This window comes from Thermostichus sp. OS-CIW-20 (assembly GCF_054061455.1).
Window position 1 is genome coordinate 1 of record NZ_JBSSEF010000018.1, and the last position, 50,262, is coordinate 50,262.

Below are 50,262 nucleotides of genomic sequence, written 5' to 3' on the forward strand. Positions count from 1 at the left end.
TCAGCATCGCGTAGTGACAACGGAAACGGACAGAATGCTATCGCTTCACCGCTGAGCAGTAATGCTCAGCAGTGTTCAGCGTAAATGTATCAGGTAGGCAACGCCTAGTCCAGAAGTGAGGATGAAAGCGTTACGCCAACCGAAGCTGCTGGTCGGGCTTGCGCTGCTAACTGGAGTGCTGGCCCTGCTCTGGCCAATGCTGCAGCGGGGCTACCCCATCACTCATTCCACCCACTTCAACCTCAGTTGGGCCTTTCAGTATCAGCGGCAGTTTTTCGGCGGGCAGTTTTACCCCCGCTGGCTGGAGTATTCCAACTTCGGCTACGGCAACCCCACCTTTGCCTTCTATCCACCTCTATGCATGGTGGCCCCTTTGCCGTTTCGCCTGCTGGGGCTGGATATGCCTGGATCCTTGGTGGCCAGCATGGGCCTGGCGATGGCAGTCTTCGGGCTGGGGCTGTACGTCCTGCTGCGGCAAGTGCTTCCTTGGGCTTTGGCGCTGGGCTTGGCCCTGCTGAGCATGGCCGGCCCCTATTGGTTGGTAGACATCTACCAACGGGGGGCAATTGGAGAAGTGTGGGCCATTGCAATCCTGCCCTGGATTTTCTGGGCCTCGCTGCAGACGATCTGCCGGCCCCAGTCCATTGGGCCGGTTGCGGTTTTGGCGCTGAGCTATGGGTTGCTGACGCTCTCTCATCTGCCCACGTTGCTGGTGTTTACCTTGATTTGGCTGCCCCTGCCTTGGGTGTTGGGGGGAAGGGATCCCTTCTGGCCCAAGGTGGGACGCTGCTACCTAGGATTTGGGCTGGGGCTGGGGTGGGCTGCTTTTTATCTGTTGCCGGCCTTTTGGGATCAGCGCCATGTCCAGGTGGACTTTGTCAACTTTGCCGAAGAGTACACGCCCCACCATCGCCTGATGCTGAGCGGGCTCATGCAGCTTCAGCCGCGCTGGACAGAGCACTGGTTTGAGAGCAACCTGGTGGGGTACTGGGTCTGGATGGCAGCGGTTCTGGTGGGGGCGGGGCTCCTGGTTTTTCTGGAGTGGCTGGCCCGCCGAACAGAGGGGACGTTGCTCTTGCAGGGAAGCGGAGCTGACGAATTCCCTCTTGCCAAAGCCACCCTGCTCTACAGCCTGGGAGCCAGCCTGGTGGCGTTGCTGATGATGACGGATCTGCTGGCTGGGCTCTACGAGTGGGTTTTGCCGCTGCGGCGCATCCAGTTTTCCTGGCGCTGGATGGCGGTGACGGCAGTAACCGTGCCTTGGCTATTGGGATCCTTAGCTGGGTGGGGATGGGGGCACAAGCGCCTGCAGCTCCTTTTGCTGGTGGGGATCGGCCTGGCCATGGGAGTACAAACCTGGCAGGGCTTGCAACTGATGTCCAAAGCCGGCTTCGATCTGCAGCTTGTCCAAACCTTTCAAGAGCTAGCTGCGGCCAAGCAGTTCCCCCACGAGCCGCAAGAGCGGCCGGGCATTGCTTTTTTGCACCTGCACTGGCGCTTTCCCGATGGGTTGGCGCTGGTGGATGCGCTGGAATACCGGCCCCGCCAGGCGACGCTGCCCATGCCGCCCCCACAGGTGGATCCGCTCTTGCAGTGGCAAGGCGAGGTAGAGGATCCAGCCGCACTGCTCCAGGTGGAAGAGTGGCGCTATGGCTACCGTCGCTTTCGCGCGGTTAACCCTACCTCCCAAGAACAATCGGTAGCCTTACGCACGTTTTACTACCCCGCCTGGCGCTTACAAATCGATGGACGGTTCAGAGCTGCCGAACCCAACGGGGTGGGGCTGTTGCAAGTGCGGATCCCGCCGGGGGAGCATCGGGTGGAGGTGCGCTACCTGGGCACGGCGGCGGACTGGCTGGGCTGGATCCTGACGGGTGTGGCCGGAGTGCTGCTGGTGGAGCTGCGGCGGCTGCTGCGTTGGAGGCCCTGGCTTAGGACACCTGAACAAGAGATGGCAGAAGGGAGCACTTCCACCTAAACAGGGCTGCCTGCGCTTAATACTCCCCCTCGTGCGGCTGGCTCCGGTTGAGGACAGGGCGTTTTGCGATATCGCCTAGCACGGCGCCTTGGCCGGTGTTGGTCGAGGGCATCAGCTTGGATGGTGAGGGAGTTGACACTCCCACCCAGGGGATTCTTACGCAGTCCACAAAAGAACCCGTAACGGCGTTGTCAAAGCGCCTCTAGACAGTTCCTGAAGGCAAAGCCCCAAGGTTCTGCTGACTTTCTTAAGCAGATTGGCGGCAGCATTTGCCTCAGCCTTGACCAACCACCCCTTTGCCGTTTGGTACAGGCCCCGCTTGATACGCTTTCCAGAGGGTCTCCACCCGTCGGGTTTTTCACCATAATTAGGTAGCTCATCTCCATCTAGGAAGCTTGCCTGAGAGCTGTACGCTTCCTCTACCTCAATAAACTCCATGCCATAATGCCGACATAATTGCGCAATACGCTCCTTGAACCGACCTGTTGGAATGAAAACAAAGTTTTGGTTAAAACCGCATTCTTGTTTTTGTTCTTTGTTCCAACCGAAGAGGATTCTCCCAATTGAGTGGTGCAAACAGAAGTCAATGACCTTGCGCGCAGCTTTGTGGACCGCATCCGCCGGTTTCTTTTTTCCGTAATTCGGTCAAGCTTTTGCAACCAAAACCTCTGCGGCTTGTGAGTCTTGAGCCTAGCCAGCTCCTTGTTGTGCCACTGGTTGAAGGACTTGACTTTGCGGCCACCAATGATGAAGCTATGTCCTAAGTTACTAACGCACGTAAGCCAGTTGTTGACTCCGTGGTCAATTGCTAGAGCTTTTCTCGGATCCAGCGATTGGGGTCGAGCAGGCTTGGCATAGACCCACTCCAGGTACAACAACATAGGTGGCCTTTGGACGGCTAGCTCCAGTTGAACCTACCGGAGTAGGTTGCCTGGGCAGGCTAGTCTTTCCTTGCCCTTTTCCAGCTAAAGCTGGGGGTACTTGACCCAAACCCGTGGCTTTCCCAGCGATGGCTGGTTGCTGGCGATGCCGTTTTAGGGATCCCCCACCTCAAAAGCCCACAGCCCCCGCTCAGCCGGGATGCGGTGCAACTGCCCCTGGGGAAAGCGCCGCTGCAGCGCCGCCCCCTGTTGATCCCATACCCCCTCGTTCAGGAACAGGGTAAACGGCGGCTGTAGGTCTTGGCTAAGCAACGTCTCGGGGGGAAAAACCTTCACCTCTTGTTCTTGCCTGGCAAAAAATTGAATCCAACTTTGCCAGTAGGCAGGCTCTCCCCAACTGAAATAGGGGTAGGCGGCGCTAGCAGCCAAATAGAAGCGGTGGTCGGGATCCCCTTGTCGAGCCGCCACGTAGCGCCCGGTGGCTCCCACATCGTTGCCCTGGGTCCAGCCCTTGTGGACAAAATCCCCAAAAATGGCCAAGTTCCATCCCCCGATCAACAGGACCGCCCCCGCCATCGCCGCTGCCGGCAGCCAACCTCTTGCCCGGGATCCCCAACGTCCCAGGAGAGCAGCCAGCGCCTGGATCCCTTCCAGGGTTAGGTAGGCTACAAAGGGCAGGATCACCAGCAGGCGAGTGTAGTTGGGGGCTTTGGTGATGGCCAAGCTAAAGAGCAGGTAGAGAAACAGGAAGCTGCCCAGGCAGAGCCAGTCGTGGGGTTGGCTGCGCCCTTTGAGAAGGCGGTAGAGCCCGGATCCCAGCCCCAGCCAGATCAAGACCCCTGTCAGGGGATCTACAAAGGCATGGCCGTAGTTGGGATAGATATAGCCCCGGTCGTGCTGGCTGGGGTCGTTGAACATACTTAGGCCGTTGCGGATGTTGCGCCACACCGCCTCGGCTGGCGTAGCGGCATTCACCCACATCTGCTGCAGCGCCCGCCCTTCTGGGAAAAAGAGAAATTGCTGGCGGGCATACTCGGCGCTCACTGGCGGAGCAGTGGCAGTGGCCACCAGAATGGGCGCAGCCACCAGGAAAAACCCCAGCGCCGCCGGCACCGTCAGCTTGGCCAAAGTCCAGAAGGGGTTGGCCTGCTTGTTTTCTCCTTGCAGATCCTCCCGGCCCAGGAGCAGGTAGAGGCCGCCAAACAGCAACCCCAGCAAGATCACCACCCGCCCCGGCAGATAGCCGTAGAGGGAGAAACCCGCTGCCCCTCCCCCCAAATACAAAAGCAGGGGATTCTTTTCCCGCACGCCCTTTAAGATCAAGGCCAGGGCCGCACACTCCACCAGCACAATCAGGTTCTCCCGCATCGCCATGTGGCTGATGCCCAGCAGAGCGTGGTTGGATCCCAGGAGGGCCGCCGCCGCCAAGGCCAGCCGGGGGTTCCAGAACGACCGAAAAAACCCGTAGGCCACCAGAATGGTGACAACCCCGAAGGTGGCATGCACCGTGCGCACATTCACCAGCGTGACTCCCCCCATCAGCCGCGTCAGGCCGCCAAAGAGGCTGAACATAAAGCGGGGAAAATAGAAGTACTCTGGCATCAGCCCAAAGATATCGGGGTAGCGTACCGCTGAAGCCCGCCGGGCCATGGAGGTGATGACAATCTCGTCGGTGTTGATCTGAAAGGGGATGTTGGCCAGGTCGTAGAGGTAGATGGGAGCAAAAACCAACGCCAATAGCCCCAGGTGCAGCAACTCCTGGCGCCAGCGCAGCCGCGTCGGATCCCAAGGGGGCTGAGCTGGGGGAAACTGGGCCACGTACAACCCCACCAACAGGATGCTCAACAACCAGATGCCAACCTGCAAGACGTGGTAGCCGAACAGCCCATACCCAAGGGTCAAGGCTATCCCCAAGCCCAAGCCGGATCCCAGCAGGGCCGGACGCCGAGAAGTTGCCAGCGTATCCCAAACCGCCATAGGACTGGAGTGAGGAACAGCACTGACCCCAGCCTACCAGGCCTCTGCCGGTGTTCGATCCCTCACCCCCGGCCCCTCTCTATGCAATATCAATAAGCAATATCAATAGCCCCGCATCGCCTCGGTCTCCCGCTCCAGTTCCGGCTCCACGAAGTTGGAGGGGTCGTAGAGGAAGCGGTTGACCTCGTCTTCAAGGCGGTAGATCTCAAAAGGCTGCAATTGCTTGCCAGTTCGCAGGGCCAGCAGGTAGCCATCCACCAGCAGGCGCAGCTCGTCAGTGCGCCGATAGCCGCGATGCCAACTGTCCACCAGCGCGTCGGTCAAAGCCTGATAGTGCCGGATCAACTTCGGGTCTTGCAACATGGGGTTCCCTTGCCCTGCTTGCTTCTATCCTAACGTTTGATGTCTGTTTGTGAGGAGGAGTTGCGAAGGGATGAGAAGCTGTGTTGTCTTAAACTGTCACTCCCCCTAACTCCCCTCGACAATGGGCAGATGCAGCCGCGAGGGGGTGTCGCTGCCGCTGTGAAGAGCGAGGGTGAGAATGCGGGCCTCGATGAGCCGCTCTTCTCGCATCCCCGTGCCTGTGTTAACGGGGTAGGCCGGGAAACAGGCCGCGCTAAGGCTGAGGCGCAGGGCGTGGCCGCGGGGAATGCGGATGCAGGTGGGCTGGCAAGGGATCCCAATGGGGGCCTTGGGCTGGGGATCCCGCAGCCGGCGGTAGCCCTGGGAAAAGTTATACACCTGGCCCTCCGGCCTCACCACCGAGAGCACGGCGCAGAGATCGAAACTGGGGCTGTCGGCTTCCACATACACTTCCACGAGAATGTCCCCTGCCAGGACGAGGTCGGTTGCCAGGGGAGAGGTGGTGTAGGTGAGAACATCGGCGCGGCAGTCGAGGGCAGAGCGCTCCTGCGGCCCGGCGGGATGGATGAGGTGGCCTCCTAGGGCCGGCACGGGTCGCCAGGGATCGTGAACAAAAGTATCCGACTGCTGCTTTGGTGGGGGCTCTGGGCGAAGGGATCCCTCTGCTTCAGAAAGGGCGGCCAGGCCGCTGCTGTGCAGGTAGAAAACCTTCGGCTCCGGCGTGGGCCAGGCCTCAAAGCTGCGCCAGCGGTTGGATCCCATCTCGAACAGGCGTACCGGCGGCTCTTGGAGGAGCCCTGTGTCTTTGCCTTTGAGGAACTGGTCGAACCAGCGCACCTGCAGCCGATCGATGGGGCTGACGGCCTCGGGGCCAAAGTCCAGCGCCCCCACTTTGCGCCCCCAAGGCAGGTGGGCCCAGGGCCCGACAACCAGGTACTGAGGGTTTTGGCTGCGGGCGCTTATTTCCTTGTAAAGGCGCAGGCTGCCGGTTAGGTAGCTGTCGAACCAGCCGCCAATGTGCAACATCGGCAGATCCACCGCTTCCAGACGGGGGGAGAGCTGGCGCCAGTAGTCGTCGGGCTCGCTGTGCTCCAGCCAGTCAAAGTAATAGGACTGGGGCGCATATTGCTGCAGCACGCCTGGCTTGAGGGGGATGGGATCGTAAAGGGGCAGGTTGCGGGAGGCCTTGAAAAGGGCCTGGTAAGCGTTGGCATCGCCGCGCAGGCGCGCCCCCTCAGCTTCCAGTTGCAGGGCCCAACTGAGGTTGTTGTAGAAAGCGAAGGCTCCCCCCGGATAGGCGGCATCGGCGTAGAGATCGTAGGGCAGCATGGCTGGGCAGATGGCCTTCAGGGCGCTGGGACGGGTGGAGGCGGCATACAGTTGGGTCATGCCTTGGTAAGAAAAGCCGTACATACCCACCACACCGTTGCTCCCCGGCAAAGCGGCCGCCCAGTTGACGGCGTCAAACCCGTCTTCCACCTCATGGCGGAAAGGGTAGAAGGATCCCTTGGACGTGCCCCGCCCCCGCACATCCTGGACGACCACGATGTACCCGTGGGCCGCATACCAGCGCGGATGGGCGTATACTACCGTCGAGGCAATGGCCCGCCCGTAGGGTTGCCGCATCAGCAAGACCGGGTAGCTCCCCTCCCCTTCGGGGCGATAGACATCCGCGTCCAGTTGGATCCCGTCGCGGGTGAACATGGAAACAGTTTCGCGGGGGCGAACGGGCAACATGGCCTGGGTTGGGCTAGCGGATCTTGCCAAAGGGATACCAACCAAAGACAACCTAAGGGATCCCTGGGTGGATTCTTCCTAAGATAAAACAGAAGCCCTTATGAGAGCATGACTCTAGTCAATAATAAGCTCAACTATGCTGAAAATAATGTATAATATGTTCAGTACGGATTACTACCAGTTGATCTTTCTGTTTACTTTCGAGTCTGCCAACATGGTAGCCAAAGCAAAGCAGAAAATTGGTAGTAAGACGACACGGAAACTGCGCTTTGGGTATTCTACTCAAAGCTTTGCGGGATACCGCCATTCTGGTTGGAAACAAACAGAATGCTATCGCTGCATAGTTGAACAGTGATGTTCAGCAGTGTTCAGCGTAAATGTATCAGGGAGAAACTCCCACCAGAGTTTGAGCCCCTTCCCTGGTATTGCCCTTGATCTCCGGCCTGCTGGCGCAAACGCAGCCCCCTCCAGACCCCTCTTTTATGGCTTTTATGGATTTATGGAAACAGAGACCCTGGGAAAAGATTTGTCGGAGTACCCCTGACTTCCAACCTCTACAGCTCCCAGAGCCATTGAGGCCTAAGCCTCAGCAAATGCCCTTCTCCAGCCCCCCGACAGCACCTGCAAATCCTCCTCATCCAAGTCCGCAGGAGTGCCGGAGCGGATGAGCTCGGCAAAATCTTCGTTGGGCACCATGAAGCAGAGGGCGTAGAGGCGGCCTGGGCCGGTATTGTGGATTTCATGTACACCGGTCGGCGGTACCAGAATGCTATCTCCAGTTTTGATGGGGGCCGCTTTTCCATCGCAAATGGCCAGGCCTTCCCCCTTGAGAACAAAAAACATTTCCACAGCCATTTGATGGCGATTTGGAGGGGTTTTGCCTCCCTCATCGAAGATCTCCACACAAAAGGTTAGAGAAATCTGAGCATGAGAAGGATCGAACACGATGGCCAGGCGATTGGTATCGTGGGGGCTGATGCGAAAAGCCTGATAATCGGCAGGGGTTTTAACAATTGGGATCACACAGCGGGAAAGCGTTTGCATCCGGATCCTCCGCTCAAGAGATGAGGGGTGAATAGTGGGCAAGTGCTAACAGGGGAGAGCCGCGAGCAAATCTGAGGAGGAGGCGACAAAGCCAAAGCACTGCTTGACGTTGTAGAGGGTAGCTAGCAAACAGTATTCAGGAGAGGTGGTGGCGGCGCAGTCTTCCAGCAAAATGCAGTCGTAGCCGAGGAAATTGGCATCTTGCAGCGTGGTCATGACGCACTGGTCGATGTTCACACCGGCAAAAAAGAGGGTGGTGCGCCCCAGGTTTCTGAGAATGCTATCGAGAGGGGTATCCCAAAAGCCGCTCATGCGGAACTTATCCACCCAGATATCCTCGGGCTTGACCTCCAGTTCCTCCACCACAGCAGCGCCCCAACTGCCCCGCGTGAGGACCAAAGACCCGTTCTTAGGCAAGGGATCCCCCAGCCCTACTCCCTCTCCGGTGGGGTTGTACACATGTCGCAAGCCGGCGCTGATGTTGAGCAAGTCAGGGCGATTGCCCCAGTTCACCCACACAATCGGCACTTGAGCTTGTCGCAGGCGGGGCAGCAGGGCTTTTAGAGGGCCGATGGGAGCCCGTGCAGGTGTAACATCGACGCCAATGCTGGCCAGCCAACCGTCGGGATGACAAAAGTCGTTTTGCATGTCGATCACCAACAACGCCGCCTTGGCCAGATCCAAGCGCAGGGTTTTGCTGGAGGTGGGTAGCAGGATGGGCCGGGGATCCAAGGGCGGACGGGTGAGGTCGGCCATTTCGGCATTCACGGCCCAGGCATTGGGAGGGATCCCAAGGGTCTTCAAGGGGCGATTGGGAGTGCTCATGGATTCTCCGCTCGCGTCGCGCAGCAGTGGGATCAGGTGGGGCGGATGACCCACAACTACGCTCGACCTTAATGCACAGCCAACCTCACTTTGGAATCGTAGGCTACACTTTCTCACCTTATTGACGCATGGGATCCCCCAGGGTCAGTTGATAGGGATTAAGATGGAGACCAGGAGAAGAAAAACCGAGGAGATTTCCGAAAAGCTGCCTAGGGATTCCCCTCTGCACGCTATGCTGTAGAGACCAAGGTTATGTAGAAATATGAGCATCCTGCGGCAATATATCTTTCCTGCCCTCATCCTGCTGGTGTTTCTGTTTACCCTGGTGGTGGTGAGCATTCGCTCGTTTCTGCCGGAGGATATGGCCCAGCCTGCCCCTCTAGAAGAAGCGACGCCTGTGGCCCTTTCTGCAAATGCCTGAGGATGGCTGAACAAGGGATCCCTCTGCCTGTGGGTTATCGTTGGCGCATCGGTTCAGCCTGGGATCGGCCCTGGGTGCGACGAGGATTGCAGGCCACGTTGCAGGAATCTTTTCCAGAACAAAGCAACTGGGATCACCTAGAAGAGACGCTGGATCGCCTCTTCGACCCCCCCCGCACCCCCTGCTGGTGGATCTTGAAAGAAGAAACTGCAGAGCCGGTGGGCTGTGTTTGGGCCGGCATCTCCACAGATCAAGCCACCCATCGGCGGGTGGCCTACGTCTTTTTGCTCTGGGTGGATCCCGCCCATCGTCGGCAGGGCCTGGGCAGAGCTTTGATGCAACAGGTGGAACGCTGGGGATCCCAGCAGCAGCTGGCGGCCATCACCCTGCAGGTTTATCGCCATAACCAGGCTGCCCTCAATTTCTACAAGCGGGCCCATTTCTCCGTGCAAGGCTACTGGCTGTACAAACCCCTTGGCCCTGCTGCTGCCTCGCAGGAACCGGAAGACTACGAAGTTTTGTAAAGAAGCCGGGATCCGCCCTCAGGTGATTTTTTGATGAAAGCGGTGGCAACGACTGGAGGGAACGCCCATGTCCAGACCTGTCAAACTCAGCGAGGCTGAGATCCAGACCAAGCTGGAAAGCCTGCCGGGTTGGTCCTTGCAGGATGGGAAGCTGCATCGCCAATTTCAATTTCGCTCTTTTGTGGAAGCTTTTGGCTGGATGAGCAGTGTGGCTTTGGTAGCCGAGAGCATGGGGCACCACCCCGAGTGGACCAATGTGTACAACCGCGTGCGGGTGGATCTCACCACCCACGATGCCGGGGGCATTACGGAACTGGACTTCACTTTGGCGCAACGCATGAACGAGCTGGCTGGCTAGACACTCTCTCGGCGGCAGACTGAGCCATAACCAGGGATCCCTGCGGCGCCGCGGGGATCCCTATTTGTTTGCCACTGCTCAGGTCAAGTTTTGACACTCCCACCCAGGGGATTCTTACGCAGCCCAAAATGGACTCGCGAAGGCGCTGTCAAGAAGCAACTAAAGTGGCTCAAGGGCTTTTCCGCTCCGCACTAAAGTACGGGGCTACCAAGCTATCCTCTTGTGTTAGGAGCTGCATCCGTCTGATAGACTAAGCCTAAGGTTAAGAAATGATAATTTTATGAACGTGCTGGTTGTGGGGGCAACGGGAACGCTGGGCCGTCAGGTGGTGCGGCGGGCCATCGAAGAGGGGCATCAGGTTACCTGTCTGGTGCGGAACCCAGCCAAGGCTGCTTTCTTGAGCGAGTGGGGGGCTCACCTCAAGGTGGGGAACCTACTGCAGCCCAGCACGCTCCGAGCGGCGATGGAAGGCGTCGAGGCGGTGATCGACTGTGCCACGGTGCGAGTAACCGACACCCTCAGCGCCCGCCAGGTGGATTGGGATGGCAAAGTTGCTCTGATCAATGCGGCACGGGCTGCCCAAGTGGGGCATTTTATCTTTTTCTCCATCATGGGTGCTCAGCACGAGTACCCTAATGTGCCCCTGATGAATTTCAAGCACCACATCGAGAAATACTTGATCGGATCCCAGATGCCCTACACCATCTTTCGTCCGGCGGGCTTTATGCAGGGATTGATCGGCCAGTACGCCATCCCGATTTTGGAAGAGCAAATTGTTTGGGTAGCCAGCGAGAGCATCCCCACGGCCTACCTCGACACCCTAGATGCAGCTCGATTTGCCGTGCGAGCCCTCAGCGTCGAAGCCGCCAAGCAGCAGGTCTTTCCCTTGGTGGGACCCAAGGCCTGGACTTCCCAAGAGGTCATCGCTCTCTGTGAGCAGCTTTCCGGCAAAAAGGCCAAGGTTCGAACCATACCACTGGGGGTCTTGCGGGGAGCGCGCAGGGTGGCCCAGTTTTTTCAGTGGAGCTGGAACATTGCCGACCGGCTGGCGTTTGTGGAGGTAATTGCCGCCAAAGAGCCGATGTATGCCGACATGACGCCTGTGTGCGAAGCCTTGGGCATTGAACTGGCTTCCCTGACCTCCCTTGAAGACTACCTGGCTGAGTATTTCCAAAAGATGTTGAAACGGATTCGCGAGCTGAAGGTTAAACAACCCAAGGTCAAGAGGCCCTTCTAGGAAACTGCAACCAAACCAGTAGCTGGGACAGGGTAAACTGGATAGCGGCCCAGCATCCCCCAAGGTTCGCCCTGGTTCTTTTCTCAGCCCCGGCTTTCTCTCTATGAGCGAGACGGTTGCCCCCTCCCCTGAAGCGACTGACCTCCATCCCGAACCGGCCATTGCCATCTCCGGCCTGACCAAAACCTATCGCACCGGCTTTTGGCTAAACAAGGTGGTCAGCCCCCTGAAGGATTTTTCTCTAACGGTAGCCCGCGGCGAAACTTTTGGGCTGTTGGGGCCGAATGGGGCCGGCAAAACCACCACGATCAAATGCCTGCTAGGGATTGTGGAGCCCACCAGCGGCAGGGGCACGCTCCTGGGCAAGCCTCTGGGGGATCGCTCCATTAAGCAGCGGGTGGGATATCTGCCGGAGAACCCCTATTTTTACGATTACCTGACGGCATGGGAGTTTCTCTATTTTGCCGGCAAGGTCTTTCGCCTGTCCGATAGCCTCCTCAAGGAGCGGATCCCGCAACTGCTGGAGCTGGTGGGGCTTTCTATCGATACGGCCCGCAAAAAGCAACTGCGCACCTACTCCAAGGGCATGCTGCAGCGCACCGGCATGGCCCAAGCCCTGATCAACGACCCGGAGCTGGTGTTCCTAGACGAGCCGATGTCGGGGCTGGATCCCATGGGCCGCTACCAGATGCGCGAGATCATTTTGTCCCTCAAGCAACAGGGCAAAACGGTGTTCTTCAACAGCCACATCTTGGGAGATGTGGAGGTGATCTGCAACCGCGTCGGCCTCATGGTCGGCGGCAAATTGGTGCAGCAGGGGACGTTGGACGAGCTGCTGGGCCAAAGCAAAAGCTACCACGTGCAAGGGCACGGCGGCGCCATCGACCAGTTCCGCGACCGCCTCGAGCACTTCTCCATCCAGGGATCCCACTGGTCGGGGGAATGGGGCGGATCCCTGCCGGAGCTGCTAACGCTTCTAAGCCAGGCGGGGGCGGTGGTGACCGATTTGCATCTGCAGCGGCAATCTTTGGAAGAATTCTTCGTCGACCAGGTGCGGGCTATTGAAGGGGATCGGCCCGTCTCTGCCTAAGTGGACTCCACCCTAGGTGTCCTGGAACGTCATTTCCGCAGCCTGGATCCCGACTCGGCGATGACGGCGCGGTAGTACTCCTCCAACTGCTGCGTGGCTGCCGACCAACTCCAGCGCTCAGCCTCTTGGCGGGCCTGCTGCCGGAAGAGCTGCCGCTGCCCGGCGCTGTCCAACAGCTGCCGCGTGGCCCGAACAAAGTCGCTGTCGGAGTCCGGCTCGAAGAGAAAGCCGTTGCGGCCGCTGTCCACCACATCGGTAATGCCGCCGCAGCGGGGGGCGATCACCGGACAGCCGGCAGCCATGGCCTCCAACAAGACCAGCCCCAGCGTCTCGGTACGGGAGGGGAACACGAACAGATCCGCGGAAGCAAAGGCCGCTGCCAGGTCTTGCCCCTGCAAGTAGCCCGTAAACACCACATCGTAGCCGGCAAAATGTTGCTCCAGGGATCCCCGCTCCGGCCCGTCGCCCACAATGGCCAGCCGCGCTTGCGGGATCTGCTCCAGCAACACCCGGATCCGCCCCACCTCTTTTTCTGCTGAGAGCCGCCCCACGTAGAGCAACAGGGGTCGCTCCGGCTGCCCTGCCGTGAGGCGGGCCCGCATCTCTGGGCTAGCAGCCTGCGGGTGAAACAGCTCCGTATCCACCCCCCGCTGCCACAGGTGTACCCGCTCGATGCCGTGGGCGCTCAACTCCTGCATCATGGCCGTCGAGGTGCAGAGGTTGAGCCGCGCCAAATTGTGTCCCAGCTTGAGGAGGCTCCACAACACCCCCTCTAGGAAACCCAGCCCGTAGTGCTTGAGGTACTTTGGCAAATGGGTGTGGTAGGAGGCCACCAGCGGGATCCCCATCGTCTGGCTGTAGTAGAGGCCCCCCAACCCCAAAACTGCCGGGTTGACCACGTGGATCACATCCGGTCGAAAACGGTTGAGCAGCTTGCCGATGGCCGGGCCAGGGGCAGCCAGCTTCAACTCCGGGTACAAAGGCAAGGGGAAGCCCGGGATCCCGTAGACCCGTGCCCGCGCAAACCGCCTGGGAGCTCCCTGAGGCGCGACGATAAGCACCGAGTTGCCGCGAGCCGTTAGATGGCGCACTGTGTGGCAAAGCCGCGTGACGATGCCATCCACCTTGGGCAGAAACGTCTCCGTAAACAGGGCTATGCGCATTGGGATCCCAAGCCTAATGAAAAGACTCTAAAGATTCTTTGAGGATGAGTGTTGCACAAAACGGCAACGAGATAACGGCTTGGGACAGCAGCGGCACAACTTTATTCCAGCAGCTTGTCTTGCAGCGGAACAGAATGAGTTGGCTCTTGGTTCTGGCCGAGGGTATCAGCCGCCGTTTTGCTAATCAACAACAGCGTGGCCGCCAGGGCCAGTCCGATAACATCTCGCCACATAATCCGCTCCCACACTCCTCACTCCTCATGCCCCCTACTGTAGCGGCGGTTTTTGCGGCTGGGCAGTGATGGGCGACGGATTTTTAGGTGACAGGAATCACTTCCAAAATTGCGGTTTTGCCCCCTAGTCGCGAAAGGCCAGTTGCAAGCTGGTGATCAGCAAGACCAAAGAGAACACCGCCATCACCCCTCCCCAAAACCAGTAGGGCAAAAACAGGTTTTGGGCAATCTGGCTGGAATCCGAGAGGACCAGCCGCCCGTTAATCACCGCAGACTCCACAAACAGGTAGTCGAGTTGGTGGTAGGTGCTCACACAGGCTTGCACCCCCAAAAACTGCAAGGCAAAGCCCCGCAGCCAAGGAGAAGCCCAGCGAGCTACTGCCAGGATGCCCAAACCCATGGCCGGGAGGAACAACAGGCCAAAGGGAGAGCGCACCCAGAGCAGCGTCGAGAGCAACAACAGGGATCCCAAAAACACCAGCCCCAGCCGAGCTGTGCCGCGGCGGCGGGAGGTGAGGATGAACAGGGCCCCGGCTAGCGGCGGCCCCATCGGCCCGGCAGCGGCTACCAAGGCCCGCCCCACCCGCCCCAAAAATAGCTGGCCACTGTGGATGGCCAGCCCCGAGCCGTCGGGATAGATCTCGAGACGATGAAACTCTCCCCCCAACAGCAGCGCCATCAGGCCATGGCCCATCTCGTGAAACCAGGTGGCTAACAGGGTAAAGGGGTAGAGGAGGTAATTGCCCCAGGGAAACTGCCAGAGCAAGACCGTCAGCCCGGCAGCAGCCACCAGCCAAACCACGCTGTGCCGGCCAGGCCTTGCGGAAGGGGAAGGAGGCAGCTCAAACTGAGTCATACCAGCAGGTGGGTGGGGAAAAGGCCCAAGATGACCTGCTGGTCTAGACGATTGCCAGCAGAAGAAAGTTCCACCTCAGGCAAAAATAGCCAGGCCAACTCCCCTCTCCCTCCGAGAGAGAGGTTGGGGTGAGGGGCAGCAAGGAGACAGGGGAGCCGTCTCACAGGTAGGTTGAAGAAGCCCCCCAGGGATCCCTGCTTATGGCCACCTTCCTGCGCGACTGGAGCTACCGCTTTCCCTGGCTTTACCGCAGCATCAGCCGCGCGGCGGCCCTGGCGGTGGGGGGCCGCGAGCGATTGCGGCGATTGCCCCTACAAGGGATCCAGATTCATCCCCAGGAGCGGGTGTTGGATCTCTGCTGTGGCCCCGCTGAGGTAACCCCGATCTTGGCCGAGCTGAGCCAAAACGTCGTTGGGCTGGATGCTTCCCCCAAGGCCCTGGCGGCAGCCCGCCAGCGCCTCCCCCACGTCGAATTTGTGGAAGCCTTTGCCCAGGATCTGCCCTTCCCCACCGACAGCTTTGATTGGGTACACACCAGCCTGGCCCTGCACGAGCTGCCCCTCCCCGATCTGGAACAGGTGCTGCGCGAAGGGTGGCGGGTGCTCAAACCGGGGGGAGGGCTTTTAATTCTCGATTTGCACGCGCCCCGGCAGCCCCTACTTTGGCCTGGACTGGTTTTGTTTCTAGCCCTGTTTGAGACCGAGACTGCTTGGCACTTCCTCAAGCTGGACTTGCCCCAGTACCTGCAGCAGCAGGGCTGGCAAGCCGTCCGGCAGACCCTGCACGCTGGAGGAGCCCTGCAGGTCGTCCAGGCGCAAAAGCCTGTTGCTTGAGTTATAGGGCAGTTAACCCTGGTGCCAGAAGGGGGTGCCGAGAACTGGCGTGCTGGGCTGAGCTGCTTCTTGAGGCGTCATCGCGCCGGCCAAGTAGGCCCGGCGGCCTGAGCGCACCGCTTCCGCAAAGGCCTCGGCCATCGCCACCGGATCCCGGGCCAGGGCCACCGCTGTATTCAACAGCACCCCATCGAAGCCCCACTCCATCACCTGGCAGGCGTGGGAGGGCAGGCCCAGTCCAGCATCCACAATTAGCGGCGCCTCGATCCGCTCCCGCAGCAGGCGCAAGTTGTAGGGGTTGAGGGGGCCTTTGCCAGTGCCGATGGGGGCGGCCCAGGGCATGACCACCTCACAGCCGGCATCCAAGAGCCGCTGGCACAGCACCAGGTCGTCGGTGCTGTAGGGCAAGACCTTAAACCCCCGCCGAACCAGCTCGGCGGCGGCAGCGGGCAGTTGCACCGGATCCGGTTGCAAGGTGTAGTCATCGCCAATCAGCTCTAGCTTGATCCAGTCGGTGCCGAACACCTCCCGCGCCATCTCCGCCGTTGTGATCACCTCCTGCACGCTGTGGCAGCCGGCGGTGTTGGGCAGAACCGGGATCCCCATCTTCTGCAACAGAGCCCAGAACCTCTGGGAAGTTTCTGGCCCCAGTGCCCCTTGCCGCCGCAGAGAAACCGTCAACAAACAGGGCTGCGCGCGCGCCACCGCCTGCTCCAAAATGGCTGGCGAAGGGTAGCGAGCCGTACCCAACATCAGACGGCTGGGCAATGGTTGGCCGTAGAGAACCAAAGGATCCTCATCGGCCAGAGTTGAGGGAGAGCAATGGAGAAGGGTGGACATGGCTGAGGCAGATAGAAAAGCGGACTTGAGCGCTAGCCGCCGGCAACCGGAGCGACGATCTCCACCTGGTCGCCTTCTTGCAGACGGGTTTGCTCGTGCTGCGCACGCGGCACAAACTTCAGATTAACCGCTACCGCGAAAGGGCCGCTGGCCCCCACCTGGGCTATCGCCTCGGCCAACGTGGTGCCCTCCGGCAGATCGTAAGGCTTTTGGTTGATCAAGACACGCATGGCGATAGGGATTCACCGGCAAGAGGGGCAGCCTGCACCTGAAAGGGGATCCCAAGCTGCTGCGCCAAGCGGCAACTGCCGTGGTGGAGGTACTCCAAAACGGCATCGTGAATGGCGGGGGAGATGAGGAAACCATGGCGGTAGAGGCCGTTGATCTGCAACAGCCGCGGGGAGCGCTCCACCACTGCGGGGAGATGATCTGCCAAGGTGGGGCGACATTGGCTGCCTAACTCCAGGATACGCGCTTCGGCAAAGGCAGGATGCACGGCGTAGGCGGCGCTGAGCAGCTCCAGAGCCGAGCGGACACTCACCGGCGAGCGATCTTCAGATTCGATTTCGGTAGCTCCCACCACAAACAGGTGCCCCGGCTTGGGAGCGATGTAGATCGGGTAGCGGGGGTGCAACAGCCGGGTCGGGCGCCGCAAAGATACTTCCGGGGCATACAGACGTACCACTTCGCCCCTAACTCCCCGCAGCGGTGCCTGTCCGCCCCATTCTTTTCGGGATCCCAGGCCGCGGCAGTCCAAAACCCACCCGCCGGTTTGCTCCTGCCAAGCTCGCGCCTGCTCCAGATCCCAGGGGCGGCCCCACTCCACCTCCACCCCGTGCTGGCGCAATTTGGCCAGCAAAGCAGCCAGCAGTTGGCGGTTGTCCAGTTGGCCCTCCTGGGGAAGATACAGGCCCTGCCCAAATCGCCCGGCCAGCGAGGGCTCCAGCTCGGCCAGCGCCTGGGCATCTAGTTGCTGAGGCTTGGGGAGATGGGGAAGGCGTTCCCCTACAGCAGCCAGTAGGGCCGAGAAACGCTTGGCTTCCCCGGCATCTTGGCGGTGCCAAAGGATCACAGTGCCCTCCTGCTGAAAGAAAACCGGCTCTGGCAGGCTGGCCAGAAGGGCGGGCCAGCGGGAGAGGGCATAGTACCCCTGCGCTACTACGCTGGCCTCGGCGACGGCAGACTCCGCCAGAGGAGCCAGCATAGCAGCAGCCAGATGGGCCGCGCTGCTCTCAGGGGCAGTGGGAGAAGCTGCCTCCAGAATGCGCACAGAATGCCCGACCTCGACCAGGGTGGCAGCCAACAGGCGCCCCATTAGACCGGCTCCAAGGATGAGGACGGGATCCGGCTGCACTCTCCAAGAAGCGAGCGGGGGGGCGGCCAGAGAAGATGGGTTTGACAGGCTCATGGGGCGTTGGCGTGTCTAGCGCTACCCGCAGCACTATGGTGGCATATTCTATTGGGTCGAGAATGCTGAATGGCTCCTCATTAAAACCATCCCCTCTCCCCAGAGAGGAGAGGGGCGGTTGGCTTCATCCACCGGTTGAGAGTAGCCCAGCCTACAAGCCCTGCAGCACCGTATCTTGGCGCACCGACAGGTTCTGGATGCGGGTATCTTGGGCAGCCGGAGTGTCGGCTTGGGTAAACACGCCGATCTGCCGCAAGTAGCGGGCCAGGGCATCCTGCTCGCTGCCGGGGGTATCGAAGCTGTTGCCGGAGCTGGGAGCCAAGTTCACCCGGTTGGGGTTAGACAGGCGCGGAAAGGGATAGTCATCCCCGCCGTCGGCCAAAAAGCCCAACGTCACCAGGCGGAAGGTACGGCGGGGATCCCCTTGCAACTGGCCGTTGCGCACCACCACATCCCGGCCGGTGGGCGTGTCCACCCGCAAGGAGACCACGCGGGATCCCGGTGGCCGCGAGGGATCAAAGCTGAAGGCAAAGCCGCCGATCTGCGGGAAACGGCCCGGCGTGGCCCCCGGCTGGCTTTGCGCCACCCCATGTTCCATCAGTTGCTTCAGCTCCTCAGCGGTAACCGTCACCAGCGACAGGCCGTTGTTAAAGGCAAGGGAAGTTTCGATATCCAGTTGCGAAACTTGGCCCGCCTGCTTGCCGGCATCGGGGTTGGCCAGCGGAGGGATCCGCCGCACCGGCTCGCCGCCGCCACCGCCGGTGGTAGCCCCAATGGGAGCGCGAATGCCGCCGCCGTTTTTGAGGGAGATGACCGTGGTGGGGTCAACCGTTCTGGCATAGGCCAAATTGGCATCCGCCGTGAGGTTGCCCAGGTTGGTTTCCTCGGTGCGCACCTCGGCCCGCAGGCCGTTGAGGAATTGGGTGGTAGAGCCAAAGGTGCGGCCATCCTTGGTGCGGATGATGTTGCCGATCTCGTTGGCGATCCGCACCACGTCGGGGTTGGGGGTGCCGCGCACGGCTGCTACCCCTTGGTCGTCGGTGGCATAGGCGCCGCTCACCGGATCGATGCGGGCAATCACCCCGTTGGCGTCGAAACCGACCACCAAGCGGCCCACGTAGCGGTAGTTGGCGCCGGTGTTCACCACTGCCACGGGTTGGCCGCTGGCCGAGGAGCGCAGGATGGGGTAGTCACCTGTGCGCACATCTTCAGGGCGCAGGCGGTCGGTGGGCTTGGCGATCACCCGGTGGGAGCCGCCGGCGATGATGATGTCCACATCCCGCAGTTGGCTGGCTAGGGTTACCTCGTTTTGGAGCTGCTGCAGGTGGGCCAGGAGGATGATCTTGTTAATGCCCTGGCCGGTGAGCTGGTTGACGAAGTTCTGGATGAGGGCGGCATTCACCTGGTCGGTGTCGTCCACTTTGCCTTCCACCCTCACCTCAGGGCCAGGGCTAGAGATGGCGGCCAGGCGCGTAGTGGTGGCACCCACCAGGCCGATCCGCTGCCCTCCCACCGTAATCACCGCCGTCTTGACGATCTTGCCGCGGATGGAGCTGGCCTCTTGGCCATCGGCAGCAAAGTCAGAGCTGGTCAATTCGCCAGTGCCGCTGAAGCTGAGGTTGGCGCTCAAGTAGGGAAAGCGGGCGCCCGCGTAGCCGCGGCTGGTGTCGGGTCGGATCAAGTCGCGAATTTGGCGTGTGCCTTGGTCAAATTCATGGTTGCCAAAGGCAGCCGCCTCGAAGCCGATGGCGTTGATGATTTCAATGTCGGCTTTGCCAGGAGTGCGGTCATACCGGCCCCGCAGCGAGGGATCCGTGCTGGCGTTGTAGAAGGGGCTGGGGATGTAGTTGTCGCCGCTGGAGAGCACCACCGTGTTGGGAAATGCGGGCCGCAGCGCGTTGACCACGGCGGAGAAGCGGGGGGCATCCTGAACGGCGGCAATGGAAGCTTCCAAGTCGCTGGCGTGCAAAATCTGCAGCGTAAAAGCGGGCGGCTGAGTGGAGAGGGTGACGTTGGGATCCGAGGCGATAAACCCTGCCCCGCCGCCGGACGGGGGAACTGAGCTGCTGCTGGTACCGCAGGCGCTGGCCAGGCTCAGCACCAGGCAGCACAGCCCAACCCACAGGGACTTGGCCAGAGGGTTCAGCCAAGCCGGAAGCCATCTCTTGGCAGGGGCAGACCCTCGAGCGCGACAAGCTGGTTTCATGACAATTCCTTCACTCCATCCACAAGACAAGACGCATCCGCGTTTACGTTACCAGGGCTGGGAGGGGGATTTCGCTATGGCCTGTTTAAGATTGGGTCAAGCCCAGGTTAAGTTTGCCGCGGATCCCAGCCAAATTGCTGCAAGTCCACCCGGCCCTCGGCGTCGAAGGGGATCCCTTCGGCTTGCAGCAGCGCTTTCTGCAGGTCGTCGTAGCCCAGGCGAAAAGGGGAGTAGGAAATGCAGCCCTGGGCGTTGATCACCCGGTGCCAAGGGATGTCGGTGTTTTGGCCTTGCAGGCGAAACAAAGCATAGCCCACCTGGCGAGCATAGCCGGGGTAACCGGCAACCCGCGCCACCTGCCCATAGGTGGCCACTCGGCCCGGCGGGATCCGCCGCACCACTTCGTAAAAGCGCTGGTAGAGGCTAGTAGATGGAGCGCTAGTGGAGCCAGACTGGGTCACCGGGATCCTCGCTCAAACTTGGCAGACAATAAGATGTGGAACGGATTGGATCCCCGGGTCCATGAGCTATTTAATCGCGGTACTGCCGGATCGCATAGCCGCTGAGGCGGCCTACAGCGCCCTGGAACAAGCCGGCTTTTCCCTGGAGCGATTGCATCTGCTGGGGCGGGGCTACAAAACCGCCGACGAGTTTGGGCTGATCGATCCGGCCCGAGCCGCCCGCCGTCAGATGCGGCGCCTGGCCATTTGGTTGGTGCCCTTTGGCTTTTTGGCCGGGGTGGGGTTCAGCGTTTTGAGTGGTTTGGATACCTTTGCCTGGGCGGGACCTATAGGCAACCACCTGATCGGCGGCCTGTTGGGTGCGCTGGGCGGGGCCATGGGCAGCTTTTTTGTGGGGGGCGGGGTGGGCCTGACCAGTGGCTCCGGCGATGCCTTGGCCTACCGCAACCGCCTCGATGCGGGTAAGTACGTACTCATTGTGGAGGAAGAGAATGAAACCCGCCTCCGCGAGGCCACGCGGATTTTGCGCCAGTTTGAGCCGGAGAACCTGCAGGGGTACAGAGAGCGCCCCTAGACTGGGAGATCTGGGCAGCTATTGAGAGAACTCAGGGAGGTCCAAAAGCATGTCTTGGCTGTGGCAGCAAGTCCCATCGCCGCTTGGGCGGTGGCGGAAGGAAGGGATCCCCAGCTTTGCCGCTGCTGGGGGTGCACTGGCAGTTACGGGGTTGTTTTCGCCGGCTTTTGCCCACCACGCCCTGGGGGGGAGACTGCCGGCAACAGCCTGGGAGGGATTTCTCTCCGGGCTGGCTCACCCTGTCATTGGCTTGGATCACCTGGCCTTCGTCGTGGCCATCGGTCTTGTGGCGGCGGGGCAGCCCTGGCGCTACGGGATCCCGCTGGGCTTTGTGCTGGCCAGCCTGCTGGGCACCGGGATCCACCTGGCCGGCTGGGATCCCCTGGGACTGACGGAGCTGGCCATTGCCTCTTCCGTAGTTCTCTTCGGCTTGCTGCTGGTGCAACCGCGGCAGATCCCAAGTTGGCTCTTGCTAATAGGGGGATCCCTGGCGGGGCTATTCCATGGCTATGCCTACGCCGAAACCATTATCGGCGCCCAACCCATGCCTTGGGTGGGATATCTACTGGGGTTGAGCACCGTCCAGTATGGGGTAGCTCTCCTGGCCCTTTGGGCAGCAGAACGCTGGGGGTTGCGGATCCCTGGCTTAACTCGCTGGGCCGGCTGGGCAATTACAGTGGTGGGGGCTGCCTTCCTGACCTTGGCAGTGGTGGGCGCGTAAAAAGCGCTAATTTTGCTCCCTTGCGCTCGGGATCCCCGATCCGGTACAAGGATAGCGGTGAAGATCTGTAAAACGAGGGGAGATCCCATGGAGCGCACCTTTATTGCCATCAAGCCAGACGGCGTGCAGCGGGGGCTGGTGGGCACCATCATCCAGCGCCTGGAGAGCCGGGGCTACCAATTGGTGGGCCTGAAGCTGGTGCAAGTGAGCCAAGAGCTGGCGGAAGCCCATTACGCCGAACACAAGGAGCGCCCCTTCTTCCACAGTTTGGTGAAGTTCATTACCTCGGGGCCGGTGGTGGCTATGGTCTGGCAGGGCAAAGGGGTGATTGCTGCCGCCCGTAAGCTCATCGGCAAGACCAACCCCCTGGAGGCAGAACCGGGCACCATTCGCGGCGATTTTGGCATCGACATTGGCCGCAACCTCATTCACGGCTCCGATGGAGTTGAAACCGCGCAGCGGGAGATCGCCCTTTGGTTCGATGAGTCGGAATTGGTGAGCTGGACACCGGTTGCCCAAAGCTGGATTTATGAGTAGGTACTTGCTGCAGGCAAGGGGTAGTCGTGTTCGCAGGTTCCAGACCGGAAGTAGTGCAGAGCGCTAGGGCCGTGTTTCGAACTGGCTTCGGCTGGCCGCAAGCGGCTCTGTTGGAAGTGCCTTGAACCACCCCTTCTCTGCCAAAACTCGAGCGGCAAGCAGGATCTGTTTGCTACTGAATTGTTGTTTTCTATCTCCCCAGGCGTAGAAGCTTTCCACCAACTCTGCCGTCGTAGAAGGGTGCCCACGAGTCACGATCCAGTGGACAGTAGCCAGCAATTCTAGACCATAGGGCGACTCAAAGCCCTCCACGAGGTCGCTGACACGCTCAAAGCGTTCTCTCGTCTCTGGCTGATCGGCGAGATAGCTGTGGGCCTCCTCGATGGCGCCAGGCACCAGCTCCAGCTTCTTGTCTGGTCGATCACCGCCCGAGCCGTACCCAGAGATGTAGTAGTGGTTAGACCACTACGGCAAGGTGTGGGATAAAGCGGTGGTAGCTGTACCACCGCAGTACACCACGCAGGATTGCAGTAACTGTGGGCATAGGGTCGTGAAAACCCTATCCACAAGAACTCATGTCTGTCCTAAGTGTGGGTTTGAGCTGGACAGGGACCAGAACGCAGCTCTGAACATCCTGAAGCAAGGGCTGCACATGCTTGGGGTGGAATGGAACGGTACCTTAGGGCATAAGGGAACCGCCCCGCGCGTAGCGCTTGGGGGAACGACTGGGGAGATAAGCACCGCTGCTTTTGAGGGGCAACCGGATGAAGTAAGTGCTGTCGCAGAACCAGTAACAAGAATCCCCTGCCTTTAGGCAGGGGGGTATGTCAAAATCCCTTGCAAGTTGTCTACATGGGTAATGTGGTAGATTTTGGGACTTTCTGGAATTGGCGCCATACCTCCGCTCTACGATGCAGCTTTGAAAAAGGCAGAGCCAGATGCGCTTCAGTCGGAACGAGAGTTGAGACCGACAGGCTTTTGAGCAGTGGAGCTCTCGCTTGGCTCGGGCAGATAGAGACGTTCTTCCGAGGCGTCGTACTCAAACAGCTCTGCATAGCGTCCCCAGTCAATGGCGGTGGCAAACTGCCGTTCGGCTTCAGCGTGGGGGAAGTGTTCGTCCCAAAGATCCAAGAAGAAGTCCGCTCGCATGGAGCGGCTGCCTTTTTCTTCCAGAGTCTGCAAGATGCTGCGGAACACGGGAACCCGTGCCAATAGCTGTTGTCGGAAGAGATCCTTGCTGCGCAGGATGGTGGTGTTGGCAAAGTCCTGGCCAATTTCGGTCAGTTGCACCACCCCGCTGGCCACCTCGGCAAAGCCCAACAGCACTGCCGCATCCAAAATCGGCAGCAGATCGTCCACGGCCAGTTGCAGCCGCTCGGCCAAATCGGCAATCTCCGCCCGCCCTTGCGGCCACTCCACGATCAACTCCAGCAGACCGCTGATCCCGCCCACCCGCGCATGGGGCAGAGGCAGGGCATAGGGGGAAGTGGCCTTATCACCAGCCAGCGCAGGCAGAGCCACCTCTCCGGTAACAGCAATTTCGGGGTTGGTCATGATCTCGTAGATGTAGTCCACCAAGGACTTAAAGCGGGGATCCGTGCGCTCGTGAGGCCGCGGCAGATCTATTCTCACCTCCCCCCGGATCCGCCCCGGGTTGGATCCCAGAATCACCACCCGATCCGCTAAAAACACCGCCTCTTCGATGTTGTGGGTAACGATGAGGATGCTTTGGGAAGGGAAGGCTTGCGCATTCCACAGCTCATCAATTTCCCCCCGCAGGTTTTCCGCCGTCAGCACGTCCAAAGCGCTAAAAGGCTCATCCATAAACAGCACCTTGGGCTCTAAGACAAAGGCGCGGGCAAAGCCCACCCGCTGCTTCATGCCCCCCGAGAGTTCCTTGGGGTAGGCGTTCTCAAACCCATCCAGGCCCACCAGGTCGATGGCCTTGAGGGCCCTTTGCCGCCGGATCTGGCGCGGGATCCCTTGAGCCTGCAGCCCCAGCTCCACATTTTCTTGCACCGTCAGCCAGGGCAAGAGAGCAAAACTCTGAAACACCATGGCCACATCCGGGTTGGGGCCCCGCAGGGGTCGGCCATTGCTCAACACCCGCCCTTCGCTAGGCGGGATCAGGCCCGCCATGATGCGCAGCAGGGTGCTTTTGCCGCTGCCGCTGCGGCCCAACAAAGCCAAAACTTCCCCCGCCCGCACTTGCAAATCGATCTGGCTTAAAACTGTAAACTCGCCCTTGCCCTCCGGCAAAGGAAAGCGCTTGTAGACCTTCTCAACCTCGATCAGAACCGGAGAAGCCGCAGAGCTCATATCAGATGGCCTCAAAGATTAAAGGTGATATTTTTCTTCCGCCAATTGATACAACCGCCGCCAGAAAAGGCGATTGATGCCCACCACAAACAAGCTCATCATGCCAATGCCCAAAGTGATGCGGGGCCAATCTCCCACCGCCGTTGCTTCCGCAATATAGGTGCCCAATCCTGTAGCCTTAAGAGTGGTGGATCCCCAGGCCACGATCTCCGAGACAATGCTAGCGTTCCAAGCCCCGCCGCTGGCCGTGATCCCCCCGGTAACCCAGGCGGAAAAGATCCCCGGAATAATCAGCTTTTGCCAGCGCTGCCATCCCCGCAAGCCCACATCCACGGCCATTTCGCGCAAATCGGTGGGGATGCTCTGGGCGCCGGCAATGGAATTGAAAAGAATGTACCACTGCGCACCGAGCGACATGAGCAAAATGCTGCCCCACTCAATGCTGATCTGGGTGCGGATAAAAAACAAGGTGGCAAACGGAAAGAGGAAATTGGCCGGAAAAGCTGCCAGAAATTGCACCACCGGCTGCAGCAGCTTCGCTAGGCCTGGATTAAAGCCGATGGCCACCCCAATTGGCGTCCAGATCACGGTGGCGAAAACCAACAGCACGCTGACCCGCAGCAGGGTGAGGATCCCCAGCCCAAAGGTCAGCAGCACCTCCCCAAAGCCCACGGTGGTGGTTACAAAATAAACAATCCAAATCCCAATGCCGCCAATAGCTGCCCAGGAAAGCTGGGTTAGCAGCCGCTCGCGGCGTCGCTCGGCCTCAGGACTGAGGGGATCCACCCAACGGGGGCGAGTTAAGTGGGACAACAGCCGATCCACCAACTCTGCCAAGGGGGACAGCCAACTGCCGATCAGCCGCGGGATCCGCGCCGTGGTCAGCAGATCGTACAGCCAGGATTCGGGGGCAGCAGCCCCGCTGCTCTGTTCCAGGCGAAACTTATCCGACCAAGCCACCAAAGGTCGCCAGAAGAGCTGATCCACCAGCAGGATCACCCCGGCCATGGTCAGGAGCGCCCAGCCCAGCTTGGGCAGATCCTCCGCCTGGACGGCCGCTTCCACATAGGATCCCAACCCCGGCAGCGTATATTCCTGGTTGAGCACGCTGATGGCCTCGCTGGCGGCCACAAAGAACCACCCCCCGCCAAAACTCATCATGGCGTTCCAGATGAGGCCCACCATCGCCGCAGGCACTTCCAACTGGACGAAGCGCTGCCAGCCGGATAGGCGGTAGAGGGTGACCGCTTCCACCAGCTCCTGCGGCAGGGTGCGCAAGGATTGGTAAAAAGAAAAAGTCATGTTCCAGACCTGGCTGGTGAAGATGGCGAAGATAGAAGCTGCCTCCAGCCCCAGCAGGCTGCCGGGAAAAAGCGCGATAAAGCCGGTAACGGTGATGGAGAGAAACCCCAACACCGGCACCGATTGCAGGATGTCCAGCAAAGGGATCAAAATTCGCTCCGCCCAGCGGCTTTTGGCGGCGATATACCCGTAGATCAGGGTAAAAAGGGTGGAAAAGGCGAGGGCGATGAACATGCGCAAGGTGGAGCGGGCGGCGTAGTAGGGCAGGTTGCGCGGATCCAAGTCGATATGAGGTACCACCGCCGGCGGCTGAAACCGCTCAAAAGTCCCTGCCCCCACCTGCGCCACCAAGCCCAGGAGAACCAACGTGCCCAGAATGATGGCCCCATCCGCAGCCCCCGCTGGCAGCCGACGCAGCGCCTCCGGAGAAGGAAAAGTCCTCATCTTCCCTGACCAAGCCCGGCATCCGCGCCCAGTGTACACCGTTTGCGGTTAGCCAGGATCTAGCCGGCTACTCTTCCGGCAAGTCGGGGGGAGACTCCTTCCACTGGGGATCGTCCAAGATGGCTTTTTTGGTCTGTTTGAGTTGTTTCCACAGCTTCTTGATTTGCCGGTAGGCTTCTTCCGGGGTAATTTTGCCCCCGGTTTCCAAGCTACAAATCAAGGACACTTTATTGCTAAATTCCTGCAGGTTGGCATCAAAAACTAGGTTCTGCGGCCTCACTTCGCCCCAGTAGGGGTAGCGAGGCGAAATGAATTCATCTTTGTTGGGAGGTTTGTTGGGAGGAGTTGGTTCTGCCACGGCCTAACCAGGGTAAAAGAATGGTTCACAACAAGAAGGTCAACATGAAAAGCTCCATTAAAGCAGGATCTACTAGCCCAGTTTATGGGCGTTTTCTCTTAACCGGCTTGGGTACTTTTGTGGGATCCCGCGGCGGATACACTTGTGGATTGGAAATGGGCTGCTGCCCTCGCGGCGGGGGGAGAGGGCCCTTCTGGAGTCGGGGGGTTGAACGCTTCAGGCGTGGGCGCGGCGGCGTTTTGAGTACTGGGCCGATGGGAGTGCCCGCCTCCACATAGAGCAGGGATCCGCGGCGGCGCACCTGCAGATCCCAGAAGATGCCCACTCCTTTGCCCGGCAAGGATCCGATCAGGCGCAGTTTAAAAGCCTGAGGCTTGGGAGCTGTTGCCGCAGGCGATGCGGCGCCCTTGGCCGTCTGGGCCCGCTGAGGGGAAGAGCCGGCGGAGTTCTTTTTGCCGGATTGACGGATTTTGACGATAATGAACCCTTTTTCCTGCGATTGGAAAACGACCTCGCCGCGAATGGAAAACCAGTCCGGCACCACCGTCGGACGGGATCCCTCTGGCAGAGTTTGCCCCATTTCTTCTGGGGCCCACACCCCCATCAACTGCACGTGCAGATCCTGGCTCTTGTCGCGGGTGCGGGGATAGACCACCCACAAATAGTTGCGTTCCGGCTTCAGGTACTTGCGCACCAGGCTCATCACCCGGCCTAGCAGTACCGCATTGAGATCTAAACCATCCGAGGTGCGCAAAATCCCGCGAGTGAAGTGGTTGGGCGAGGGAATGTAACGCCCCTCGATGAGGCCAATCGCCCGGTACTGCATCTTCTCCCCGGGCGGCGGGATGGGCTCCAGGCAAGGTCGCTCTCTCCCCATCGCTTTCTTCTGCTCTAGCGTAGCGGCGGCGGCGACAACAGGCTGGCCCCCACCAGCAGCTGACCCGACATCTTGAGCTGATCCCCTGGGCTCGCTGGTTGAGGTGGGCCTGGGGGGCCGTACAATTCGAAGGGGAGGTCTCAGATCTGAGGACATCGTAACGGTTCCGCTGCAGTCAATCCAGGATGTTTACCAGAATGCCCAGCGGTGGGCGACGACGCTGGGAGGCAGTGCAAGACATCTGCCGTTGCCAAAACAGGGCTTACCTCTGCCCTTGACCCAAGACCCGCTCAACACACCACCGAGCTTTACCAGCCTTCCTCTTTTCCTCCCGTCAGCTCAGCAGACCCGCCCAAGGCCTGCGCCCAACAAGTCGCGGTTCAGCGGTTGTCAACACTGTAGCTGAAGTCTAGCCGATAGTAGCAACTGCTCCGGCCCAGGTTGCAGAATGTTGAGCTACAGAGCCGCACCTTTTCCTCAGCTCGCGCCCGGCGGCCCGGGACTAACCCAGCCATGCCAAGATCCCTTCCCTATCTGGCCTCTACCCATGTCTGAGGGGTGAAACTGCCGTGGAGGCCGTAGGGAATGTGATGCCGCAAGGGGATCCGCGCCACCGGGCCGGCAGCCAGGTCTGAGGCATCCAGGATCACCACCTGCGAGCGCTGACTGGCGGCATCAAAGACCACTGTTACAATCCAGCCGGCTTCCTCTGCAGCGTCCTCAGGATCGGGGATGAATACCGGCTCTCCCACAAAGCCGCGGGGGGCAAAGCTGTACTGCTCGCTGCGGCCTGTTGTCGTGTCCAACTTGAGAATGGCCTGCAGGGGGGCGTTGGGGCCGGGAGCATGGGTAGCCCCAATGTAGATGTAGCGATGGGATCCCCCCATACGGGCCGGATGGATAGCCGGAAACTCCACCGAGCGATCCAGCAGTAGCTCCCGCTTAACCTTGCCCGCCTTGGGATCCAGCTCAAAGCGCCACAGCTTGCCGGCTGGCACCTGGGCAAAGTCAATTTGCAAGTAGTCAGCCCCTGGCTCCAGGGCAGGGTAGGCTTCGTAGAGAACGGCATCCACCACCACCTGATCCCCAACCTCGTAGCCGTTGACAAAGTGGAAAACAAACCCCGGCTCCGTTTGCAGTTGCAGCGGCTCGCCCTGTTGGGGAAATAGCCAAATGCGGGTGGGCTCTCCTTTTTTTAGGGTCAAGCAGGTGCCCGCCGGCTGCAGGCCCAGCATATAGGGCAAGGGGTTGAAGGCCACCGGATTCTGGAAAAAGATCCAGTAGCGGGGCGTCCAGACAAAGTCGTGCAGAAAGGCAAAACCCGGCAGGCGGTAGTCCCGCTTTTCCACCAGCCTTCCTTGGGCGTCGACGCGGTAAAACAGCAGCGTGGAGGAAGGTCCTGTCTGCACCCCAAAGGCCATGAGATCCCCCGTGGCTGGATCCCGGCGGGGATGCGCCGTAAACGGCTGGTTGGGGGCAAGGGCACCGGCAAAGGTCTCGCTCCCTTCGGTGGCCAAGGTGGCGGGGTTGAGCCGATAGGGAGCGCTGGCCTCCCAAAGCGCCAGGAGCTTGCCGCCTTGGTAGATAACGTTGGTGTTGGCGGGGTTTTTGAAGCGCAGATCGAGGAAATTGGCCCACCAGCCTCCCGGCTTCTGGGTGCCGAATACGCCGCGGTAGAGCACCCGTCCCGCCTTCTCCTCGGCCTCAAACTCGGGAGTGCGCACAAACCGGTTGCGGAAATGCACCCGCCCGTCAATAAAGGTGATGGCACACACCATGCCGTCGCCGTCGAAGGGATGGCCGTAGCGCTGGGATCCCGCCTCCAGCTTGCCAGGCCCGTTGCGAAAGAGGGTTCCCTGCAGCCTTTCGGGGATCCGCCCCTCGATTTCCGTCACCCAATAGTCATACTCCTGGCGTAAAGAGCGATAGCCCAACTGCCAGTCGGTGGTGCTGTAGGAGCGGGAAGCGACGCTGACCATGGCCAGTCTGCAAGCGACGCCTTCTATTGTTGCTTAAACTTTCGTAAAGTAGCCAGCCTTTCTCGGCCCAGGTAGCGGCTGGGGCCGGGATCCCCAAGATGGAGCTGCCCCAATTGAACTATGGTAGGAAATGCCCTAGCAGCCCTTGACAGGATGAACAGCGCTCATGTTTGATGCCCTCTCCGAGAAGTTGGAACTGGCCTGGAGAAAACTGCGCGGCCAGGACAAGATCACCGAAACCAACATCCAAGAAGCCCTGCGGGAGGTGCGGCGCGCCCTGTTGGACGCCGACGTCAACCTCCAGGTGGTGAAGCAGTTTATCGAGGACGTGCGGCAGGCCGCTCTGGGAGCTGAGGTCATCCTGGGGGTGACGCCAGACCAGCAGTTTATCAAGATCGTCCACGACGAGCTGGTGAAGGTAATGGGGGAGGCGAATGTGCCCATTGCCCAGGCGGAACAGCCCCCCACCATTGTGCTCATGGTCGGCCTGCAGGGATCCGGCAAAACCACCACCTGTGCCAAGCTGGCTTTGTATTTGCGCAAGCAGGGCAAAAGGCCGCTCCTGGTGGCCGGCGACATCTATCGTCCGGCGGCCATCGACCAGCTCAAGACCCTGGGCCAGCAGATTCAGATCCCTGTCTTCGACCTGGGCAAGACGGATCCCGTCGAGATCGCCCGCCAGGGAGTGGCAGCCGCGCGGGAACAGGGCTACGACTACGTTATCTTGGATACCGCCGGTCGCTTGCAGATCGACCTGGAGATGATGGCGGAGCTGGAGCGGATCAAGGCGGCGGTGCAGCCCCACGAGATCCTGCTGGTGGTGGACGCCATGATCGGGCAGGAGGCCGCCAACCTCACCCAGGCCTTCCACGAGCGGCTGGGTCTTACCGGCACCATCCTCACCAAGCTGGACGGCGATAGCCGCGGCGGGGCAGCCCTTTCCATTCGCCAGGTGTCCGGCCAGCCCATCAAGTTCGTCGGCGTCGGCGAAAAGGTGGAGGCCTTGGATCCCTTTTACCCGGATCGCATGGCCTCGCGCATTTTGGGCATGGGAGACATCCTCAGCCTGGTGGAAAAAGCCCAGGAGGAAATCGACCTGGGAGATGCCGCCCGGATGGCGGAAAAGATGATGACCGCCCAGTTCGATTTCACCGATTTCCTCAAACAAATGCGCCTGATCAAGCGCATGGGATCCCTGGCGGGGCTGCTGCGGCTGATGCCGGGGATGGGCAAAATCAGCGAGGAACAATTGCAAAAAGGACAAGACCAACTGGCCCGCGCCGAGGCCATGATCAACTCCATGACCCCCGAAGAGCGCCGCAACCCGGATCTCTTGGCCCGCAGCGTCAGCCGCAAGCGGCGGGTGGCCCTGGGCTCTGGCCACAAGCTGGAGGATGTCAGCCGGCTGGTGAGCGATTTTCAGCGCATGCGCGACATGATGCGCAGCATGAGCCTGGGCGGCCTTGCAGGGATGCCGGGTGGACGAGGCCCACTGCCGGTGGGCGGCCCCCAGTGGCGAGGACGTTCTGCAGCGCCGCCGCGACAGCAGCCCAGCCGCAAGCCGGGCAAAGGTGGGGGCAAAAAGGGAGGCGGTAGCCGCGGGTTTGGCAGCCATTGAGAGCGGCTCATGCCCTTCCATGTTGTTTTGGTAGCTCCGGAGATCCCGGCCAACACGGGGAACATCGCCCGCACCTGTGCAGCTACCCGCACGCCCCTCCACCTGGTGGATCCCTTGGGGTTTCGCCTCTCGGATCGCTACCTCAGGCGGGCGGGGCTGGACTACTGGGAGCACGTCCAACTGCATCGCTATCCCTCTTGGTCTGCTCTGGTGCAAGCCCACCCCGAGGCGCGGTTCTGGTGCTTTAGCGTGCGCGGCAAGGCCCTCTACACCGAGGTGGCCTATCAGCCAGGAGACTGGCTGGTGTTCGGCAGCGAAAGCCGTGGCCTGGATCCTATGTTCTTGGAAACCTATCCCAGTGTGCGCATCCCCCTGAGCGGGCCGGTGCGCAGCCTCAATCTCAGCAATGCGGTGGCGATCGCCCTCTTTGAAGCGTTGCGTCAACAGGGATTTTCCACCCAATGAGGCGAAAGCTGGCCGGACAAGGCGATGGGCGGCAAACTAACGGTGGTATCTACACAGGAGTGGCAGTGGAAGACAGGTCTGGAGCCGGTTTGGGCCAGCAACCTTTGCAGACCAGACAGAGAAGCCGGCAACTTGCCCAACGGCAGCGGGGCAGACCTGCTTGGCCCCCTTGGCCGCCCAGCCACCGGCCCCAGGGATCCCGGCTGGCGTGGCTTTTGGGGGAGCGGATCCCGACAGTCCGACAACTAAACTTTCGCATCGCGGCGGTGGGCCTGGTTCTGGCTGTCGCCCTGGTGGGGGTGGGGGCACGTTTGGTCTATTTACAACATCACCAGGGCCCGCTCTTACAAAAGCGGGCCGAGGCCCAGCAGCGGGCCCAGCTCCGGCCCTTCATCCCCCGCCGCTCGATTGTGGACCGCCACTCCTTAGCTCGGCAGCAGGCGGAGCTGTTGGCTGTAGATCGCCCTGCCTATACCCTTTGGGCCCATCCCCGCCTCTTCGGCAAGCGTACCCCCCAGGAGATTGCCACTGCTCTGGCCCCTCTGCTGCGGCGGCCAGTTGAGCAACTGACCCAGCAGTTGTCGGCCACTCACGCGGTACGGCTGGAGCGCTGGCTGTCGCCGGAAGTGGCGACTCAAATTCAGGCCTTGTATCTGGACGGCCTGGAGCTGGTGAGCGAGCGGCAGCGGGTCTATCCCCAGAAGGAAATGGCCGCCGAAGTGGTGGGCTATGTGGATCTGGATCACCGCGGCCAAGCGGGGCTGGAGTACTCTCAACAGGTCTTGCTGGAGCGGACGGTTCAGCACCTTACCCTTCCCCGCGACGGCTACGGCCAGTTGTTGGCGGCCGAAGTGCCGGAAGGACTGTTGCAATCCCACGAGACGGTGCTGCAACTCACCCTGGATATGCGGCTGCAAAGGGCTGCTCGCGCCGCCCTGAAAACGCAACTGGAACGGTTTCAAGCCCTACGGGGCACGGTGATCGTCCTGCAACCTCACACGGGAGAGATCCTGGCCCTGGTGAGCGAGCCCACCTACGATCCCAACCGCTACTTCGAGTATGACCCTGCCCTTTTTCGCAACTGGGCTGTTACGGATTTGTACGAGCCGGGATCCACCTTCAAGCCCATCAACATCGCCATTGGGCTCGATGCCGGCGCCTTCACGGCCAACGAACGGGTCTACGACGCGGGGCAGATCTGGATTGGTCGCTGGCCCATCCAAAACCACGACTACCGCCAGCGGGGTGCCCATGGCTGGCTGAGCGTTACCGAGGTTCTGCGCCTGTCTAGCAACGTAGGCATGGTGCACCTGATGCAAAAGCTGGATCCCCGCCAGTACTACCATGCCCTCCTGCGGCTGGGATTGAACGAGCGCAGCGGTGTCGATCTGCCCTTTGAGCCGCCCAGCCGCCTGAAGCCCCTGCGGCAATTTGTAACTGTACCGGTGGAGCGGGCCACCGTCGCCTTTGGCCAGGGATTGGCCCTCACGCCTTTGCAGTTAGCCACCTTGCACTGCATCATCGCCAACGGCGGGCTGAAAGTGCGGCCCCACGTGGTGCGCGGTCTGGTCGAAAAGGATACAGACACCTTGGTTTGGGGATCCCCGCAACCCCAGCCGGTGCGGGTGCTGTCGGAGCAGGCTACCCTGGCGGTGCGCATCCAAATGCGAGATGCGGTGGATTTTGGCACCGGGCAATCGGCCAAGATCGAGGGATATGAAATCGGCGGCAAGACGGGCACGGCCCAAAAGGCAGGGCCGCGGGGAGGCTATCTGCCTGGCAAGCGCATCACCAGTTTTGTGGCCTATTTCCCCGCCCTTCGCCCCCAGTACGTGATCTTGGCCGTGATCGACGAGCCGCGGGGAGAAGATGCCTTCGGATCGACAACGGCAGCTCCTGTGGTTCGCTCGGTTATCCAGGAGATCATCACCCTAGAGGGGATCCGTCCCAATTCCCCTTGACATGGCCTGATCTCTATCCAATGGCAATGGAACCGATCGAGAAGCCGATCCTTAACTCCTTGGGAGAGGAGTTGAGGATGAGGGCACTGGAGCAGAGCGCTTCAGGAGTGTCTTAATTGGGTCTGAAATAACCAGACGCTCAAGACTTGTCGCCCCCGGGATCCAGCTTAGCCTCTGCACTTTTCCAGCTCAGCTTGGAGTTGAGGTAGAAGTTCCAGAATACAACAATACCGATCGCAATTAAGTTGGCCAACAGATAGTGAATGCCCAAGCGCTCGCTCAGCAAAATCACCAGCGAAGAGTTAAGAAACAGGCCGATCAAACAGATCATATTAAACTTGGCCAGCCGCTTCAGGCGGTTCGAGAGGCCCGGCTGCAATCGGGTAACATGGCGAAACGTCCACAGATCGTTCCACAGGAAGTTATTGAGAATGGCCATTTCCGAAGCGATCAGCTTACTCGTGATGAGATCCCATCCTAAGTTGGCCGGGTCGTGTAACAAATAGAGCAAAACCATGTCCACCACCGTGCCTGACAGGCCGACTGTGCTGAAGCGCAAAAAGGCTCCCACCTGCCCTAGCGAGAAGCGCAGGTGAATGAGATGGTGGAGATACTGAAGACAGGTTTGCAGTTGAATTTTGCTCTCGCCGTTTTGGCGCTCCTGAAAGATGTAGCCGACTTCAGCAATGGTTGTCACCCGGCCCCGTGCCAGCACCTCGATCAGCAGCTTGTAACCCTTGGGGCTGAGCGGGATCCCGGCAATGGCCTGGCGTCTGACCAGAAATAACCCGCTGAGCGGATCCGACACCCGCCTAAAAACCCCTGGCAGCAAAACCAGCCCGATGGCTTGAGCTCCCCGAGAGACGAGGCGCCGGCCCAGGTTCCAGTGGCTCACCCCCCCCGACCCCACGTAGCGGCTGCCCACCACTAGGTCTGCTCCCTCTTGGATGGCAGGCCATAGCTTGAGAATGATCTCCGGCGGATGCTGCAGATCCCCGTCCATCACCCCCAGCACCTCGCCGCGGGCCGCTTGCCATCCGCGCAACACAGCCGTGGCCAGGCCCCGTTCCCGCTGGCGGCAGATAACTTTGAGTTGGGGAAGCTCCTCTTGCAGTTCCTGGGCCAACTTGGCGGTGTAATCCGGGCTGTTGTCGTCCACCACAATCAGCTCGTAGGCTCCCGGTAGAATCGTGTCGAGGTGGGCGCACAACTGCCGGATCAGGCTGCAAATGCTGGAGGCCTCGTTATAGGTGGGAACGACCAGCGAAAGTTGGACAGAGCTGGGTTGAGAGAGCGGCGGGATCTGAATAGGGACTGCCGAAGCTTGCAGATGGGTGGACGAAGCAGGAGCTACATGAGGCATTCAGCAGGCCATCCAAAAACGAGGGTAACGGATCCTAAGCGGAGAGCTTGAGTGCAGGTCAAACTTGGAGCTGTGTCGCTTCGCAACAGCGCCACGCGCCACCGGCGCAAATGATCCCTTATCGTACCGATGGATGAGCTCTGGGACTAGACTTTTCTCGACCTACTCAGCTCGCCGAGGCTAGGGAGATCCCGTTGAAGGAGTCATCAGCACGGGCATCTGGGCCTGGGCAGCGTCGGACTCAGGCGAGGGCAGGGCAGGGGCAGGACTGGGGTAGGGAATGCGCTCGTGGTTGGATTCCCGCCACACCTCCACAAAAGCGTCTGCCACCACCTCCAAATCCCGCAGCGTCAGACCGCTATCGACCAGTTGGCCATCTTGCCAACGGGCCTGGGCGATTTTGCGGACAACGGCCTTAGCCCGCTCAACCACCTCAGGGCCGAAGCCGTCGCTCAGGGTCATGCTGCGCAGGGCCGCCTCACAGGCATCGGCCAGCATCACCACCCCTGTCTCCTTGCTCTGGGGGATGGGGCCATCGTAGCGGAACGGCTCCTCGGGCACCGGTTGATCTCCGGCTTTCATCTGGGCTTGATGGTAAAAGTAAGCAATCAGGATCGTCCCCTGGTGCTCAGGGATAAAAGCTTGGACGGCGGTGGGCAGATTGTATTGCTTGGCCAGGCGCAGCCCATCGCTGACGTGCGCTTTGATGATCTGGGCGCTGCGGTAGGGATCGTCCAGTTGCGTATGGGGGTTGAGGCCGCCCATTTGGTTCTCGATGAAGTAGCGGGCCTGCAACATCTTGCCGATGTCGTGGTAGAGGGTGCCGGTGCGCACCAGCTCCACGTTGAGGTTTAACTTCTGGGCGGCCCGTTCCGCCAAAGTGGCCACAAACAGGGTGTGCTGAAAGGTGCCAGGGGCCTCTGCCGCCAGCCGCCGCAGCAAGGTGCGGTTGGGGTTGCTCAACTCGATGAGGCGAATGGGGGTGGCCAGGTCGAACAGGCGCTCCAGGTAGGGGCTGGCCCCCAGGGCCACAATGCTCCACCCCAGCGTGATCCCTCCCCCCAAGGCCATCGCCAATAGGTCGATGCCGCCCGTTGTGGTCAAGCTAGCAGCCGCATAGGTGAGCATCTGCACTGCCGCCGCCCCTCCTCCCAGCAGGGCCAGCTCTTCGCGGGAACGCGAGCGCCCGGCCAGGGCGCAGGCCACCACACTGCCGGAAAGTAAGGGCACAAAGGTGAGTAGGTTGGCAGCAGAGACCAAGGGCAAAAACAACGCCTGGCCCACCACTACCACCAGGCCCAGCCCAGCCCCGTAAAAACTGCCCAGCAACAGCCCCACCGCCGGCAAAGAGCTGAACTCCAGCTTGAACAAGGCCGCCAACAGGGGAGCAGTCAGGGAAACCATCAGGATCAACACCCGATCCCGGCGGCGCAATCCCGGCTGCAAGCGTTGCTGCAAAGGCACGAAGACAGCCAGGCCCAAGCCCATGACGCCAGCTACCCCCACCAGGCCCCAGATGTTGATCCGGCGCTGGGTAAAACCAAAGTGATCCAAAATCAAAAAGATCTCGGGGGTGATGACCTGATCCACTCGCACAATTACCTGGTTCTCGGCAACCGAGATCAGGACGGGCTCAACTTTTTCCAGCTCGGCGCGAATGCGCTGCTCGGTGCGCTGCGGATCCACCTCCAGATTGGGGATCAGCACCTGCTGCAGCCACTGATAGACCAGCCCCTGCAGCTCCCGCCGCTGGGCGGCACTGCCCGGAAAGGCCAGATCGTCCAGTTGGGCTTGGATCCCTTCGGCGCGCACCTCGCGGGGCAGGCCATCCACAATGCCTATCTTCTGCAGGCGCTCCAAGACCCGCCGGCTCAAGTTTTGCAAATGTTGCCAGTCGGCCTCCGTCAAGTTGAGAACCGTGGCCGGGACAGGGGGGGTGAGCTGTTCCAGAGACGGCAAAGCCCCTTGGTAGCGCTGCTGTGCCGCCTCCACCTGGGCAATTAGCTGGGTATAGGGATCCGTCGCCGCCGTCTGAGTGGCCGCTCCATCCAACCAGGCCCGCTGCCAAACCTGGACCAGCTCTTGCCTGGCCCGCTGGTCGGGGGGAAGCTGCTCCGGACGCCTTTGTGCCGGAAAAGGCGGAGCGGTCGAGGGGGTGCCGATGGCCGTTTCCCGCACTGCCGCCTGTAAGGCCTCCCATTCTTCGGGTGGCAGTTGGCGCAGATAGATCTGAGTAGGCAGGGAGAGCAACTGAACGGAAACGTAGGGCAGAGGGCCGGCCTCTTGCCGAATCGCCTCCACTGCGGCCAGGAGGGCCTCCAGATTTTGCCGCATGCTCTCGTTGGCGGCGCTGTTGATTTTGAGGGCCTGTACCACCCGCCGTCGCGCCTCGGCTTGCCGGGCCTGGGTGGCCTCCACGTCCTCGATCTCTGCCGCTGCAGGGGCGAGAAACGTTTGCGGGGAGCGGCTGCCAACGGTCAGTTGCGGCTCGTTGTAGTAGCGGATCCCGTGGACGGCAGTGAGGGAGAGAAGCGCTAGGGCGTAGCCGACAACCCGCTCGGAAAGGGGGGGCTGGGCTTTTCGAGAAGAGGCTGCCTGAGGTCGCCGGCTCCAGCGCTGCACTGGGGACGTGAGGGGGTTTCTCATAGAAGGATTTGCCTGGCAGCGTTCTTCTCTTTTCTATCCCCTTTTGCTCCCCTAGCCCAGGAGATAGCCTAGTCGCCAATCGTGATCTGCCCGATCATACCCGCTTCGGCATGGCCGGGAATGGTGCAAACCAGAGAGTAAACCCCAGATTTCAAAGGAATAAATTGCCACTCCACCGCCGCGCCTGGCTTCAGCTCCAGTTCTCGGATCTGGCCCTTGATTTCCACACCGGCCACTTCCAACTTGCGAGTCCAAACGGCATCGGCAAAATCTTTGGCCCTGAAATAGTGCTTCAACTGGCTGGGGTTGCTCAAGTGCAAACGATAGAGGTTGCCGTTGCGAAAAAAGAGCTCTTTGGGCACAAAGACCAACTGGTTGTCGGCAGTACCTAACTCGACAGCTTTGTCCTGGGGCGTTTGCCGCGACAGATCTCGCGCCCATGCCGGATGCGGGATCCCGACGAACCCAATCCACAGACAGAGGCCCAAAATGAGGAGGTGACGCAGCCCACTCCACATGGCGACACCCTGAAAACTTAGCTTGGAAACCCAAGATAGCAGCTCAAGTGGGGGTCAGGGGAGCGGCACTTTCATAGAGCCGCACAGTCGGAGCTGCCTCGCCGGCTTCCCGCTGTTCCATCGCCACAGCGGCAACATAGCCCTCGGCAACCGGCAGAGGCAGGGTCAGCCAACAGGGATCCCCGGCCCCGATCCTGGCTCCAGCCAGCCCCACGCCCATGGCTTTCAGGAGAGCTTCTTTCTGCGTCCACAGCTCCAAGAAAACCCTCTCCCGCTCTGCTGGTGGACAGATCCATAGGCGGGCCTGGTCGGCGGCGGAAAAATAGCGCTGGGCAATGCGCTGCCAGCGGGGCACGGGCCGGATCCGCTCTAGGTCCACGCCAATTCGACGCTGCAACGTCAAGCCAACCAGGATCCACTCGTGGGAGTGGCTGAGGTTGAACTGCAGCGGTAGGGGTGGATCCGGCCAATAGGGCTTGCCGGCAGTGGTGTAGCCGAGGGGGATCGCGTGGGGAGGGAGGCCGCTGTAGCGGCCAAGCAGGGTTCGCAATAGCAAACGACCACCCAGAAAGCGACGCCGAGCCTCCAGCCGCTGTAAACGCTCCGCGCGCTGCCGTTCCTCCTGAGAAAGAAGATCAAGCTGAGAGAGCAACTCCGCCAGCGGCGGCAAGACTTGGAGCCACAAGTGCACCTCCGACTTCGCCAGCAACAGTTGCAGGGATCCCGCCGGGGAAGCTGCCATCTCGCCGAAGTTGGGTATGGACAGTCCTAGAGAATAAGGATGCGGTAACATGACCTTGAATTGGTGGGGTTGGCAACACCACCTAGACAGTACACCCCTTCCTGCAGGCGCTCGCGAGGCCCGGTTTGACCTGATGTCCTCTTTCCACTATCCACCCCGCCCAGACCGTGTCCGCGCCGCTCGTCAGCAGGCCATTCGCCAGGGGATCCTTTGGCTGTTGTTGGGATCCACGGCTGTGTTGGCGGGCTCCGCCGGCGCCTTCTTGGCTGTGATGTTGCCCCGTCCGGTGATCCCCACTTCCCTCACTCCCGGCGAACAAGAAGCCTTCCGTCCGGATGCTTTGCGGGCGGCAGCTCTGGATCGCTCGTTGCATATTCTCATTCTCGGCACCGACAACCCGGATCCCGCCCTGCCCTTGTCCAGAGAACGGGAGCGTCTCAACACCCGCACCGACACCATTCTCTTGGCCCGCTTCGATCCCCAAGCGCGGCGGATTACCGTCCTATCCATCCCCCGCGATACCCGCGTGCGCTTGCCCAGCTTTGGTGTCACCAAGATCAATGCAGCCAACCTGGTGGGTGGACCAGCTCTAACGGCCCAGGTGGTCAGCACCTTGCTGGGCGGGATCCCGATTGACCGCTACGTTCGCCTCAATACCGATGCCCTGGAAGAGCTGATCGATGCGGTGGGCGGTGTGGAAGTCTACGTGCCGGAGCCGATGCACTACGTAGATCACACGCAGCGGCTATTCATCAACCTGGAGCCCGGCTGGCAACGCCTCAACGGCGAACAAGCCCACCACTTTGCCCGCTTTCGCCGCGATCACCTGGGGTTGGGGGATATTGGTCGGGTGCAACGGCAACAGGAACTGCTGCGGGCCCTGAGTCGAGAACTGCTCTCCCCCGCCGTTTGGCCTCGGATCCCGAAGGTTTTGCAGGTCGTCCGCACCCACCTGGATACCAACCTCACCTGGGAAGAGGTTCTGAGCTTGGCCAAGTTTGTCCTCACCTCTGGGGGCGATCGCATCGACCTGGTGCTGTTGCCGGGCCGCTTCAGTCAGCCAGGAGAATTTTCCACCAGCTATTGGCTGCCGGATCCAGCCGCGATCCGACGGGTGGCTGTCTCCCACTTTGGCCTAGAGGCAGAGGTAGCCCGCATTCCGCCGCAACGCCTGCGCATAGCCGTGCAAAATGCTACCGGCAAGCCGGGAATGGCCCGCCACATGGTGCAAGAACTGGTTAGACAGGGTTATACCCAGGTTTTTGCCGTCGAAGACAGCCCCCAGGTGTTGCCGCAAACAGAGATCCTCGCCCAAAGCGGGGATCGCGAGGGAGCCAAGCAGGTGCGGGCCGCCCTTGGGCTAGGAGAGCTGCGGGTGGAATCCACCGGCGTGCTCAACTCCGACATCACCATTCGCATCGGCCAAGATTGGGCCCAGCAGCTTACCCTCGATATTGACCAGGCGCAGAGTCCGGCCAGAGGGGCTCAGCTCTAGGGCCGGTTCGGTGGCGAGTGCGGATTTCTGGAAACAGTTCGGCTTGTCGGGGCCTCTGTTGCCTCTGTAGATTGGCACTAGCTTGTTTGCGTGCTGAGCCATCTATGACTGTGCTGGAACAGGGATCCATCACCATCCACACCGAGAACATCTTCCCCATCATCAAGCAGTCTCTCTATTCGGATCGGGAGATCTTTTTGCGAGAGCTGATCTCCAACGCCGCCGATGCCATTGCCAAGCTGAAGATGGCCAAACTGGCTGGCGAAGTGGCGGATCCCCCGGAGCCAGAAATCACGATTGCGCTCAACAAAGAGGCCAAGACCCTCTCGGTCAGCGACACTGGCATCGGCATGACTGCCGAAGAGGTGAAAAAATACATCAACCAAGTGGCCTTTTCCAGCGCTGAGGAGTTCCTTCAAAAGTACAAAGGCAAAGACGCAGAACAGGCGATCATCGGCCACTTTGGCCTGGGGTTCTATTCCTCTTTTATGGTGGCGCAGCGGGTGGAGATCGACACCCTTTCCTATCAGCCGGGCAGCACCCCTGTGAAATGGTCTTGCGACGGCAGCCCAACTTTTACCCTTTCCGATTCCCAGCGCTCCGCCATCGGCACCACGGTTACCCTTTACCTCAGCCCGGATAGCGAGGAGTACCTGGAGCCGGGCCGCATCCGCGAATTGGTGCGCAAATACTGCGACTTCATTCCCGTCCCCATTAAACTCAACGGAGAAGTCATTAACCGGCAAAAGCCCCTCTGGAAGATTCCTCCCTCTGAGCTCAAGGATGAGGATTACCTAGAGTTTTACCGCTACCTCTATCCCTTCCAAGAGGATCCCCACTTCTGGGTACACATCAACACAGATTACCCCTTCATCGTGCAAGGGATCCTCTACTTCCCCAAGCTGCGGCCTGATATCGATCCCACTAAGGGTCAGGTCAAGCTGTATTGCAACCAAGTTTTTGTCCAGGATAACTGCGAAGAAGTCATTCCCAAATTCCTCCTGCCTCTGCGCGGCGCCATCGACAGCCCAGACATTCCCCTCAACGTCTCCCGCAGTTTTTTACAAAATGACCGTACCGTCAGGCGCATTGGGGATCACGTGGCCAAAAAGGTGGCGGATCGCCTCAACGAGCTCTACAAAGAAGACTACAAAAAATATGTCAAGGTCTGGCCGGATATCAGCCTCTTCATGAAATTTGGGGCGATGAACAACGACAAGTTCTTCGCCCAGATTAAAGACATTCTCATCTTCCGATTGGCCGGATCCCCTGCCGATAAACCTGAGTACGTGACCCTCAAAGAGTACCTGGAGCGCACGCGGGAGAAACAGAATAAGCGGGTTTACTACGCCACCGACGAGGCAGCCCAGAGCGCCTATATCGACCTGCACCGCTCCCAAGGACTAGAAGTCATTATGCTGGATAGCTGGATCGACAGCCACTTCAGCAGCTTCCTGGAGCGGGAGTATCGGGAAGAAGGGATCCAATTTAAGCGGGTGGATTCCGAGCTGGACGAGACGCTGATCCAAAAAGACAAAGCTGCCGAGCTCGTCGACCCGGTAACACAAAAAACCCGCAGCGAAAAGCTGGTGGATCTCTTTCGTCAGGCTTTGGGCAAAGAGAAGCTGCAGATCAAAGCCGAGGCCCTCAAGTCGGAGTCGGTTCCGGCTATGATCCTGCTGCCGGAGGCGCTGCGGCGCCTGCAGGAGCTTAATGCCATCCTGCAACAGAAGCCAATGGAGTTTTTGGAAGAGCACACGCTGGTGCTCAACACCGCCCACCCCTTGATCCAAAACCTGCAGGCTCTGGCCGAGGAGGGGCGGGATCCGGAGCTGGTCAACCTCATCTGCAACCACATCTACGATCTGGCGCTGATTACCCAGAAAAGCTTTGACCCGGCAGCCGCACGGGCCTTTGTGCAGCGTTCCAACGAGGTGCTCACCCGTTTAACCCGCCGTCAGTAGGCGGCACCCTCCAGAGTTACCCCCGGCTGCAGGGCTTCCGCTCCACCGGGCAGAGAGGGGCGGGAGGCCGCCCCATTGCTGGCAGCCCTGTCGCTCCCTTGCAAGAGGGGAGCTACTTGACGCATCAGGGTGGCCATCTCCAGAGCGCTCATGGCGTATTCCCAGCCTTTGTTGTTCTTGATCCCAGCCCGCTCCAGCGCCTGCTGTAGGGTATCGGCGGTGAGGATCCCGAAGATGACCGGCACGCCGGTGCGAAAACTGGCTGCCGCGATCCCCTTGGCCACCTCTGCTGCCACATAGTCGAAATGGGGGGTTTGGCCCCGAATGACCGCCCCCAGGCAGATGATGGCATCGTAACGGCGGGACTGCGCCAGTTGGCAGGCCAACATAGGCACCTCAAAGCTGCCGGGCACCCAGTAATAGTCCACCTGCTGGCTCTCCGAGCTGACATCGATGCCATGCCGCTTCAGGGCATCTTGGCACCCCTCCAACAATTTGCCGGCAATCAAATCGTTAAACCGACTGATAACAATGGCCAGACGCAGATCCCCCGTCTGAACAAAATTGCCTTCGTAAACTGCCATCTGCGCTGCTCCGGGAAAAAACCAGGCGCTGCTCCACACCGCACAACCGTGTCTTCCTATCCTAATTTACCCTTCTCCTCCAGATCTGCCCAAAAAGGGGTGGTAGCACCTGGCCTTCGACATTCTCACAGTAGCTAAACGGCTCGCCAGTCCCTCTCCGTCCTCCAGAAGAAGAGCCCGCGGAGACCCGCTCGAGCCGGCGAGCTCTCAGGGAAATCTCGCCAAGGGTCATAGATTGAGTTTTATGATTTAAGAGTAAACCTTTAGTGATCCTTGATTCTCCATGAAGGCCATTACGCTGCACCAGTTGCAAATCTTCGAGGTTGCTGCCCGTCATCTCAGCTTCACCCGTGCCGCTGAGGAGCTTTACCTGACCCAGCCCACGATTTCCATGCAGATCAAGCAATTGAGCAAATCGGTGGGGCTGCCGCTGTTTGAGCAGGTGGGCAAGCGGCTCTATCTCACAGAGGCGGGGCAAGCTTTGTACCAAACTTGTCAAAAAATCTTTGAGCAGTTGAACGAATTTGAGATGACCCTCGCCGACCTGAAGGGGTTAAAACAAGGGCGACTGAGCATTGGTGTGGTCACTACGGCCAAATACTTTATTCCCCGCCTGCTGGGCACGTTTTGTCAGCGGTATCCCGGCATCGATGTATCCCTCAAGGTGCTGAACCGGCAGCAGGTTTTGGAGCGACTCAGCCACAACATGGACGATCTCTATGTGATGGGGATGCCCCCGGAAGATTTGGACGTGGTGGCGCAACCTTTTCTAGAAAATCCCTTGGTGGTGATGGCTCCTATTCACCATCCTTTGGCGGGCCAGAAGCGGATCCCCCTGGCCCGTATTGCTCAAGAGCCCTTCTTGGCCCGCGAGCCCGGCTCCGGCACCCGCATGGCGGTGGAGCGGCTCTTCGACAAACATAACCTCAAGCTCAACATCCGCATGGAGATAGGCAGTGGCGAAGCCATTCGCCAGGGCATTATCGGCGGGCTGGGCATTTCGGTTTTGTCTCAGCATGTGTTGGCTCTGGGAGATTGGCAAAACCATTTGACCATTTTGGATGTGGAAGAGTTTCCCATCCGTGGATTTTGGCATTTGGTCTATTTGCGCTCCAAGCGCCTCTCGGTGGTAGCCAAAGCTTTTGCCGATTTCCTGCTTTCTCAAGTTTCTCAAATAGATCTGGATCTTCCTCCTAAAGAGCCGCGCAGAGCCAACTCAAGTCCCAATCCGGATTGGCTTTCTGGCAAAGGGGATAAATTGCAGCCGCCAGCTCTTGCTGCAACCCCTGGAGGCTCCGAAAATCATGGGTAAAAAAGACCCGTAAAAATGCCAAATAGGCCCGTGCCCAATTGTCTTCGGGATCCAGCTCGACAATCCGCTGAAAATGCCGCTGGGCTGCTTGCGGCCGCAGCAGGGCCACCTCCAGCAACGCCAGCTCGTAGTGGCTTTGGATCTGCCGTTCCCGCCAGCTCTGGGCGGCTGCCCATTGCTCTTCTCCCTCCAGCAGTTGCCGGATCAAAACCCGATCCGGATCGGTGAGGAAAGTTGGATATTGCAACGTCGTCCAGGCGTTGAGGTAGAGGGAGAGCGCCTCCAGATCCCCAATCGCAGCCGCCCTAGCTGCCTGTTGTAGGAGAAAGAGGGGATCTCCAGGGGAGATAAGGGATCCCCCTTTCCCGCTGCGGGATCCCTCCCAGGGCTGACTGAACGACCGACGCCTTCCCTGGGGAGGTTGCCACTCCAGGTGGAGGATTCCTTCTTTGGTTGCCAGCTCTGGCCAGGCCAAGATCTCCTCCACCTGCCAACTGCCGGCGGCGTAGGGCAACAGGCGGTTCTGTCCCACCACCCAGGCCCGCTTGGCCAAGACCTGCCCCTGGGGATCTTCCAGTCGCGCCCAGACGAGGGTTTGCGCCAAGTCCTGGGCTGGCCCCTGCCAGCGCAAGTGCCAGGCTGGGATCTCTTCCTCTGGCAAGACCTGGAGCTCTAGCAGCTCCACCGCCTCTGCCGCAGCGGGCAACTCTTGCAGCACAACCCTGGGCTTGCTGGGGAAGTAGGTGGACAGCCGGCCCACCGCCGGCAGATCAAAATGCTCTTGCTGCCAGTCAGGACTTTTGTCTAGGAGTTGCCGAATTTGCTCCTTAGCTGGACCGTAGGGGCCGACAATTCCTTGCTCCCCTGGCGCATCCACAAACCCATCCAGAAGCGCCAGCTCCACCTCTGGCCAGGGGGTTTGGCCGGCGCCGCGGAAGGTGATGGGCCAGCGCTGTAGGGCCGCCAAGTAGCTGAGAGTTTCCGACGAGATCAGCTCGGTGTTGGGAAGAACGCCTAGGGTGGCGGTCAAACCTGGCTGCACCCGGGATCCAATCCACCGCGTCAGCTCCTGTTGAGGGTGCTGCCCCTGCCAGCGCATCTGGATCCCTTTCCAGAGCGGAGCCACGCCGGGAGCGAGGGGCTGCCCCAGGTTCAAGAGGGCCAGAGCTCCCAGGGCTAGGCTCATGCCCACTCCCCGGCGCAGCGCCCTTTCCCCCCAGCGCTCGCCCAAGTAGCGCCAAAGCTTGGCCAGCCCTCCTGCCGAGAGGATGGCCAGCAGGGGCAACAGCGGCAAAGTAAAGCGCACATCCTTAATGGCTACCAGGGTGTAGAGAAGGTAGCCCCCTCCGTAGAGACCCCAGAGGAGAGCCTCCCGCCGGCTTGGGGATCCCCACAAGCTCAGCAGTGGCAAGGGGCATAGCCAAGGGCCCATCTGCAGGGGCAACCAGCGCAAGTAGGCCGTCCACCAGCACAGGGATCCCGCCGCACAGGTGACGTAGTAGTGGGCGGTGTCGGCATAGGCCCACCCATTGCTGAGCACAAACAGCCAGTTAGCTCCATACCAGGGCCAGCACAAGAGCAGCGTCACCCCCATTCCCAGGGCCAGGTGGGCCAGCCGCAGCGGCCAAGGGATCCTCACCCCCAGCGGAACAGCCAGCAGGGGCGGTAGCAAAAACAGCACCCCCGTCCACTTGGTCAGCAGCACCGCCGCCAGCCCCGCCCCCACCCCCACCGCCCCCCGCCAGGACGGCTCCTCCGCGTAGGCCCACAGCGCCCAAAAAGCCAGCGTCACCGCCACCAGCAGCGGCAGCTCCAGCATGTAGACATGAGCCAAAGCCGTGATCCCCGGATAGAGAAGCACCAACACTGCCGCCAGCCAGCCCACTTCCCAAGAGCGATAGGCCCGCCACCCCAGCCGCTGGGTGGCCAGGGTCAGGATCCCCAGCAACACCAAATTGAGCAACTGCCCATCGGCCCGGCCAAACGGATGCAGCGCTGCCAACGGGATCCCCAACCAATAGGCCAGAGGCGGGTAGCGCTGGTTCAAGTGCAAAAACTGCTGCCACCACAGCCCTTCCCAGCGAAACCGGCTCAGGTGATCCCCAAACGCCTGCGCCTGCAACAGGTGCTGCGCCTCATCCCAGGCCGGCGGCAGGGGATCGCTCCAGTTCCAAACCAGCAGCAGCAGCAGCGCCACCATCCCCAGCCCGGCCCAGACCTGGAGAAAGGGGATCCCTTGCCCCTTTTGGACCTTCCTTCTGGCTATCTCGCCCATAGCCGGCTGGATCCCCTCCCTTTAGCGTTCTGCCCTAGAGCTAAACTCAACCTGGATCCAGCTATCTAAGCTATCCAGAATTCCCCATGACCGTCTCGACCACGGGTTCAGAAGGAGTTTGGATCCTTTCGGATCAACTGCATCCGCAGCAATCTGCCCTGGCCTCCCTCTCAGCCCTCCCCCCCCACCGCGTTCCCGTTCTCCTTGTCGAGTCCCACGCCTGGGCCAGCTCCCGCAACCATCACCAGCAAAAGCTGGTCCTGGTCTGGTCGGCCATGCGCCACTTTGCCCAAGAATTGCAACAGCGCGGTCACCCCGTCACCTATGCGGAAGCCGAAGACTATGCCGAACCCCTGCAAGCCTGGGCTAGGCAACATCGATTGCAACAGATCCGCCTCATGCAGCCCACCGATATTCCCGTCCGGGATGAGGTGGAAAAGCTGAGGTCTGCCCTCCCCTGCCCCCTCCTGGTCTTGGAAAATAACCACTTTCTCTGGACAGCCCGCCAATTTATCGACTGGGCCTCAGGCCGCAAGCGCCTCCTCCTAGAGGACTTCTATCGCCAAGGGCGCAAACGCTTCCGCATCCTCATGGACGGCTCCCAGCCCCTCGGCGGGCGCTGGAACTACGACCGGGAAAACCGGCAGCCTCCCCAACCTGGCCGGCGCTACCCGCCGCCTCTGACGTTTCCCCCCGACGCCATCACGCAGGCGGTGATGGAGAAAGTGCGGCGCCATTACGGCCACCACTTTGGATCCCTGGAAGGCTTTGGCTGGGCCGTCACCCGTGCCCAAGCCCTGCAGGTGCTTGAGGACTTCATCCAGCACCGCCTGCCCCACTTCGGCCCCTGGCAGGACGCTATGCAAGTCGAAGAAGACTTCCTCTACCACTCCCTCCTTTCCCCTTACCTCAACCTAGGGCTCCTCACCCCCCAAGAAGTCATCACCGCTGCCGAGCAGGCCTACCATCGCGGCGGGATCCCTCTCCCCTCTGCCGAAGGCTTCATCCGCCAGATCCTGGGCTGGCGGGAATACATGCGCGGCTTCTACGAATACCAAATGCCCCAGGGCTATGCCCAGACCAACTTTTTTGGCCACTACCGCCCCCTGCCCGACTTTTTTTGGACAGGCGAAACGGACATGGCCTGCCTGCGGCACACCCTGAGGCAAATTCGCCGCCATGGCTATGCCCACCACATCCAGCGCCTAATGGTGCTCAGCAATTTCGCGCTCATCAGCGGTATCCAACCTCAAGCCGTAGAAGCGTGGTTTCACGACGTGTTCATCGACAGCTACGACTGGGTGATGCAGCCCAACGTCATCGGCATGGGCCTCTTTGCCGACGGGGGCATGCTTTCCACCAAACCCTACGCCGCTTCCGCCCAGTACATCCGCAAAATGAGTGACTACTGCCGCCATTGCCGCTACAATCCCAGCGAAAAGGTGGGCGAACGGGCCTGTCCCTTCAATACCTTCTACTGGGATTTCCTGTTGCGCCACCGGCCCCTTTTGCTTCCCTTGGGAAGAATGAAAGGGGTACTGGCCCACCTGGATCGCTTCCAGCCAGAGCAGAGGGCCCAAATCCAAGCGCAAGCCGCTGCTTGGTGGGAGTCCACCCCCAATGCCTAGCTGTCTGGTATTCACTAGAATTGGAGCACCCTCTCTTCACGTGTTACTTGGTTCAAGGAGCCCACGTCATGAAATGTCCCCGCTGCGGCAAGCAAGAAATTCGTGTTTTAGAGTCCCGTTCGGCAGAAGGTGGCCAAAGCGTGCGGCGGCGGCGGGAGTGCATGTCCTGTGGCTATCGCTTCACCACCTATGAGCGCATCGAATTCATGCCCATCATGGTCATTAAACGGGATGGATCCCGAGAGAGTTTTAACCGCAACAAGATCTTGCAGGGGGTGATGCGCGCTTGCCAAAAAACCCAGGTTAGCGTCAAGCAGATGGAGGAGTTGGTCAACGAAATCGAAGAAAAACTGCAACTGGAAGACGTTCAAGAGGTAACTACCCTACGCATTGGCGAGATGGTACTGGAGCGCCTACAGCGCCTGAGCGAAGTTGCCTATGTGCGCTTTGCCTCCGTGTACCGCAAGTTCCAGGGTATAAAAGACTTTGTTACCGAACTGGAACAGTTGGAACGGTTGGAAACCCACCTACGACGAGATCTGGAGCGGCCGTTGCGGAACTCTCCCCCTTCAGAGTCGGAATCCACAGCTTCTCCAGACGGGGTGGGGGGTATTCCCCAACTCCTCGATCAAAACGACACCTCGAGCAATCTCTCGGAGATCCCGAAATAACGCTTGCGGGCGAGAAAAACTGCTAGAAAGGGGCTCCCATCCAAAAAGCTTAGCGGTATGCTTGGGTTAGCAATTGCCGCTTACACTAAGCATAGCGCTAGGCATCCTCGGCCGGTCGGTGTTCAGCGCTACCCCTGGGTGATCCTTGCGGCCTTGTCTGTTCGGGATCCCCGCCTGCCCACCTTCCTCAACTTTTCATCCTTTCTGACGGATTGATTCAACTTATGCAGTACGACTTTCGCGGTTCTAGCCCCTCTGAAGCTCGCAACGGCAACCCCAATGGCTTGCCCGGCAACAGCAGCTTTCGCGCCCCTGCCTCACTAGAGACCGGGCCGGGGACAGTGCCAATCCAGGTATATCAACAAGTGGCTGAAGAGCTGGAATCTGCCCGTCAGCAGGTGAGCCGCCTCTCCTCCGAAAACCAGCGCCTGCGCGCTCTGCATCAACAATTGTCTGGAGAAATTACTGCCATCGCGCAAGAATTTCAGGGGCAATTGGGCCAGGCCTTGAAGCGCCTACAGCAAATCAGCCTACGGCTTGCTGACACAAGCCAAGCCGCTGCTCTTGAAAGAGAGGCTGCTGCAGCCCCTTTTCGAGGGGATGGCCTGACCTCAGAACATGACCAAGCCTCTCCCTCCTATGATTTTTTGAATCGCCTCAAGCGACGCCAAGCTCGCAGCGAGGTTTCACCCTTCCCTGGCAACGTCTATCCAACTCCCTCTTACTCTGACTTTGCCACCCCCCCCCTTGAGCCCCGATCTCAGCCCTCCACTCTACCCCCCCGTCCCCGTCAAGACACTCCTGCTGAGCCTCCTTACCCCCGTGCCGGCTATCAGATTCCCTCCTTGGAAGAGTTGATGCAGAATATGGGTGGCGAGGTTCATGCCACCAGTGTCTACCAACGGGTGCGCGATCAACATCACGGATCCCAAGGATCCGTTTTGCTTTGGATGGCCACTGCAGTTCTTTTGGTAGTCGCCTCTTTTGGATTGGGCTTCGTAGCTGTACAACCCTTTTTGCGCAACAACCCATCACCCGCTCCTGTGAAAGCACCCCAATAGTCCCGGAGAAGGAATCCCGTACACCCTCTACACCCATAGAGACTGCAGAGTTACCCCTTGAGATACGCAACAACCCCCCTTGTATTGGGGGGTTGGTGTGGAGAGATGAGCCTGGCACCGAGCTAGGTTACCGGAGGGTCACCCCTCAAGTAGGTTCGCCGCTGATGCGTTTCACGTCCGAGTTCGGGATGGGGTCGGCGTGGTTCCACATCGCCATAGGCACCAGGCAAAGGGAAAAACACCTTGAAAGCTGCACAGCAAGAGAAGGCAGAACACCCCTGCAGTTGGGTCAAGCAGACGGTCTATTAGGACTCCTCGGCTGCATGCATTGCTGCACTTCCACCTAGAGCCTATTACCGGGTCGTCTTCCCGGGACCTTAACAGAGGACTCATCTTGAGGTGGGCTTCCCACT

45 protein-coding genes, 2 rRNA genes and 2 pseudogenes are annotated in these 50,262 nt (G+C 60.2%); 21 read left to right on the forward strand and 28 right to left on the reverse strand.

Annotated features, from left to right (window positions below; genetic code table 11):
- Positions 1-121: 121 nt before the first annotated feature.
- Positions 122-1,978: a hypothetical protein gene (locus tag ACVWXC_RS07850; protein WP_457391946.1), complete on the forward strand. Its 1,857-nt coding sequence runs from the start codon at positions 122-124 to the stop codon at positions 1,976-1,978.
- Positions 1,979-2,397: 419 nt separating this feature from the next.
- Here the strand turns inward: ACVWXC_RS07850 and ACVWXC_RS07855 are convergent, their stop codons facing one another.
- The 4 genes from ACVWXC_RS07855 to ACVWXC_RS07870 form a co-directional block, all read right to left on the reverse strand.
- A complete protein-coding gene (locus tag ACVWXC_RS07855) occupies positions 2,398-2,859 on the reverse strand; it encodes a transposase (protein ID WP_457391949.1) in 462 nt (153 codons plus the stop codon).
- A gap of 153 nt (positions 2,860-3,012) precedes the next feature.
- Positions 3,013-4,836, reverse strand: a complete 1,824-nt coding sequence (locus tag ACVWXC_RS07860) for a glycosyltransferase family 39 protein (RefSeq protein WP_457391952.1) — start codon at positions 4,834-4,836, stop codon at positions 3,013-3,015.
- A gap of 102 nt (positions 4,837-4,938) precedes the next feature.
- On the reverse strand, positions 4,939-5,199 hold the full coding sequence (locus ACVWXC_RS07865; protein ID WP_011429921.1) for a DUF6761 family protein: 261 nt from the start codon (positions 5,197-5,199) through the stop codon (positions 4,939-4,941).
- 105 nt (positions 5,200-5,304) lie between these two features.
- On the reverse strand, positions 5,305-6,936 hold the full coding sequence (locus ACVWXC_RS07870) for a CocE/NonD family hydrolase (protein WP_457392020.1): 1,632 nt from the start codon (positions 6,934-6,936) through the stop codon (positions 5,305-5,307).
- Between the two features lie 160 nt (positions 6,937-7,096).
- Here ACVWXC_RS07870 and ACVWXC_RS07875 point away from each other — a divergent pair.
- Positions 7,097-7,280, forward strand: a pseudogene (locus ACVWXC_RS07875) (hypothetical protein); the annotation flags it as partial.
- 235 nt (positions 7,281-7,515) lie between these two features.
- Here ACVWXC_RS07875 and ACVWXC_RS07880 read toward each other — a convergent pair.
- Positions 7,516-7,980 (reverse strand): cupin domain-containing protein, encoded by a 465-nt coding sequence (locus tag ACVWXC_RS07880; protein WP_011434408.1) that lies wholly within the window; start codon positions 7,978-7,980, stop codon positions 7,516-7,518.
- 45 nt (positions 7,981-8,025) lie between these two features.
- Positions 8,026-8,805: a cysteine hydrolase family protein gene (locus tag ACVWXC_RS07885; RefSeq protein WP_041437718.1), complete on the reverse strand. Its 780-nt coding sequence runs from the start codon at positions 8,803-8,805 to the stop codon at positions 8,026-8,028.
- Positions 8,806-9,067: 262 nt separating this feature from the next.
- Between ACVWXC_RS07885 and ACVWXC_RS07890 the strand changes: the two genes are divergently transcribed.
- The 5 genes from ACVWXC_RS07890 (at position 9,068) to ACVWXC_RS07910 (ending at position 12,435) form a co-directional block, all read left to right on the forward strand.
- Positions 9,068-9,226 (forward strand): hypothetical protein, encoded by a 159-nt coding sequence (locus ACVWXC_RS07890; RefSeq protein WP_011434410.1) that lies wholly within the window; start codon positions 9,068-9,070, stop codon positions 9,224-9,226.
- A 2-nt stretch (positions 9,227-9,228) separates the two neighbouring features.
- Entirely contained in the window at positions 9,229-9,750 is a 522-nt protein-coding gene (locus tag ACVWXC_RS07895; RefSeq protein ID WP_457391957.1) for a GNAT family N-acetyltransferase, read from the forward strand.
- A 67-nt stretch (positions 9,751-9,817) separates the two neighbouring features.
- Positions 9,818-10,108 (forward strand): 4a-hydroxytetrahydrobiopterin dehydratase, encoded by a 291-nt coding sequence (locus ACVWXC_RS07900; RefSeq protein ID WP_011429926.1) that lies wholly within the window; start codon positions 9,818-9,820, stop codon positions 10,106-10,108.
- A gap of 280 nt (positions 10,109-10,388) precedes the next feature.
- Positions 10,389-11,345, forward strand: a complete 957-nt coding sequence (locus ACVWXC_RS07905) for an NmrA family NAD(P)-binding protein (protein ID WP_011429927.1) — start codon at positions 10,389-10,391, stop codon at positions 11,343-11,345.
- A 103-nt stretch (positions 11,346-11,448) separates the two neighbouring features.
- Positions 11,449-12,435: an ABC transporter ATP-binding protein gene (locus ACVWXC_RS07910; protein WP_011429928.1), complete on the forward strand. Its 987-nt coding sequence runs from the start codon at positions 11,449-11,451 to the stop codon at positions 12,433-12,435.
- Positions 12,436-12,464: 29 nt separating this feature from the next.
- Here ACVWXC_RS07910 and ACVWXC_RS07915 read toward each other — a convergent pair whose 3' ends face one another.
- The 3 genes from ACVWXC_RS07915 to ACVWXC_RS07925 all read right to left on the reverse strand — a co-directional run bounded on the left by ACVWXC_RS07915 (position 12,465) and on the right by ACVWXC_RS07925 (position 14,687).
- Positions 12,465-13,598 carry a glycosyltransferase family 4 protein gene (locus ACVWXC_RS07915; protein ID WP_011429929.1) on the reverse strand — a complete coding sequence of 378 codons (1,134 nt, stop codon included), beginning with the start codon at positions 13,596-13,598 and terminating at the stop codon, positions 12,465-12,467.
- Between the two features lie 101 nt (positions 13,599-13,699).
- A complete protein-coding gene (locus ACVWXC_RS07920; protein WP_011429930.1) occupies positions 13,700-13,831 on the reverse strand; it encodes a hypothetical protein in 132 nt (43 codons plus the stop codon).
- Between the two features lie 124 nt (positions 13,832-13,955).
- Positions 13,956-14,687: a M50 family metallopeptidase gene (locus tag ACVWXC_RS07925; protein ID WP_011429931.1), complete on the reverse strand. Its 732-nt coding sequence runs from the start codon at positions 14,685-14,687 to the stop codon at positions 13,956-13,958.
- A gap of 200 nt (positions 14,688-14,887) precedes the next feature.
- Here ACVWXC_RS07925 and ACVWXC_RS07930 point away from each other — a divergent pair, with 200 nt between their 5' ends.
- Positions 14,888-15,520 (forward strand): class I SAM-dependent methyltransferase, encoded by a 633-nt coding sequence (locus ACVWXC_RS07930; protein ID WP_011429933.1) that lies wholly within the window; start codon positions 14,888-14,890, stop codon positions 15,518-15,520.
- Between the two features lie 12 nt (positions 15,521-15,532).
- Here ACVWXC_RS07930 and ACVWXC_RS07935 read toward each other — a convergent pair whose 3' ends face one another.
- The 5 genes from ACVWXC_RS07935 to ACVWXC_RS07955 all read right to left on the reverse strand — a co-directional run bounded on the left by ACVWXC_RS07935 (position 15,533) and on the right by ACVWXC_RS07955 (position 20,435).
- The gene (locus tag ACVWXC_RS07935) at positions 15,533-16,360 is read right to left on the reverse strand and encodes a thiazole synthase (protein WP_457391963.1); all 828 of its coding nucleotides are present in this window, start codon (positions 16,358-16,360) and stop codon (positions 15,533-15,535) included.
- A gap of 32 nt (positions 16,361-16,392) precedes the next feature.
- A complete protein-coding gene (gene thiS, locus ACVWXC_RS07940) occupies positions 16,393-16,590 on the reverse strand; it encodes a sulfur carrier protein ThiS (protein WP_457391966.1) in 198 nt (65 codons plus the stop codon).
- On the reverse strand, positions 16,578-17,768 hold the full coding sequence (locus ACVWXC_RS07945; RefSeq protein ID WP_457391969.1) for an FAD-dependent oxidoreductase: 1,191 nt from the start codon (positions 17,766-17,768) through the stop codon (positions 16,578-16,580). The genes thiS and ACVWXC_RS07945 overlap by 13 nt, the downstream gene beginning before the upstream one ends.
- Positions 17,769-17,919: 151 nt before the next feature.
- Positions 17,920-19,974 carry a bifunctional metallophosphatase/5'-nucleotidase gene (locus ACVWXC_RS07950; protein WP_099812241.1) on the reverse strand — a complete coding sequence of 685 codons (2,055 nt, stop codon included), beginning with the start codon at positions 19,972-19,974 and terminating at the stop codon, positions 17,920-17,922.
- 107 nt (positions 19,975-20,081) lie between these two features.
- The gene (locus ACVWXC_RS07955; protein ID WP_457391972.1) at positions 20,082-20,435 is read right to left on the reverse strand and encodes an MGMT family protein; all 354 of its coding nucleotides are present in this window, start codon (positions 20,433-20,435) and stop codon (positions 20,082-20,084) included.
- A 61-nt stretch (positions 20,436-20,496) separates the two neighbouring features.
- Here ACVWXC_RS07955 and ACVWXC_RS07960 point away from each other — a divergent pair, with 61 nt between their 5' ends.
- The 3 genes from ACVWXC_RS07960 to ndk all read left to right on the forward strand — a co-directional run bounded on the left by ACVWXC_RS07960 (position 20,497) and on the right by ndk (position 22,267).
- Positions 20,497-21,009, forward strand: coding sequence for a hypothetical protein (locus ACVWXC_RS07960; protein ID WP_099812239.1), 513 nt, complete (start codon positions 20,497-20,499; stop codon positions 21,007-21,009).
- Positions 21,010-21,058: 49 nt separating this feature from the next.
- Positions 21,059-21,730: a HupE/UreJ family protein gene (locus tag ACVWXC_RS07965; protein WP_457391976.1), complete on the forward strand. Its 672-nt coding sequence runs from the start codon at positions 21,059-21,061 to the stop codon at positions 21,728-21,730.
- An 87-nt stretch (positions 21,731-21,817) separates the two neighbouring features.
- On the forward strand, positions 21,818-22,267 hold the full coding sequence (gene ndk, locus ACVWXC_RS07970; RefSeq protein ID WP_011431937.1) for a nucleoside-diphosphate kinase: 450 nt from the start codon (positions 21,818-21,820) through the stop codon (positions 22,265-22,267).
- Positions 22,268-22,330: 63 nt separating this feature from the next.
- Here the strand turns inward: ndk and ACVWXC_RS07975 are convergent, their stop codons facing one another.
- The gene (locus ACVWXC_RS07975; RefSeq protein WP_457391979.1) at positions 22,331-22,663 is read right to left on the reverse strand and encodes a hypothetical protein; all 333 of its coding nucleotides are present in this window, start codon (positions 22,661-22,663) and stop codon (positions 22,331-22,333) included.
- Positions 22,664-22,721: 58 nt separating this feature from the next.
- On the opposite strand from ACVWXC_RS07975, the pseudogene ACVWXC_RS07980 reads away from it, so the two are divergent.
- Positions 22,722-23,081: pseudogene (locus ACVWXC_RS07980) on the forward strand (zinc ribbon domain-containing protein); the annotation flags it as partial.
- A 131-nt stretch (positions 23,082-23,212) separates the two neighbouring features.
- Here the strand turns inward: ACVWXC_RS07980 and ACVWXC_RS07985 are convergent.
- From ACVWXC_RS07985 to ACVWXC_RS08005, 5 genes are all read right to left on the reverse strand, one after another.
- Positions 23,213-24,586, reverse strand: a complete 1,374-nt coding sequence (locus ACVWXC_RS07985) for an ABC transporter ATP-binding protein (protein WP_457391982.1) — start codon at positions 24,584-24,586, stop codon at positions 23,213-23,215.
- 18 nt (positions 24,587-24,604) lie between these two features.
- On the reverse strand, positions 24,605-26,332 hold the full coding sequence (locus ACVWXC_RS07990; RefSeq protein ID WP_457391985.1) for an ABC transporter permease: 1,728 nt from the start codon (positions 26,330-26,332) through the stop codon (positions 24,605-24,607).
- Between the two features lie 67 nt (positions 26,333-26,399).
- Positions 26,400-26,690 (reverse strand): DUF7219 family protein, encoded by a 291-nt coding sequence (locus ACVWXC_RS07995; RefSeq protein WP_099835047.1) that lies wholly within the window; start codon positions 26,688-26,690, stop codon positions 26,400-26,402.
- An 82-nt stretch (positions 26,691-26,772) separates the two neighbouring features.
- Positions 26,773-27,567, reverse strand: coding sequence for a hypothetical protein (locus tag ACVWXC_RS08000; protein WP_457391989.1), 795 nt, complete (start codon positions 27,565-27,567; stop codon positions 26,773-26,775).
- Between the two features lie 530 nt (positions 27,568-28,097).
- Positions 28,098-29,546 carry a carotenoid oxygenase family protein gene (locus ACVWXC_RS08005; protein ID WP_457391992.1) on the reverse strand — a complete coding sequence of 483 codons (1,449 nt, stop codon included), beginning with the start codon at positions 29,544-29,546 and terminating at the stop codon, positions 28,098-28,100.
- A 166-nt stretch (positions 29,547-29,712) separates the two neighbouring features.
- Here ACVWXC_RS08005 and ffh point away from each other — a divergent pair, with 166 nt between their 5' ends.
- From ffh to ACVWXC_RS08020, 3 genes are all read left to right on the forward strand, one after another.
- On the forward strand, positions 29,713-31,164 hold the full coding sequence (gene ffh / locus ACVWXC_RS08010; RefSeq protein ID WP_414346866.1) for a signal recognition particle protein: 1,452 nt from the start codon (positions 29,713-29,715) through the stop codon (positions 31,162-31,164).
- A 9-nt stretch (positions 31,165-31,173) separates the two neighbouring features.
- On the forward strand, positions 31,174-31,629 hold the full coding sequence (locus tag ACVWXC_RS08015) for a tRNA (cytidine(34)-2'-O)-methyltransferase (RefSeq protein ID WP_011429948.1): 456 nt from the start codon (positions 31,174-31,176) through the stop codon (positions 31,627-31,629).
- Between the two features lie 89 nt (positions 31,630-31,718).
- Positions 31,719-33,590 (forward strand): peptidoglycan D,D-transpeptidase FtsI family protein, encoded by a 1,872-nt coding sequence (locus ACVWXC_RS08020; protein WP_228375456.1) that lies wholly within the window; start codon positions 31,719-31,721, stop codon positions 33,588-33,590.
- Between the two features lie 139 nt (positions 33,591-33,729).
- Here the strand turns inward: ACVWXC_RS08020 and ACVWXC_RS08025 are convergent, their stop codons facing one another.
- The 4 genes from ACVWXC_RS08025 to ACVWXC_RS08040 all read right to left on the reverse strand — a co-directional run bounded on the left by ACVWXC_RS08025 (position 33,730) and on the right by ACVWXC_RS08040 (position 38,859).
- The gene (locus ACVWXC_RS08025; RefSeq protein ID WP_011429951.1) at positions 33,730-34,953 is read right to left on the reverse strand and encodes a glycosyltransferase; all 1,224 of its coding nucleotides are present in this window, start codon (positions 34,951-34,953) and stop codon (positions 33,730-33,732) included.
- 180 nt (positions 34,954-35,133) lie between these two features.
- Positions 35,134-37,599 carry an HD family phosphohydrolase gene (locus ACVWXC_RS08030; RefSeq protein WP_011429952.1) on the reverse strand — a complete coding sequence of 822 codons (2,466 nt, stop codon included), beginning with the start codon at positions 37,597-37,599 and terminating at the stop codon, positions 35,134-35,136.
- A 68-nt stretch (positions 37,600-37,667) separates the two neighbouring features.
- Positions 37,668-38,117 carry a plastocyanin/azurin family copper-binding protein gene (locus tag ACVWXC_RS08035; RefSeq protein WP_457391998.1) on the reverse strand — a complete coding sequence of 150 codons (450 nt, stop codon included), beginning with the start codon at positions 38,115-38,117 and terminating at the stop codon, positions 37,668-37,670.
- A 43-nt stretch (positions 38,118-38,160) separates the two neighbouring features.
- The gene (locus ACVWXC_RS08040) at positions 38,161-38,859 is read right to left on the reverse strand and encodes a 4'-phosphopantetheinyl transferase family protein (RefSeq protein WP_240527694.1); all 699 of its coding nucleotides are present in this window, start codon (positions 38,857-38,859) and stop codon (positions 38,161-38,163) included.
- Positions 38,860-38,908: 49 nt separating this feature from the next.
- On the opposite strand from ACVWXC_RS08040, the gene ACVWXC_RS08045 reads away from it, so the two are divergent.
- Positions 38,909-40,354: an LCP family protein gene (locus ACVWXC_RS08045; RefSeq protein ID WP_457392002.1), complete on the forward strand. Its 1,446-nt coding sequence runs from the start codon at positions 38,909-38,911 to the stop codon at positions 40,352-40,354.
- Between the two features lie 104 nt (positions 40,355-40,458).
- Positions 40,459-42,318, forward strand: coding sequence for a molecular chaperone HtpG (gene htpG, locus ACVWXC_RS08050; protein ID WP_457392005.1), 1,860 nt, complete (start codon positions 40,459-40,461; stop codon positions 42,316-42,318).
- Here the strand turns inward: htpG and ribH are convergent.
- Positions 42,312-42,902: a 6,7-dimethyl-8-ribityllumazine synthase gene (gene ribH, locus ACVWXC_RS08055; protein ID WP_011429957.1), complete on the reverse strand. Its 591-nt coding sequence runs from the start codon at positions 42,900-42,902 to the stop codon at positions 42,312-42,314. The two genes, htpG and ribH, sit on opposite strands and share 7 nt — an antisense overlap.
- A 283-nt stretch (positions 42,903-43,185) precedes the next feature.
- On the opposite strand from ribH, the gene ACVWXC_RS08060 reads away from it, so the two are divergent.
- Positions 43,186-44,214: a LysR family transcriptional regulator gene (locus tag ACVWXC_RS08060; RefSeq protein ID WP_011429958.1), complete on the forward strand. Its 1,029-nt coding sequence runs from the start codon at positions 43,186-43,188 to the stop codon at positions 44,212-44,214.
- Here ACVWXC_RS08060 and ACVWXC_RS08065 read toward each other — a convergent pair.
- A complete protein-coding gene (locus ACVWXC_RS08065; RefSeq protein ID WP_457392009.1) occupies positions 44,096-46,489 on the reverse strand; it encodes an ArnT family glycosyltransferase in 2,394 nt (797 codons plus the stop codon). The two genes, ACVWXC_RS08060 and ACVWXC_RS08065, sit on opposite strands and share 119 nt — an antisense overlap.
- Positions 46,490-46,575: 86 nt before the next feature.
- On the opposite strand from ACVWXC_RS08065, the gene ACVWXC_RS08070 reads away from it, so the two are divergent.
- The 3 genes from ACVWXC_RS08070 to ACVWXC_RS08080 all read left to right on the forward strand — a co-directional run bounded on the left by ACVWXC_RS08070 (position 46,576) and on the right by ACVWXC_RS08080 (position 49,849).
- Positions 46,576-48,117 carry a cryptochrome/photolyase family protein gene (locus ACVWXC_RS08070; protein ID WP_457392012.1) on the forward strand — a complete coding sequence of 514 codons (1,542 nt, stop codon included), beginning with the start codon at positions 46,576-46,578 and terminating at the stop codon, positions 48,115-48,117.
- 68 nt (positions 48,118-48,185) lie between these two features.
- Positions 48,186-48,788 carry a transcriptional regulator NrdR gene (gene nrdR / locus ACVWXC_RS08075; RefSeq protein WP_457392014.1) on the forward strand — a complete coding sequence of 201 codons (603 nt, stop codon included), beginning with the start codon at positions 48,186-48,188 and terminating at the stop codon, positions 48,786-48,788.
- Between the two features lie 224 nt (positions 48,789-49,012).
- Positions 49,013-49,849, forward strand: a complete 837-nt coding sequence (locus ACVWXC_RS08080; RefSeq protein ID WP_457392017.1) for a hypothetical protein — start codon at positions 49,013-49,015, stop codon at positions 49,847-49,849.
- Positions 49,850-49,958: 109 nt separating this feature from the next.
- Here the strand turns inward: ACVWXC_RS08080 and rrf are convergent.
- Both rrf and ACVWXC_RS08090 read right to left on the reverse strand, forming a co-directional pair.
- A 5S ribosomal RNA gene (gene rrf, locus ACVWXC_RS08085) occupies positions 49,959-50,076 on the reverse strand.
- A 58-nt stretch (positions 50,077-50,134) separates the two neighbouring features.
- Positions 50,135-50,262: ribosomal RNA gene (locus ACVWXC_RS08090) — 23S ribosomal RNA — on the reverse strand; the annotation flags it as partial.

Excerpts from the sequence above, each read along its gene's own strand:
- ACVWXC_RS07885 (WP_041437718.1), bottom strand. The coding sequence starts at position 8,805 with ATGAGCACTCCCAATCGCCCCTTGAAGACCCTTGGGATCCCTCCCAAT.
- ACVWXC_RS08060 (WP_011429958.1), top strand. The coding sequence starts at position 43,186 with ATGAAGGCCATTACGCTGCACCAGTTGCAAATCTTCGAGGTTGCTGCC.
- ACVWXC_RS07900 (WP_011429926.1), top strand. The coding sequence starts at position 9,818 with ATGTCCAGACCTGTCAAACTCAGCGAGGCTGAGATCCAGACCAAGCTG.
- ACVWXC_RS07870 (WP_457392020.1), bottom strand. The coding sequence starts at position 6,936 with ATGTTGCCCGTTCGCCCCCGCGAAACTGTTTCCATGTTCACCCGCGAC.
- ACVWXC_RS08005 (WP_457391992.1), bottom strand. The coding sequence starts at position 29,546 with ATGGTCAGCGTCGCTTCCCGCTCCTACAGCACCACCGACTGGCAGTTG.
- ACVWXC_RS07960 (WP_099812239.1), top strand. The coding sequence starts at position 20,497 with ATGAGCTATTTAATCGCGGTACTGCCGGATCGCATAGCCGCTGAGGCG.
- ACVWXC_RS07905 (WP_011429927.1), top strand. The coding sequence starts at position 10,389 with ATGAACGTGCTGGTTGTGGGGGCAACGGGAACGCTGGGCCGTCAGGTG.
- thiS (WP_457391966.1), bottom strand. The coding sequence starts at position 16,590 with ATGCGTGTCTTGATCAACCAAAAGCCTTACGATCTGCCGGAGGGCACC.
- ACVWXC_RS07860 (WP_457391952.1), bottom strand. The coding sequence starts at position 4,836 with ATGGCGGTTTGGGATACGCTGGCAACTTCTCGGCGTCCGGCCCTGCTG.
- ACVWXC_RS08065 (WP_457392009.1), bottom strand. The coding sequence starts at position 46,489 with ATGGGCGAGATAGCCAGAAGGAAGGTCCAAAAGGGGCAAGGGATCCCC.
- ACVWXC_RS08045 (WP_457392002.1), top strand. The coding sequence starts at position 38,909 with ATGACCTTGAATTGGTGGGGTTGGCAACACCACCTAGACAGTACACCC.
- ACVWXC_RS07880 (WP_011434408.1), bottom strand. The coding sequence starts at position 7,980 with ATGCAAACGCTTTCCCGCTGTGTGATCCCAATTGTTAAAACCCCTGCC.
- htpG (WP_457392005.1), top strand. The coding sequence starts at position 40,459 with ATGACTGTGCTGGAACAGGGATCCATCACCATCCACACCGAGAACATC.
- ACVWXC_RS07930 (WP_011429933.1), top strand. The coding sequence starts at position 14,888 with ATGGCCACCTTCCTGCGCGACTGGAGCTACCGCTTTCCCTGGCTTTAC.
- ACVWXC_RS07935 (WP_457391963.1), bottom strand. The coding sequence starts at position 16,360 with ATGTCCACCCTTCTCCATTGCTCTCCCTCAACTCTGGCCGATGAGGAT.
- ACVWXC_RS07915 (WP_011429929.1), bottom strand. The coding sequence starts at position 13,598 with ATGCGCATAGCCCTGTTTACGGAGACGTTTCTGCCCAAGGTGGATGGC.
- ribH (WP_011429957.1), bottom strand. The coding sequence starts at position 42,902 with ATGGCAGTTTACGAAGGCAATTTTGTTCAGACGGGGGATCTGCGTCTG.
- ACVWXC_RS07850 (WP_457391946.1), top strand. The coding sequence starts at position 122 with ATGAAAGCGTTACGCCAACCGAAGCTGCTGGTCGGGCTTGCGCTGCTA.
- ACVWXC_RS07950 (WP_099812241.1), bottom strand. The coding sequence starts at position 19,974 with ATGAAACCAGCTTGTCGCGCTCGAGGGTCTGCCCCTGCCAAGAGATGG.
- ACVWXC_RS07865 (WP_011429921.1), bottom strand. The coding sequence starts at position 5,199 with ATGTTGCAAGACCCGAAGTTGATCCGGCACTATCAGGCTTTGACCGAC.
- ACVWXC_RS07925 (WP_011429931.1), bottom strand. The coding sequence starts at position 14,687 with ATGACTCAGTTTGAGCTGCCTCCTTCCCCTTCCGCAAGGCCTGGCCGG.
- ACVWXC_RS08000 (WP_457391989.1), bottom strand. The coding sequence starts at position 27,567 with ATGGGGAGAGAGCGACCTTGCCTGGAGCCCATCCCGCCGCCCGGGGAG.
- ACVWXC_RS07920 (WP_011429930.1), bottom strand. The coding sequence starts at position 13,831 with ATGTGGCGAGATGTTATCGGACTGGCCCTGGCGGCCACGCTGTTGTTG.
- ACVWXC_RS07965 (WP_457391976.1), top strand. The coding sequence starts at position 21,059 with ATGTCTTGGCTGTGGCAGCAAGTCCCATCGCCGCTTGGGCGGTGGCGG.
- ndk (WP_011431937.1), top strand. The coding sequence starts at position 21,818 with ATGGAGCGCACCTTTATTGCCATCAAGCCAGACGGCGTGCAGCGGGGG.
- ACVWXC_RS07985 (WP_457391982.1), bottom strand. The coding sequence starts at position 24,586 with ATGAGCTCTGCGGCTTCTCCGGTTCTGATCGAGGTTGAGAAGGTCTAC.
- ffh (WP_414346866.1), top strand. The coding sequence starts at position 29,713 with ATGTTTGATGCCCTCTCCGAGAAGTTGGAACTGGCCTGGAGAAAACTG.
- ACVWXC_RS08040 (WP_240527694.1), bottom strand. The coding sequence starts at position 38,859 with ATGGCAGCTTCCCCGGCGGGATCCCTGCAACTGTTGCTGGCGAAGTCG.
- ACVWXC_RS07855 (WP_457391949.1), bottom strand. The coding sequence starts at position 2,859 with ATGTTGTTGTACCTGGAGTGGGTCTATGCCAAGCCTGCTCGACCCCAA.
- ACVWXC_RS08015 (WP_011429948.1), top strand. The coding sequence starts at position 31,174 with ATGCCCTTCCATGTTGTTTTGGTAGCTCCGGAGATCCCGGCCAACACG.
- ACVWXC_RS07910 (WP_011429928.1), top strand. The coding sequence starts at position 11,449 with ATGAGCGAGACGGTTGCCCCCTCCCCTGAAGCGACTGACCTCCATCCC.
- ACVWXC_RS08025 (WP_011429951.1), bottom strand. The coding sequence starts at position 34,953 with ATGCCTCATGTAGCTCCTGCTTCGTCCACCCATCTGCAAGCTTCGGCA.
- ACVWXC_RS08080 (WP_457392017.1), top strand. The coding sequence starts at position 49,013 with ATGCAGTACGACTTTCGCGGTTCTAGCCCCTCTGAAGCTCGCAACGGC.
- ACVWXC_RS08070 (WP_457392012.1), top strand. The coding sequence starts at position 46,576 with ATGACCGTCTCGACCACGGGTTCAGAAGGAGTTTGGATCCTTTCGGAT.
- ACVWXC_RS08035 (WP_457391998.1), bottom strand. The coding sequence starts at position 38,117 with ATGTGGAGTGGGCTGCGTCACCTCCTCATTTTGGGCCTCTGTCTGTGG.
- ACVWXC_RS07895 (WP_457391957.1), top strand. The coding sequence starts at position 9,229 with ATGGCTGAACAAGGGATCCCTCTGCCTGTGGGTTATCGTTGGCGCATC.
- ACVWXC_RS07890 (WP_011434410.1), top strand. The coding sequence starts at position 9,068 with ATGAGCATCCTGCGGCAATATATCTTTCCTGCCCTCATCCTGCTGGTG.
- ACVWXC_RS08030 (WP_011429952.1), bottom strand. The coding sequence starts at position 37,599 with ATGAGAAACCCCCTCACGTCCCCAGTGCAGCGCTGGAGCCGGCGACCT.
- ACVWXC_RS07990 (WP_457391985.1), bottom strand. The coding sequence starts at position 26,332 with ATGAGGACTTTTCCTTCTCCGGAGGCGCTGCGTCGGCTGCCAGCGGGG.
- nrdR (WP_457392014.1), top strand. The coding sequence starts at position 48,186 with ATGAAATGTCCCCGCTGCGGCAAGCAAGAAATTCGTGTTTTAGAGTCC.
- ACVWXC_RS07945 (WP_457391969.1), bottom strand. The coding sequence starts at position 17,768 with ATGAGCCTGTCAAACCCATCTTCTCTGGCCGCCCCCCCGCTCGCTTCT.